General features: G+C 71.3%; 53 protein-coding genes and 2 pseudogenes (1 of these 55 only partly in view). 26 read left to right on the forward strand and 29 right to left on the reverse strand.

The window, feature by feature from the left end; all coding sequences use genetic code 11:
* The 5 genes from ACIQZO_RS33865 to ACIQZO_RS33885 all read left to right on the forward strand — a co-directional run.
* Positions 1 to 657 carry the 3' portion of a CbtA family protein gene (locus ACIQZO_RS33865; protein ID WP_403633819.1) on the forward strand. Its footprint begins 111 nt before the window's first position, so 657 of the gene's 768 nt are visible here — the last part of the coding sequence; its start codon lies off the left edge, out of view; the stop codon is at positions 655 to 657.
* A 21-nt stretch (positions 658 to 678) separates the two neighbouring features.
* Complete coding sequence (locus ACIQZO_RS33870) at positions 679 to 921, forward strand: hypothetical protein (protein WP_403633821.1); 243 nt, start codon at positions 679 to 681, stop codon at positions 919 to 921.
* A gap of 220 nt (positions 922 to 1141) precedes the next feature.
* Positions 1142 to 1741, forward strand: a complete 600-nt coding sequence (locus tag ACIQZO_RS33875) for a hypothetical protein (protein WP_403633823.1) — start codon at positions 1142 to 1144, stop codon at positions 1739 to 1741.
* Between the two features lie 114 nt (positions 1742 to 1855).
* Entirely contained in the window at positions 1856 to 2236 is a 381-nt protein-coding gene (locus ACIQZO_RS33880) for a hypothetical protein (RefSeq protein ID WP_403633826.1), read from the forward strand.
* A gap of 57 nt (positions 2237 to 2293) precedes the next feature.
* Entirely contained in the window at positions 2294 to 2464 is a 171-nt protein-coding gene (locus ACIQZO_RS33885; RefSeq protein ID WP_403633829.1) for a hypothetical protein, read from the forward strand.
* Between the two features lie 83 nt (positions 2465 to 2547).
* On the opposite strand, the gene ACIQZO_RS33890 is transcribed toward ACIQZO_RS33885, so the two are convergent.
* The 3 genes from ACIQZO_RS33890 to ACIQZO_RS33900 all read right to left on the reverse strand — a co-directional run bounded on the left by ACIQZO_RS33890 (position 2548) and on the right by ACIQZO_RS33900 (position 3969).
* Positions 2548 to 2952, reverse strand: a complete 405-nt coding sequence (locus ACIQZO_RS33890; protein ID WP_403633831.1) for a hypothetical protein — start codon at positions 2950 to 2952, stop codon at positions 2548 to 2550.
* 66 nt (positions 2953 to 3018) lie between these two features.
* Positions 3019 to 3417 (reverse strand): RidA family protein, encoded by a 399-nt coding sequence (locus tag ACIQZO_RS33895; RefSeq protein ID WP_403633834.1) that lies wholly within the window; start codon positions 3415 to 3417, stop codon positions 3019 to 3021.
* A gap of 78 nt (positions 3418 to 3495) precedes the next feature.
* A complete protein-coding gene (locus ACIQZO_RS33900) occupies positions 3496 to 3969 on the reverse strand; it encodes an RrF2 family transcriptional regulator (RefSeq protein ID WP_403633837.1) in 474 nt (157 codons plus the stop codon).
* Positions 3970 to 4093: 124 nt separating this feature from the next.
* On the opposite strand from ACIQZO_RS33900, the gene ACIQZO_RS33905 reads away from it, so the two are divergent.
* The 4 genes from ACIQZO_RS33905 to ACIQZO_RS33920 all read left to right on the forward strand — a co-directional run bounded on the left by ACIQZO_RS33905 (position 4094) and on the right by ACIQZO_RS33920 (position 9139).
* Complete coding sequence (locus ACIQZO_RS33905) at positions 4094 to 4921, forward strand: hypothetical protein (RefSeq protein WP_403633839.1); 828 nt, start codon at positions 4094 to 4096, stop codon at positions 4919 to 4921.
* 81 nt (positions 4922 to 5002) lie between these two features.
* Positions 5003 to 6997 carry an FUSC family protein gene (locus tag ACIQZO_RS33910; RefSeq protein WP_403633842.1) on the forward strand — a complete coding sequence of 665 codons (1995 nt, stop codon included), beginning with the start codon at positions 5003 to 5005 and terminating at the stop codon, positions 6995 to 6997.
* Positions 6998 to 7124: 127 nt separating this feature from the next.
* On the forward strand, positions 7125 to 7826 hold the full coding sequence (locus tag ACIQZO_RS33915) for a hypothetical protein (protein ID WP_403633844.1): 702 nt from the start codon (positions 7125 to 7127) through the stop codon (positions 7824 to 7826).
* Positions 7814 to 9139, forward strand: a complete 1326-nt coding sequence (locus tag ACIQZO_RS33920) for a sensor histidine kinase (protein WP_403633846.1) — start codon at positions 7814 to 7816, stop codon at positions 9137 to 9139. The genes ACIQZO_RS33915 and ACIQZO_RS33920 overlap by 13 nt, the downstream gene beginning before the upstream one ends.
* 92 nt (positions 9140 to 9231) lie before the next feature.
* Here the strand turns inward: ACIQZO_RS33920 and ACIQZO_RS33925 are convergent, their stop codons facing one another.
* Entirely contained in the window at positions 9232 to 11325 is a 2094-nt protein-coding gene (locus ACIQZO_RS33925; protein ID WP_403633849.1) for a PhoX family protein, read from the reverse strand.
* Between the two features lie 312 nt (positions 11326 to 11637).
* On the opposite strand from ACIQZO_RS33925, the gene ACIQZO_RS33930 reads away from it, so the two are divergent.
* Positions 11638 to 13248: a VWA domain-containing protein gene (locus ACIQZO_RS33930; protein ID WP_403633852.1), complete on the forward strand. Its 1611-nt coding sequence runs from the start codon at positions 11638 to 11640 to the stop codon at positions 13246 to 13248.
* An 88-nt stretch (positions 13249 to 13336) separates the two neighbouring features.
* Here the strand turns inward: ACIQZO_RS33930 and aspS are convergent, their stop codons facing one another.
* On the reverse strand, positions 13337 to 15160 hold the full coding sequence (aspS, locus tag ACIQZO_RS33935; RefSeq protein ID WP_403633854.1) for an aspartate--tRNA ligase: 1824 nt from the start codon (positions 15158 to 15160) through the stop codon (positions 13337 to 13339).
* A gap of 158 nt (positions 15161 to 15318) precedes the next feature.
* Here aspS and ACIQZO_RS33940 point away from each other — a divergent pair, with 158 nt between their 5' ends.
* Both ACIQZO_RS33940 and ACIQZO_RS33945 read left to right on the forward strand, forming a co-directional pair.
* Positions 15319 to 17562 carry a SpoIIE family protein phosphatase gene (locus ACIQZO_RS33940; RefSeq protein WP_403633856.1) on the forward strand — a complete coding sequence of 748 codons (2244 nt, stop codon included), beginning with the start codon at positions 15319 to 15321 and terminating at the stop codon, positions 17560 to 17562.
* A 94-nt stretch (positions 17563 to 17656) separates the two neighbouring features.
* Complete coding sequence (locus tag ACIQZO_RS33945) at positions 17657 to 18730, forward strand: AI-2E family transporter (RefSeq protein WP_403633858.1); 1074 nt, start codon at positions 17657 to 17659, stop codon at positions 18728 to 18730.
* Between the two features lie 6 nt (positions 18731 to 18736).
* On the opposite strand, the pseudogene ACIQZO_RS33950 reads toward ACIQZO_RS33945, so the two are convergent.
* A pseudogene (locus tag ACIQZO_RS33950) lies at positions 18737 to 19507 on the reverse strand (pirin family protein); the annotation flags it as partial.
* Positions 19508 to 19552: 45 nt separating this feature from the next.
* Between ACIQZO_RS33950 and ACIQZO_RS33955 the strand changes: the two are divergent.
* From ACIQZO_RS33955 to ACIQZO_RS33970, 4 genes are all read left to right on the forward strand, one after another.
* Positions 19553 to 21340, forward strand: a complete 1788-nt coding sequence (locus ACIQZO_RS33955; protein WP_403633860.1) for a recombinase family protein — start codon at positions 19553 to 19555, stop codon at positions 21338 to 21340.
* Positions 21341 to 21677: 337 nt separating this feature from the next.
* A complete protein-coding gene (locus tag ACIQZO_RS33960) occupies positions 21678 to 22439 on the forward strand; it encodes a hypothetical protein (RefSeq protein ID WP_403633862.1) in 762 nt (253 codons plus the stop codon).
* A gap of 398 nt (positions 22440 to 22837) precedes the next feature.
* Positions 22838 to 24145, forward strand: coding sequence for a DUF3631 domain-containing protein (locus tag ACIQZO_RS33965; RefSeq protein WP_403633952.1), 1308 nt, complete (start codon positions 22838 to 22840; stop codon positions 24143 to 24145).
* A gap of 186 nt (positions 24146 to 24331) precedes the next feature.
* Positions 24332 to 24949, forward strand: a complete 618-nt coding sequence (locus ACIQZO_RS33970; RefSeq protein WP_403633864.1) for a MobC family plasmid mobilization relaxosome protein — start codon at positions 24332 to 24334, stop codon at positions 24947 to 24949.
* Positions 24950 to 24977: 28 nt separating this feature from the next.
* On the opposite strand, the gene ACIQZO_RS33975 is transcribed toward ACIQZO_RS33970, so the two are convergent.
* From ACIQZO_RS33975 to ACIQZO_RS33990, 4 genes are all read right to left on the reverse strand, one after another.
* A complete protein-coding gene (locus ACIQZO_RS33975) occupies positions 24978 to 25535 on the reverse strand; it encodes an HAD domain-containing protein (RefSeq protein WP_403633867.1) in 558 nt (185 codons plus the stop codon).
* Between the two features lie 15 nt (positions 25536 to 25550).
* On the reverse strand, positions 25551 to 26243 hold the full coding sequence (locus tag ACIQZO_RS33980; RefSeq protein ID WP_403633870.1) for an SAM-dependent methyltransferase: 693 nt from the start codon (positions 26241 to 26243) through the stop codon (positions 25551 to 25553).
* A complete protein-coding gene (locus tag ACIQZO_RS33985) occupies positions 26244 to 27155 on the reverse strand; it encodes an aminoglycoside phosphotransferase family protein (protein ID WP_403633872.1) in 912 nt (303 codons plus the stop codon).
* Between the two features lie 77 nt (positions 27156 to 27232).
* Positions 27233 to 27982, reverse strand: a complete 750-nt coding sequence (locus ACIQZO_RS33990) for a hypothetical protein (protein WP_403633875.1) — start codon at positions 27980 to 27982, stop codon at positions 27233 to 27235.
* Between the two features lie 194 nt (positions 27983 to 28176).
* On the opposite strand from ACIQZO_RS33990, the gene ACIQZO_RS33995 reads away from it, so the two are divergent.
* From ACIQZO_RS33995 to ACIQZO_RS34005, 3 genes are all read left to right on the forward strand, one after another.
* On the forward strand, positions 28177 to 29532 hold the full coding sequence (locus ACIQZO_RS33995) for a tetratricopeptide repeat protein (protein WP_403633878.1): 1356 nt from the start codon (positions 28177 to 28179) through the stop codon (positions 29530 to 29532).
* A gap of 1 nt (position 29533) precedes the next feature.
* Positions 29534 to 30064, forward strand: a complete 531-nt coding sequence (locus tag ACIQZO_RS34000; RefSeq protein ID WP_403633879.1) for an NUDIX domain-containing protein — start codon at positions 29534 to 29536, stop codon at positions 30062 to 30064.
* Between the two features lie 107 nt (positions 30065 to 30171).
* On the forward strand, positions 30172 to 31194 hold the full coding sequence (locus ACIQZO_RS34005; RefSeq protein WP_403633881.1) for a hypothetical protein: 1023 nt from the start codon (positions 30172 to 30174) through the stop codon (positions 31192 to 31194).
* Positions 31195 to 31353: 159 nt separating this feature from the next.
* On the opposite strand, the gene ACIQZO_RS34010 is transcribed toward ACIQZO_RS34005, so the two are convergent.
* The 4 genes and pseudogenes from ACIQZO_RS34010 to ACIQZO_RS34025 all read right to left on the reverse strand — a co-directional run bounded on the left by ACIQZO_RS34010 (position 31354) and on the right by ACIQZO_RS34025 (position 34364).
* Positions 31354 to 32325 carry a pirin family protein gene (locus ACIQZO_RS34010; protein ID WP_403633883.1) on the reverse strand — a complete coding sequence of 324 codons (972 nt, stop codon included), beginning with the start codon at positions 32323 to 32325 and terminating at the stop codon, positions 31354 to 31356.
* Positions 32326 to 32415: 90 nt separating this feature from the next.
* Positions 32416 to 32628 (reverse strand): annotated as a pseudogene (locus ACIQZO_RS34015) (pirin family protein); the annotation flags it as partial.
* Between the two features lie 274 nt (positions 32629 to 32902).
* Positions 32903 to 33871: an ArsR/SmtB family transcription factor gene (locus tag ACIQZO_RS34020; RefSeq protein ID WP_403633886.1), complete on the reverse strand. Its 969-nt coding sequence runs from the start codon at positions 33869 to 33871 to the stop codon at positions 32903 to 32905.
* Between the two features lie 34 nt (positions 33872 to 33905).
* Positions 33906 to 34364: an SseB family protein gene (locus ACIQZO_RS34025; protein WP_030383811.1), complete on the reverse strand. Its 459-nt coding sequence runs from the start codon at positions 34362 to 34364 to the stop codon at positions 33906 to 33908.
* A 220-nt stretch (positions 34365 to 34584) separates the two neighbouring features.
* Here ACIQZO_RS34025 and ACIQZO_RS34030 point away from each other — a divergent pair, with 220 nt between their 5' ends.
* The 3 genes from ACIQZO_RS34030 to ACIQZO_RS34040 all read left to right on the forward strand — a co-directional run bounded on the left by ACIQZO_RS34030 (position 34585) and on the right by ACIQZO_RS34040 (position 38700).
* Entirely contained in the window at positions 34585 to 36411 is a 1827-nt protein-coding gene (locus tag ACIQZO_RS34030) for an acyl-CoA dehydrogenase (RefSeq protein ID WP_403633954.1), read from the forward strand.
* Positions 36412 to 36578: 167 nt separating this feature from the next.
* Positions 36579 to 37307 (forward strand): hypothetical protein, encoded by a 729-nt coding sequence (locus ACIQZO_RS34035; RefSeq protein WP_403633889.1) that lies wholly within the window; start codon positions 36579 to 36581, stop codon positions 37305 to 37307.
* A gap of 100 nt (positions 37308 to 37407) precedes the next feature.
* Positions 37408 to 38700, forward strand: a complete 1293-nt coding sequence (locus ACIQZO_RS34040; RefSeq protein ID WP_403633892.1) for a M18 family aminopeptidase — start codon at positions 37408 to 37410, stop codon at positions 38698 to 38700.
* 61 nt (positions 38701 to 38761) lie between these two features.
* On the opposite strand, the gene ACIQZO_RS34045 is transcribed toward ACIQZO_RS34040, so the two are convergent.
* The 7 genes from ACIQZO_RS34045 to ACIQZO_RS34075 form a co-directional block, all read right to left on the reverse strand.
* A complete protein-coding gene (locus ACIQZO_RS34045) occupies positions 38762 to 40600 on the reverse strand; it encodes an NHL domain-containing thioredoxin family protein (protein ID WP_403633895.1) in 1839 nt (612 codons plus the stop codon).
* A gap of 287 nt (positions 40601 to 40887) precedes the next feature.
* Complete coding sequence (locus ACIQZO_RS34050) at positions 40888 to 41112, reverse strand: hypothetical protein (protein WP_403633898.1); 225 nt, start codon at positions 41110 to 41112, stop codon at positions 40888 to 40890.
* 63 nt (positions 41113 to 41175) lie between these two features.
* Positions 41176 to 42024: a helix-turn-helix domain-containing protein gene (locus ACIQZO_RS34055; protein ID WP_403633901.1), complete on the reverse strand. Its 849-nt coding sequence runs from the start codon at positions 42022 to 42024 to the stop codon at positions 41176 to 41178.
* 12 nt (positions 42025 to 42036) lie between these two features.
* Entirely contained in the window at positions 42037 to 42555 is a 519-nt protein-coding gene (locus ACIQZO_RS34060) for a DUF6879 family protein (RefSeq protein WP_403633903.1), read from the reverse strand.
* Positions 42556 to 42565: 10 nt separating this feature from the next.
* Positions 42566 to 42808 carry a hypothetical protein gene (locus ACIQZO_RS34065; protein ID WP_403633905.1) on the reverse strand — a complete coding sequence of 81 codons (243 nt, stop codon included), beginning with the start codon at positions 42806 to 42808 and terminating at the stop codon, positions 42566 to 42568.
* A gap of 460 nt (positions 42809 to 43268) precedes the next feature.
* Entirely contained in the window at positions 43269 to 44339 is a 1071-nt protein-coding gene (locus ACIQZO_RS34070; protein ID WP_403633907.1) for a recombinase family protein, read from the reverse strand.
* A 64-nt stretch (positions 44340 to 44403) separates the two neighbouring features.
* The gene (locus ACIQZO_RS34075) at positions 44404 to 44877 is read right to left on the reverse strand and encodes a recombinase family protein (RefSeq protein ID WP_403633909.1); all 474 of its coding nucleotides are present in this window, start codon (positions 44875 to 44877) and stop codon (positions 44404 to 44406) included.
* A 90-nt stretch (positions 44878 to 44967) separates the two neighbouring features.
* On the opposite strand from ACIQZO_RS34075, the gene ACIQZO_RS34080 reads away from it, so the two are divergent.
* On the forward strand, positions 44968 to 45633 hold the full coding sequence (locus ACIQZO_RS34080) for an MSMEG_1061 family FMN-dependent PPOX-type flavoprotein (protein WP_403633911.1): 666 nt from the start codon (positions 44968 to 44970) through the stop codon (positions 45631 to 45633).
* On the opposite strand, the gene ACIQZO_RS34085 is transcribed toward ACIQZO_RS34080, so the two are convergent.
* Complete coding sequence (locus ACIQZO_RS34085; RefSeq protein ID WP_403633913.1) at positions 45624 to 46151, reverse strand: DUF4240 domain-containing protein; 528 nt, start codon at positions 46149 to 46151, stop codon at positions 45624 to 45626. The genes ACIQZO_RS34080 and ACIQZO_RS34085 overlap by 10 nt on opposite strands.
* A gap of 28 nt (positions 46152 to 46179) precedes the next feature.
* On the reverse strand, positions 46180 to 46992 hold the full coding sequence (locus ACIQZO_RS34090) for a hypothetical protein (RefSeq protein WP_403633915.1): 813 nt from the start codon (positions 46990 to 46992) through the stop codon (positions 46180 to 46182).
* Positions 46993 to 47024: 32 nt separating this feature from the next.
* On the opposite strand from ACIQZO_RS34090, the gene ACIQZO_RS34095 reads away from it, so the two are divergent.
* Positions 47025 to 47546, forward strand: coding sequence for an LURP-one-related/scramblase family protein (locus ACIQZO_RS34095; protein WP_403633918.1), 522 nt, complete (start codon positions 47025 to 47027; stop codon positions 47544 to 47546).
* On the opposite strand, the gene ACIQZO_RS34100 is transcribed toward ACIQZO_RS34095, so the two are convergent.
* Positions 47518 to 47829, reverse strand: coding sequence for a hypothetical protein (locus ACIQZO_RS34100; protein WP_403633921.1), 312 nt, complete (start codon positions 47827 to 47829; stop codon positions 47518 to 47520). The genes ACIQZO_RS34095 and ACIQZO_RS34100 overlap by 29 nt on opposite strands.
* 171 nt (positions 47830 to 48000) lie before the next feature.
* A complete protein-coding gene (locus tag ACIQZO_RS34105; RefSeq protein WP_403633924.1) occupies positions 48001 to 48777 on the reverse strand; it encodes a carbon-nitrogen family hydrolase in 777 nt (258 codons plus the stop codon).
* Positions 48778 to 48927: 150 nt separating this feature from the next.
* Between ACIQZO_RS34105 and ACIQZO_RS34110 the strand changes: the two genes are divergently transcribed.
* A complete protein-coding gene (locus tag ACIQZO_RS34110) occupies positions 48928 to 49758 on the forward strand; it encodes a maleylpyruvate isomerase family mycothiol-dependent enzyme (protein ID WP_403633926.1) in 831 nt (276 codons plus the stop codon).
* A gap of 56 nt (positions 49759 to 49814) precedes the next feature.
* On the opposite strand, the gene ACIQZO_RS34115 is transcribed toward ACIQZO_RS34110, so the two are convergent.
* Together ACIQZO_RS34115 and ACIQZO_RS34120 are read right to left on the reverse strand one after the other, a co-directional pair.
* On the reverse strand, positions 49815 to 51233 hold the full coding sequence (locus ACIQZO_RS34115; protein WP_403633929.1) for a nitrate/nitrite transporter: 1419 nt from the start codon (positions 51231 to 51233) through the stop codon (positions 49815 to 49817).
* 8 nt (positions 51234 to 51241) lie between these two features.
* Positions 51242 to 51892, reverse strand: a complete 651-nt coding sequence (locus tag ACIQZO_RS34120) for a GntR family transcriptional regulator (RefSeq protein WP_403633931.1) — start codon at positions 51890 to 51892, stop codon at positions 51242 to 51244.
* Between the two features lie 190 nt (positions 51893 to 52082).
* Here ACIQZO_RS34120 and ACIQZO_RS34125 point away from each other — a divergent pair, with 190 nt between their 5' ends.
* Positions 52083 to 53264: a DUF418 domain-containing protein gene (locus ACIQZO_RS34125; protein WP_403633934.1), complete on the forward strand. Its 1182-nt coding sequence runs from the start codon at positions 52083 to 52085 to the stop codon at positions 53262 to 53264.
* On the opposite strand, the gene ACIQZO_RS34130 is transcribed toward ACIQZO_RS34125, so the two are convergent.
* Entirely contained in the window at positions 53248 to 53598 is a 351-nt protein-coding gene (locus ACIQZO_RS34130; RefSeq protein WP_403633937.1) for a hypothetical protein, read from the reverse strand. The genes ACIQZO_RS34125 and ACIQZO_RS34130 overlap by 17 nt on opposite strands.
* A 15-nt stretch (positions 53599 to 53613) precedes the next feature.
* The gene (locus tag ACIQZO_RS34135) at positions 53614 to 55485 is read right to left on the reverse strand and encodes a C1 family peptidase (RefSeq protein WP_403633940.1); all 1872 of its coding nucleotides are present in this window, start codon (positions 55483 to 55485) and stop codon (positions 53614 to 53616) included.
* Positions 55486 to 55794 lie beyond the last annotated feature (309 nt).

The following is a 55794-nucleotide window of genomic DNA, read 5'->3' on the forward strand; positions in this document are numbered from 1 at the left end:
GAGTCCAAGGTGGACGCGGCCATCGCCATCGAAGAGGCCGCCGCGGCCGGTCACGACCACGGCGAGGAGGCCCCGGTCAGCCGGGCCCTCCAGGCCACGGCCGGGCTCGGCACCGGCGTCCTGCTCTACGCGGTCGCCCTCGGCGGCATCGCCGCGCTCGTCTTCTGCTTCGCCCTCGGCCGCATCGGCCGCATCGGCCCGCGGGCCACGGCCGCCCTGGTCACCGGGGGCCTGTACGTCACCGTGACGCTGGTGCCGTTCCTCAAGTACCCCGCCAACCCGCCCGCCGTGGGCGATCCCGACACCGCCGCCCGGCGGACCGCCCTGTACCTGCTGATGATCGCCCTGAGCCTGCTGCTGGCAGCGGGCGCGCTGATCCTCGGGCGACGGCTCGCGCCGAGGATCGGCCACTGGAACGCGTCGGTCGTCGCCGGGGCCGGCTTCGTCCTGGTCATCGGCGTCTCGTACGCCGTGCTGCCCGGTATCAACGAGGTCCCGGCGGGCTTCCCGGCCGCGCTGATCTGGGAGTTCCGCCTCGCCTCCCTGGCCATCCAGACGGCACTGTGGACGACTTTCGGCCTGACTTTCGGTTTTCTAGCCGAACGAGCCCTTGTGCCCGCCCCCGCACCCAAGAAGGCTGTGCAGCCGATGAGTTGAGCACGAGGGGGCCGGTAGTACATGGCGACGCCGATCAGGGAATGGCGGGGCTGGACGGGCGCGGCCCCGTTCTGGCTGAACTCGTTCCTGCTGCTCCTGGCCCCCTGCTGCGCCATCACGCTGTTCGGCCAGATCGGCGTCATCACCGCACTGGCCGCCCTGGGCGGCCTGGCCCGCCACCTCTGGTACGGCGACTACGGGCATCCGGCCATGCACCTGGCCGCCGCGCTGATGGGGGCGGGCACCGCGGCCGTCGTCATGTGACCCCTCGGGGACGGCTCGACCCTCACCCGTTCGGAGGCACGGCCACCGCCCCGGGCGGCCGGTGCGCGGACCTGCCGCGAACTGCGAAGACTCCCCGATCGTGCGACGACACGCCCGTGACGTGGTGTCAGTCCACCGTGTTGCACAGGGTGCCGATGGGCAGAGGAGGTATCCACTGCTCACATGACCCGGCCGCACGAGCCGGACAGGAGGGAATCCCATGCCCCGCGCACAGTGGGCCGTCGCCGCGCTGACGGTGGTTCTGTTGTCCACCGGCATCGCGGTGTTGCAACGGACCGAGGGTGCCAGGCCCGCTTCCGCGACCAGGGACGACGCGCTGCCCTCCAGGGCGTTGGGGCTGTCCGGCCACCGCCGGCTGGTGCGGGAACTGGAGCAGTCCGGCGAGCACCTGCCCGGCCGGGGAGCCGGGTCTGCGAGGACTGACCCCGGGCCGCTGCGGACGGTCACCGGACCGCTCCGGGCCGCGCGGCCGCTGCGATTGCGCATTCCGAGCCTGGGCGTGGACGTACCGCTGAGGGGCGACCGCGAGGGGGTCGCCTGGGACACCGGGACTCCGGCGCCGGGTGCGGCCGGTACGGCCGTGGTCACCGGAGAGGGGCTCCGCCTCACCGAGCTGCGGCGGGGCAGGACCATCGAGGTTCCCCGCGCCGACAGCCGTACGGCCGTGTTCACCGTCGTACGGGTCTCACCCGGCCGCTCCTCCGGTCACGAGGACCCGGCCGGCCGGGCCCAACTGCGGCTGGTCGGTGGCGAGACCGCCGTGCTGGCCCGGCTGACCGGGCAGCGCCGCATCCGCTGACCCGGCCGGCTCCCACGACGGCCTGTCAGCCGAGGGGGGTGTCTTCGTCCCCCGGTCGGGGGCTTCTTGAGGTCCACCCGGGAGCCGTTCGGCGTGGCGGGGCACACCCCTCGCATGAGCGGGAGGCACCACGCGCGTTCGGCACTGACCAGGGCTCTGACCGTGGCCTGTGTCGTGCTGCTGTGCGTCTTCGGCGCCGGTCCGGCCGGCGCCGCGGCCGCCGAGTTCCGCCCCGCCTCCAGTGTGCCCGCCGCGCCCGGCGCACCCGCCGAGGCGCCCGAGCCCGGCGAGGGCCAGTCCGATCCGGCCCCCGACCCCGAGGCTCGGGCGGCCGTACGGACGATCACGCGCGGGCTGCCCGTCGTGCGGCGGGCACCGATCGCGGTGTTTCACGTGAAACACCCTGCCACTGCCCCGCCGTGCGGGCCTGCCGCGGAGGCGGCCGAACCGACCCTGTCCCGGCGGACGGTGCGGAGTGTGGTGCTGCGCTGCTGAGCGGACCGAGGTCCCGACGCAGCCCCCACACCCCCCTGAGCACCGTGAGGTTCCGCCATGCCCATCGACCCGTACGCCGCACTGAACGCCATGCTCCGCGCCGAGGTCACCCGGTTCTCCCCGCCGGTCCGGCAGACCGAGCCGGCCGCGTCACCGAAGGACACGGCCACAGCCGTCGAGGCCGAGAGCGAACCGCAGCAGAGTGCCCCCGCGGATTCGGCCGCGTAGGGACGGCGCGGAGCTGCGGCGCGCGCCGGTTCCCCCGCCCTCGACCACGGGCACGGGGAACCGGCGCGCGCCGGTCGGACGGCTCAGTCCTCGTGGGTGTAGTAGCGGTAGAACGCGATGGCTCCGACGCCCGCGGCCACGGCGAGGCCCACCACGACGGCCTTGAGGATCGACTGGTTGGTGAGGCTGTGCAGGTAGCCCACGGCGATACCGCCGAAGGCGCCGTAGGCGGCGGCGTGGACCTCCCGCTTCAGACGGGGTCCGATCCGGGCCAGGGCGAACATGATGCCGGCGAAGAGCGCGCCGCACAGGATCCCGTAGAAGACGTTGCCCGCGTCCACCGGGCCCGTCTGGCGCTCCATGAAGGCGGCCCAGACGCCGTAGACGAGTCCGAGGAGCAGTGGCCTGACGTACGCGCCCTTGCTCAGGTGCGTCATGTCCGACGACTGCCGGTGCCGCCCGAGGGCGGTGGGTGCCGCATGTGCCATGACGGGCTCCTCTCTCCCATCATCCAGGGCACACCCGCCACCCCCGAGCGGCAAGTGGATCAGCGGTCAGGGCGTGCGCACGGCCACGGCGTCGATCTCGAAGAGCATGCCGGGCAGGGCGAGCGCGGCGACGCCGATCAGGGTCTGGGCGGGCAGTTCGGTGCCCCAGGTGGCGTGCAGCCGCTTGAGCAGGACCTCCAGCTTCCGCTGGTCGTGGTCGACGATGTAGGTGCCGATGCGGACCACGTCGGCGGGGCCGAGGCCGACGGCGGCGAGAGCGGTACGGAGGTTGGCGAAGGCCCGCTCGACCTGGTCGGCGAAGTCCTCGGAGACGACGTGGCCGTGTTCGTCGGAGCCGTACTGGCCGGCTATGAAGACCTGCTCCCCGGGGGCGGAGACGATGTGGCTGTAGCCGTAGTCGGTCGGGGTGTGGAGTCCTGCCGGGTTGGTGATGCTGCGCGTCATGCCGAGCTCCCTGGTTCCGTTGCGGTGTCCGTTGCCGGGTTCGTGTCCGTGCGTGGGGTGCGGTCGGCCGTGTTGCGGCTACCGGGCGGCGAGCCAGGCGCGCAACCGCTCGGGGGCCTCGGGGGCCTGCCGTTCGGCCTGCTGCCGGATCTCGTCGAGGTGCTGGGCGGCGAGCGCCCGGCGCCAGGCCAGTTCGGCCCGGGTCATGGCGTGCGCGACGGCGCAGTCGGCGGTATACGCCGCCGGGGCGTCGGCGCCGGGACCCTGCTGCCGGATCTCCGCGCACCGGAAGGCCTCCGCGGACCCCTCGACGGCGGCGACCACGTCCATGAGCGAGATGGCGTCGAGCGGGCGGGCCAGCCGGAAGCCGCCCCGGGCGCCGGGGGTGGAGGTGAGGATTCCCGCCCGGGCCAGCGCCTGGAGCTGCTTGTTGAGGTAGGCCGCGGGCAGGTCGTGCCACGCGGCGAGGCGTGCCGCCGACACGGCCCGGTCCGGACCGCTCCAGGCCAGGTTGACGCAGCTGTGCAGCGCCCACTCGACGCCCTCACTCATCTTCATAATCCTGGATATTAGATATCCAGGATCATGAAGGCAAGGATGCCTCCGCCCGACCGCCCGCCACCCGACCGCAGCAACACCGCTCGCGCCCGGCCGCGCCGCCGCTTTCCCTGGTGACGTGCGCACCATCCTGTCGGCGGTACTCATCGTGCTCGTGGCCCTGCTGGTGCCCGCGAGCGCCATCGCGTACTGGGCCGACCGCGAACTGGGCAACGCCGACCGGTACACCGCCGCCATGTCCCCCCTCGCCGAGAACCCGAAGGTGCAGGAGGTCGTCGTCACCCAGGTCACGCGTGCACTCGCCGGCCAGATCGACGCGGGCCCCTTCCAGATCGGGGTGGACACCCTGCTCGGCGAGGCCCTGCACTCCTTCGCCGGCACCGATGCCTACCGGACCGCCTGGGACGCGGCCAACCGCGCCGCCCACGCCGCGTTCCTCCACGCGCTCACCACCGGCCGCGGCGACGCCCTCACCATCGACCTCGCACCGGTGATCGCCCAGGTCAGGGGCGACCTCGTCGCCGACGACGTGCCCTTCGCCGACCGCATCCCGGTGACCCACCTGACCGTGAAGGTCATGGAGTACGACAATCTCGGCGCTCTGCGGAAGGGCTTCCACATGCTCGAAGTGGCCGGCATCTGGCTCCCCGTACTGACCCTGGTCCTGGCCGCGGCGGCCATCGCCGTCGCCGTCCACCGACGGCGCGCCGTCATGGCCACCGGGGTGGGACTGGCGGTCGGCGCCGGACTGCTGTGGCTCGCGGTGGACGTGTGCCGCCGGCTCACCCTGGACGACCTGCCCCCCGATATCGACCGGCCGGCCGCCGGGGCGGTGTACGACGCACTCACCGCCTATCTGCGCACCACGTCCTGGGTGGTGCTGGCGATCGGGCTCGCCGCCGCACTCGCCGCATGGGTGATGGGCCGACTACGCCGCACCCCATAAGCTCGGAAGGTACCAACACACGCAGAACAACGCAGAAGATCCCAGAAGAACCGATTGCGAGCGGCGGGCACGGAAGCGGGAATGAGCACCGAACGCACCGAACACATATCGTCGCGGCGAGCCCGGCACCATCCGCTGGCTCCGCCCTCCTGGCTCCTCAACGGGCTGAAGCCCAGTGCCGCACCGATCCCCTGGGCCGCCGTGGCCCGTGCCTCGGTCGCGATGGCCGTCCCGCTCGCCGTCGGTTTCGCCCTCGACGAGCCCGAGTACGGCGCTCTCGCCTCCATGGGCGCCCTCGCCGGGGTCATCGGCGACACCGCCGACGCCTACCGGATGCGGGTCCTGAACATCGCCGTCCCGCAGCTCTTCGGAGCCGTCGGCGTGGCCCTGGGCACCCTGGTCTACGGGCACGGCTGGCTGGCCGTCGGAGCGCTCACCCTCATCGCCCTCGTCTCCGGGATGATCTCCTCCATCGGCACGGTCGCCTCCGTATCCGGCCTGCTGCTCCTGCTCAACGCCGTGATCGGCGCCGGGCTGCCGCTGCCCGAGCCCTGGTGGACGGCCCCGCTGCTGCTGACCGCGGGCGGCCTGTTCGTCCTCGCGCTGACCCTGCTGGGCTGGCCGCTGCGCCGCCGGCAGCCGGAGCGCACCGCCGTCGCCGACACCTACCGGGCCCTGGCCGACGCCCTGGAGGCCGCCGGCGGCCCCGGCGCCGTGTACGACGAACGCCGCCAGCAGGTCACCCAGGCCATCAACCACGCCTACGACCTGGTGCTCGGCCGCCGGGCCCGGGAACACGGGCGCAGCCCCTCCCTGGTGCGGCTGCTGGCCCAGCTCAACGTGGTGATCCCACTGGTGGAGGCCGCGCCCGCCGCGCACCTGCGCGGCCGGCCGCTGCCGCCCGAGATCCCGGCGGCCGTGCGGGAACTGGCCGACGCCGTCGAGGAGGGCCGCACCGGAACCCCCGTACTGGACCTGCCCGTCGCGCACACCCCGGCCGAACGGGCCGTCGACGCGGCCCTGCGCCATGCCGCGAAGATCGTGCACATCGCCCGCCCGGACCTGGACAACGTCGACGACCGGCTGGGCCGGCCCGCCGCGCTACGGGTGCGCGCCCGGCGGGCGGTACGCGACGTGGTGCTGTCCAGGGCCTCCTGGCGGTACGGGCTGCGGCTCGCGCTGTGCATCGGGATCGCGCAGTCCCTCGTATCGGTGATCGAGTTCGAGCGGTCCTACTGGGTCGCGCTGACCGTCACCTTCGTCCTCAAGCCCGACTTCGGCTCGGTGTTCTCCCGGGCCGTCCTGCGCGCTCTGGGCACCGCCGGCGGACTGGTCGTCGCGGCCGCCGTGCTCTCCGAGGTACCGCGCGGCTGGTGGGACGTCCCCGTGATGATGGTGCTCGCCGGGCTGATCCCCGCCTTCTCCGTCAAGGGCTACGCCTTCCAGACCGCCGCGATCACCCCGGTGATCCTGCTCCTCTCCGACCTCCTCAACCACCAGGGCTTCGACCTGATCCGCCCCCGGCTGGTGGACAGCCTGATCGGCTGCGCCATCACCCTCGTCGCGGGATACCTGCTGTGGCCCGAGAGCTGGCACACCCGGATCGGGGACCGGCTCGCCGACACCGTGGACGACGCCGCCCGCTACGTGGAACGGGCCTTCGCCCCCGTCGCGGACGAGGCCGCGCTCGCGGCGGCGCGGACCGCCCGCCTCCAGGCCCGCCGACGCATCTACCGGGACCTGTCGGGCGTACGCAGCGAGTTCCAGCGGGCGCTGACCGAGCCGCCGCCGACCGGGGCGCGGGCCGCCGCCTGGTGGCCGCTGGTGGTCGCCGTGGAGCGGATCGTGGACGCGACCACCGCCGCACGGGTGCGGGTCAACCACGGCGCCGCCCCGCCCCCCGCCGAGGAGGTGCACGCGCTCGCGCGCCAGCTCCGCGAGCTGGCCGTGCGCGTGCGCAGCAGCGCCACCCCGGTACGGGTCGACGCGGGGCCGCCGGGCGAGGCGACGAGCGTGCTGGCCCCCGTCCACCAGGAGATCTCCGCCGCCCTGGCCATCACCCGCCCCGAGTCCTGACCGCCGAAGCCCCGCCGAAGTCCTGGCGCAGTCCTGGCGCAGTCCTGGCGCAGTCCTGGCGCGACAGGCGTCCCCCGAATGGGCCGCCTCCCGGGCCGGGCGGGGTCGAACGGGGCAGCATCGGAGCATGCACCGCGTCCCGGCCGTGATGGTTCTCGCCGTACTCCTGGCGGGGTGCGCCGACGTGGAGGGACTGCAGAGCGAGGGCGACCGCGGCACCGTGCACGCCCCGAAGAGCCTGTGGAAGGACATCCGCCCCGCCCCGCCCGCCCCCGACCAGAAGCCGGGCACGGCCGCCGTGGTCCCGGGGCTGCCCAAGGCGGCCGGCCCGAGCATGCGCCGGGAGGACGCGCTGTCGGTCGTACGCGCCGACGTGACCTCCGCCGCCGAGCAGGACGGCGGGACCGGCCTGCTCGTCGATCCGCGCGCCGTCCAGCGGCTCGCGCTCTGCACACAGGCTGTGGACGGCGGCCCCGACTGCCCGGTGCGCCCCGCGGTCCTGCACGACCTGACGGGCAACGGCCGGGAGGAGCTCATCACCGCTCTCGACATCGACGGCCGGGTCAGCGAGCTGCGCGTCTACACCGTCCAGGACGACGGGAGCATCGCCCGCATCCTGTCCCGGCGCGCGGTGCTGGAGGGCGTGGAGGTGGCCGCCGAGCACCTGGCGGTCCGCGAGCCGACGACGAACCCCGACTACGTCGCCGTCTCCGACTACGTGTGGGACCCGAAGGCCGGGATCATGAACCTCTCCCAGCTCACCCTCGACGACTGCCCCGGTCTCGCACAGGCCCCGGCGGGCGCGGGCGGGTCGCGATGCGCGCGCTGAGCAGCCTCCGCTGGAAGATCGCCCTCACCACCACGATGGTGTGCTGCATGGTCGCCGCCGCGCTGGGGATCCTGGTGCACAACGTGGTTGCCCGGCAGATGGTCGGGGAGGTCCGCAAGGCCGCCGGCACCGAGCTGGACCACGCCCTGGGCCACTACGAGTACGGCACCACGCACGGCGACGTGAACATCGTCTTCGACCCCGCAGACCTCCCCCGGCCCCTGCGCGAGCTCGTCGGGCGCGGACAGACCGGCAGCATGGTCGCCCTCCAGCGGGGAAAGCCCGTCATGTGGGCGGCCGGACCCGCCGACGGCAAGGCCCTCGCGGTCTGGCTCCCCTTCGGGACCACCCGTGAACGGCTGCGGGACATCGACACGGCGATCCTCGCCTCCGCGGTCCTCGCGGCCGGGGTGGTGGCCCTGGCCGGCCTGTTCCTCGCCGACCGGATCAGCCGGCGCCTCTCGACCACGGCCGCCGTGGCCCGCCGGATCAGCGCCGGGGACCTGGACGCCCGGGTGAACCTCCCGGCCGAGGGCGACGATCCGGGGCCGAGCGGCTCCCGCGACGAGGTACGGGACGTGGCGCACGCCCTGGACTCGATGGCGGCCTCGCTCCAGGCACGGCTGGAGGCCGAGAAGCGCTTCACGGCCGATGTCGCGCACGAGCTGCGCACCCCGCTCACCGGCTCGCTGGCCGCGGCCGCGCTGCTGCCCGAGGGCCGCCCCAAGGAAATGATCAACAACCGGCTGCGGGCCCTGCACCTGCTGACCGAGGACCTGCTGGAGATCTCCCGGCTGGACTCGGGCGTGGAGCGGGCCGACCTCGCCCGGGTGGAGCTCGGCCGGGCGGTGGAGCGGGCGGTCGCCGGGGTCGCCGGAATCGCCGGAATCACCGCGGGGACCGGGGCCGGGGCGGAGGCCGGGGCCGGGGCGGAGGCCGGACCGGCCGCTTCGGTTCACGTGCTCCAGGACGCGGTGGTGGTCACCGACCGGCGCCGGCTGGACCGGATCCTGGCCAACCTGCTGGCCAACGCCGGCAAACACGGCCGGCCGCCCGTCGAGGTGACCGTGGAGGGCCCGGTGCTGGTGGTCCGCGACCACGGACCCGGCTACCCGCCCGACCTGATCGAGCAGGGCCCGCAGCGCTTCCGTACCGGCGATCCGGGACGCGGGCGCGGTCACGGTCTGGGGCTCACGATCGTGATGGGGCAGGCGGCGGTGCTGGAGATCGAGGTGACCTTCGCCAACGCACCCGACGGGGGAGCGGTGACGACGCTGCGCCTCCCCGTCGGCAGGCTGCCGCAGGGGGATTGAGCTGAATTGCTCGGGAATGACCGCAGGGAAGGCCCGAGGGGCGTGTTTCACGTGAAACACGCCCCTCGGGTTTCTGAGGTCAACTGGTTCGGTCAGACACCGATGTTGCGGCCGTCCTTGCGCCAGACGGACACGACCGCCGGGCGGACGATCTTGCCGGGACCGTCGGGCCAGACCGACTGCGGCTTCTCGACGGAAGCTCCGTCGATCTCGCCCGGGTGCTGGACGGAGACCAGGACGCGCTTGTCCTGGATGAGCGGGCCGCAGGTCTCGGCGCCGCGCGGAACGGTCAGGAACTGCTTCAGCTCACCGCGGCGCTCGCCGGCCGTCGCGACACCGAACAGGCCGTCGTGGGAGCCGAGCTGGTTGCCGTCCGTGGAGATCCACAGGTTGCCGTGCGGGTCGAAGGCCACATTGTCCGGGCAGGAGATCGGACTGACCTTGTCCTTCGGGAAGCCCGCGAAGTAGGTCGCCGGGTCGTTCGGGTCACCGGCGACCAGGAAGAGCCGCCAGGCGAACCCGTCGCCCGCCGGATCGTCGAAGTTCTCGGCGAGCTCCAGGATCTGGCCGTGCTTGTTCAGGTTGCGCGGGTTGGCCTCGGTGGCGCCCTCCTTGCCGGGCTTGCCACGGTCGGTGTTGTTCGTCAGCGCGATGTAGACGCGGCCGGTCCGCGGCGAGGGCTCGACGTCCTCCGGACGGTCCATCTTCGTGGCGCCCACCTTGTCGGCGGCCTGGCGCGTGAAGATGTACACCTCCTCGGCGGTCATGCCCTCGACGTGCGAGACGTTGCCGGTGGCCAGCTTGATCCACACGCCGGAGCCGTCGAACTCGCCGTCGGTGGGGAGCTTGCCGGAGCCGTCGAGCTCGGCGGCCGGGGAGTCACCGGTGAGCTTGGCGACGTAGAGGGTGCCCTCGTCGAGCAGCGTCAGGTTGTGCTCCTTCGCCGCGCGCGAATTGCCCTTCTTCATCTGCTTCGACGAGACGAACTTGTAGAAGTAGTCGAACCGCTCGTCGTCGCCCATGTAGACGACCGGACGGCCGTCCTCGGTCAGGCGGGGCTGGGCGGCCTCGTGCTTGAAGCGGCCGAGCGCGGTGCGCTTGCGCGGGACCGAGTTCGGGTCGTACGGGTCCAGCTCGACGACCCAGCCGAAGCGGTTCGACTCGTTGGGCTCCTGCGCGACGTCGAAGCGCTTGTCGAACCGCTCCCACTTGCGCTCGGAGGCGCCGGTGGTCATGCCGTAGCGCTTCAGGCGGGCGGCCTGGGTGGGGTCGGTGACCAGGCCGGCGTTGGCGAAGTACTGGTTGAAGTTCTCCTCGCCGTGCAGGGTGGTGCCCCACGGGGTGGTGCCACCGGCGCAGTTGTTGAGCGTGCCGAACACCTTGGTGCCGGAGGGGTCGACCGAGGTCTTCAGGAGCGCGCTGCCGGCGGCGGGGCCGGTCATGCGGAACTCGCTCTTGGTGTGCAGGCGGCGGTTGAGCTGGTGGCGGCTGACGGCGGTCAGCTTGCCGCTGCGGTGGTCCTCCTGGACGGCGACCACGGTCAGGCCGTGCGCCGCCCACGCGATCTCGACCTGCTCGCGGGTCGGGTTGGCCGGGTCGTAGCCCTTGAACATGAGGACTTCGTCCGTGTACTCGTGGTTGGCCACGAGCAGCTGCTGGCGCTCGTAGTCTCCGCCGAGCGGGAGGAGGCTCAGGAAGTCGTTGTTGTAGCCGAACTGACCGGCCTGCGCCGCGGCGGTCTGCTTGTCCGGATTGAAGCCCGGGGCGCCCTTGATGATCGGGTCGCCCCAGCGGATCACCACGTTCTGGTCGTGGCCCTCGGGGATGGTGACCTTGTCGTCGGTGTTCGGCGCGACGGCCTTGAAGCGCAGACCTCGGGCGGCCTCACCGTTCTTGCCGGCGCCCGCGGCGGCGGAACCGGCATCGGCGGCGGGGGTGGCGTTGGCGGTCTGCCCCGAGCCGCTGAGCGCCACGGCGGAACCGGCGGCGGTGGCGACCGTCACGACGGCGGCGGAACGCAGCATCGAGCGGCGGGAGTAGGCGCGGACTATGACATCGCCGACGTACTCGTTGTCGCTGGTGTTCGGCACCTCGTGGAAGCAGGCGTCACCACAGCGGTAACGACAGGTGAGAGCGGACCGGCCGCTGCCATGCGGGTTGCCGATGAACGGCAGAAGCTTGCGCACGAGTGTCCTCCGAGTAGCTGCGTGGGCGCCGACAACGTGTCGGTACGATCCAGCCGCGACGCTAGGCCCGGGTTGCGCCGAAGCGGCGGCGCTGGGATGAACGGTCGGTGAACCCGGCACGTCGGAGCGGCAGTTCGGCCGCGGTGTGCGGGTGTTTGGGAGCCGGACGCCACGAAAGGCGCCCCTGCCGAAGATCCAGCCGGGCGGCCGATAACCTTACGTGTCCACTCTGGGCAGGGATCATCCGCGCAGCACGGACAAATGACGCACGCACACATGCGAAAGGCCTGGCCCATGGGTATTCGGAGCTTGTTGCGCAAGGTATTCGGACGGTCCGCGGAATCCGTTCCGGACACTACGGACACCCCTTCGGCCGCTGTCCCGAACCAGGCGGCACGGACCCCTCTTGATGTCGCCGCCGAACTGGTGGCGGCGTCCTTCGACAACCCCACGGTTCCGCCGCAGTCCACGCCGCGCGACCGTGAACCCGGAACCGTCCTCACGGCTCCCGCCCCGGCGGCGGACCCGACGGTTCCGGAAGCCCGCCGTGCGCCTGCGGCGAAGCCCGGCGGAGAAACCCCCGCGCCCCCGGCGGAGCCGACCCCGGCCCCCGCCGAACCGGCTACCGCCGAAGCCACCACGCCGGAGGCGCAGGCCGAGCCCGCGGCTGCCGAGACCGTCGCGCCGGAGGCGCAGAACCAGGCCGAGCCCACGGCCGAGCCGGAGGCGGACACCGCACCCGCGCCCGAGGCGCAGGACGAGCCCGCCGCCGCCGCTGCCGAGCAGCTCGAGGCCGAGGCGCCGCAGGCGCAGGATCAGGCCGAGCCGGCCACCGCGGCGGAAGCCGAGGCCACGCCGCAGGCCGAGCCGGCCACAGCCGAAGCCACCACGCCGCAGACGCAGAACCAGGCCAAGCCGACCGCGCCGGAGGCGGACCCCGCGCCCGTGGCGCAGGCCGAGCCGGTCGCCGCCGCTGCGGAGCAGCCCGAGGCCGAAGCGGACGTGCCGCAGGCGCAGGACGAGGCCGCCACCGCGGCGGAAGCCGAGGCCACGCCGCAGGCCGAGCCGGCCACAGCCGAAGCCACCACGCCGCAGGCGCAGAACCAGGCCGAGCCCACGGCCGAGCCGGAGGCGGACACCGCACCCGAGGCGCAGGACAAACCCGCCGCCGCCGCTGCGGAGCAGCCCGAGGCCGAGGCGCCGCAGGCGGAGCCGGCTGCCGCCGTGGCCGTGGCGCAGGACGGGCCCGCAACCGCGCCGGAGGCGCCCGCGCATGCGGCGGCCGTCGTGAAGCGGCGGGCCCCCGAGGTCGCCGGGGCGTACAAGGCCGTCGGCCAGGTGCTGCGCGGCAAGGGGAAGTCCGGGGCCCGGGCCAAGGTGTACCTCGTGCTGGACCGGTCCGGTTCGATGCGCGGGTTCTACAAGGACGGCAGCGCCCAGTACCTCGCCGATCACGCCCTCGCCCTCGCCTCGCACCTGGACGACGCGGCGACCGTGCACACCGTGTTCTTCTCCACGGAGGTGGACGGCACCGCCGACCTCACCCTCGACGGCCACGACGCCGCCTGGGTCGAGGCCCGCCACGCCGAGCTCGGCCGGATGGGCCGCACCAGCTACCACGTGGCCGTCGAGGCCGTCCTGGAGCGCTACCAGAAGGACGGCGGCGAGGGCCCGGCCCTGGTCGTCTTCCAGACGGACGGCGCCCCCGACAACCGGCAGCCCGCCCGGCAGGCCCTGGCCGACGCCGCGACCGCCGCTCCCGGCGTCCGCTGGCAGTTCGTCGCCTTCGGCGACCACGACGCCAAGGCCTTCGACTTCCTGCGCAAGCTGGACGCCGAGAACGCCGGCTTCTTCCACGCCGGCCCCGCCCCCACCGAGCTGACCTCGGCCGCCCTGGCCAAGGGCATCCTGGAGCAGTTCTAGCCGCTACGCACAACGAAGGCGGCGCCCCTCTCCGGCAAGGAGAGGGGCGCCGCCTTCGGCGTATCGGCGGGTGCCGACGGGGCGGGCGTCAGCCCCGCGGGGACCCGGCGTCCGGGATGACCGCGTCGGAGACGGGCCGCTCGGCCGCCTTCGTCTCGACCGGCTTGCGCAGCGCGATGTTCAGCTCGCGCAGGCGGGTCTCCTCCAGCACCGTCGGCGCGCCCATCATCAGGTCCTGCGCGTTGCCGTTCAGCGGGAAGGCGATGGTCTCGCGGATGTTCGGCTCGTCGGCCAGCAGCATCACGATGCGGTCCACACCCGGGGCGATGCCACCGTGCGGCGGGGCGCCCAGGCGGAACGCGCGCAGCATGCCCGCGAACTCGCGCTCGACGGTCTCCGCCTCGTAACCGGCGATCTCGAAGGCCTTCAGCATGACCTCGGGCTCGTGGTTGCGGATGGCGCCGGAGGACAGCTCGATGCCGTTGCAGACGATGTCGTACTGCCAGGCCAGGATGTCGAGGGGGTCCTTCTCCTCCAGGTCCTTCATCCCGCCCTGCGGCATGGAGAAGGGGTTGTGGGAGAAGTCGATCTTGCCGGTGTCCTCGTCCTTCTCGTACATCGGGAAGTCGACGATCCAGCAGAAGCGGAAGACGTTGTCCTCGAAGTGACCGGCGCGCTTGGCGGCCTCGACGCGGACGCCGGACATGATCTTGGAGACCTCGTCGAACTCACCCGCGCCGAAGAACACGGCGTGACCGGGGACCAGGCCCAGACGCTCGGTGAGGACCTTGAGGTTCTCCTCGGTGAGGAACTTGGCGATCGGGCCGGTCAGCGAGCCGTCCTCGCCCACACGCACCCACGCCAGGCCCTTGGCGCCCAGCGAGATCGCGTACTCGCCGAGGCCGTCGAAGAACTTGCGCGGCTGGCCGGCGGTGTCCGGGACGGCCAGGGCGCGCACGTGCTTGCCGGCGAACGCCTTGAACTCCGAGCCCTCGAACACGTCGGTGATGTCGACGAGCTCCAGCTTGGCGCGCAGGTCGGGCTTGTCGTTGCCGTACTTGAGCATCGACTCGCGGAACGGGATCCGCGGGAACGGCGAGGTGACCTCACGGCCGCCGCCGAACTCGGTGAAGAGCTCCGTCATCAGGCGCTCGATCGGCTGGAAGACGTCCTCCTGCTCGACGAAGGACATCTCCACGTCGAGCTGGTAGAACTCGCCCGGCGAGCGGTCGGCGCGGGCGTCCTCGTCGCGGAAGCAGGGCGCGATCTGGAAGTAGCGGTCGAAGCCGGAGATCATCAGCAGCTGCTTGAACTGCTGCGGCGCCTGCGGCAGGGCGTAGAACTTGCCCGGGTTCAGGCGGGACGGCACGACGAAGTCACGGGCGCCCTCGGGGGAGGTCGCGGTGAGGATAGGCGTCGCCATCTCGTTGAAGCCGAGGGCCACCATCTTCGAGCGGATCGACGCGATGACGGCCGAGCGCAGCATGATGTTGCGGTGCATGCGCTCGCGGCGCAGGTCGAGGAAGCGGTACTCCAGGCGCCGCTCCTCGTTCACACCGTCGTCGGTGTTGATCGTGAAGGGCAGCGGCGCGGCCGCGCCGAGCACCTCGACCGCGGAGACCTCGATCTCGATCTCACCGGTCGACAGCTCCGGGTTGACGTTGTCGGCGCCGCGGGAGAGGACCTTGCCGTCGATGCGGACGACGGTCTCCTTGGTGACGCTGCTCAGCGCCTCGTTCGCCGCGGTGCCGGGCCGGGCGACCAGCTGCGTGATGCCGTAGTGGTCCCGCAGATCGATGAAGAGGATGCCGCCCAGGTCTCGACGGTTGTGCAGCCAGCCGCTCAGCCGGACGTCGGCGGCGACGTCAGAGGCGCGGAGCTCGCCGCAGGTGTGGGACCTGTACCGATGCATCAGTCATCCAGTTCTACGCGATACCAGGGTGGATTCAACCGTCCCAAGGTTACCGTCCGGGAAGGTGACGGGTCGGGCACTCCCTCCAGCCTGCGCAAATACGCCCGGAGGTCCGGGCGAACAGGCATGTATCGGATATGACCTGTAAAGATGGCCGAGTGCGCACCGAGGACGTCCTGGCCGCCATCGCGACCGGCCTGTGGCGATGGGACAACGCCTCCGGGACGGTCACCCTCGACAGCGAGGCCGCCCGGCTCCTCGGGCTGCCCGCCGAACCGGTGGTGCTGCCTGAGGTCGCCGTACGCTCCCGCTTCCACCCGGTGGACTGGAACGAGATCAACGGGATCATCAACCTGGCGGTGGCCGAGGGCACCCTCGCGGAGGCCCGGCTCCGGATCATGGACGTCGACGGCCGGGTCCTGCGGACCGTGCGCAGCCGCTCCAAACCGCTGGAGAACCGCTCGCCCGACGGGGCCACGGACTACGAGCTGATCGGCACCATCCAGGAGATCGCCGAGCCGCAGCCCGGCACCACGGCCGCACACACCCCCATCACCGGCGACTGGCGGCGCTCCCGCGAGGCCTTCCTGCTGGACGCGGGGCGCGCGCTGGCGGAGGCCCGGTCCACGGCGGAGGTGCTGCGGGTCGCGGCCTCACTGTCCATGCCCGGCTTCAGTCCGGACGGGCTGGCCGTCTTCGGCGTCGCCGGGGACCGGCTGTCGATCATCGGGCGCCACGGGCACGATCCGGGGGACGAGGGCCCCTTCTCGGACATGCCGCTGGAGACGAGCTACCCGGCCGCGGAGGTCGTGCGGACCGGCCGGGCGATCTACCTGGCCACGCCCGACGACTACAAGCGGCGCTTCCCGGCCGCCTGGCCGCTCGCCCAGCGCTTCGACCGGTTCTCGTGGGCGTTCCTGCCGTTGATCGTGGCCGGGCGGACCATGGGCGCCTGGATGGCCGCGTTCAAGCACCCGGCGTCCTTCTCGCCCGACGAGCGCTCCGTCCTGACGACGGTGGCCCGGATGCTGGCCCAGGCGCTCCAGCGCGCCGGGGTGGCCGAGTCCGAGCGGGAGCTCACCACCGGACTGCAGCGCTCGATGATGCCGCAACTCGGCCCGGAGATCCCCGGCATGCGGATCGCGGCGCGGTACGTCCCGACCGGCGGCGGGCTCCAGGTGGGCGGCGACTGGTACGACATGATCCCGCTGCCGTCGGGCCGGTTCGCGCTGGTCATCGGCGATGTCCAGGGCCACGACGTCCGCGCGGCCGGGCTGATGGGCCAGCTGCGGATCGCCGTACGGGCGTACGCGTCCGAGGGGCACCGGCCGGACGCGGTCCTCTCGCGCGCCTCCCGCTTCCTGGCCGGTCTGTGCTCCTCGCAGGAGTCCCGGCCGTCCGAGGACGGCGGCGGCCAGGACGCCGACTTCCACAGCCCGCGGTTCGCGACCTGCCTGTACGTGGAGTGCGACCCGGGGACCGGAATGCTGGAGGTGGCCCGTGCCGGCCACCCCGATCCCGCGATCCGGATGGCGGACGGCACGGTCCTGATGCGCCCCACCGCGGGCGGACTCCCCCTCGGGATCGTCCCCGACACCGACTACCCCACCACCCGGTTCACCCTGGAGCCCGGCGAGACGATGATGCTCTGCACCGACGGGCTGATCGAGACCGGCGGGCACGACCTGGACACCGGCTGGGCGCGGCTGCGCGCGGTTCTGGAGTCCGACGCGTACGAGGCGGGGGGTGCGGCGCCGGGAACGGCCACGGACGCGGACGCGGCCGACCGGGCGGGCCTGCCGCCCTTCGAACCCCCGCACCTCGAACGACTGGCGGACCTGCTGGTCCAGGCCGTGCACGGGCCGTCCTCGCACCACACCACCGGTCCGCTCGCCGACCGCCGCGAGGACGACATAGCCGTAGTGCTGCTGTGCCGCGAGAGCGCGGACCGCGGCCCGGGCCCCGCCGTGGCGCATCCGGCCCGTCCCGCGCGCCGCACCGTACTGACCGTGGCCCAGGTGGAACCGGAACGGATCGCGGGCGTGCGCCAGCAGATCCGGGAACTGCTGCACGACTGGGCGGACCCCGACCAGGTCGACTCGGCGGTGCTGATGGTCTCCGAGATGGTGACGAACGTACTGACGCACACCGACGGCGACGCGCTGCTGGTCGCGGAGGCGGTCGGCGAGCTGGGCGCGCGCCGGCTGCGCGTCGAGGTCGCCGACGGCAGCGACGAGCTCCCGCACAAGCGGCAGCCGGGCGAGATGTCCTCCAGCGGCCGCGGGGTGCTGCTGATGGAGATGCTGGCCGACACGTGGGGCGTGGACCCGCGGGGCGAGGGCAAGTCGATCTGGTTCGAGCTGCACGAGCAGTCGAAGAAGGACGCCGACCCGGAGTTCTGACCGGCGCCCCGGAGCCGCGACCGCGCACCCGCGACCACCCGTCCCCGGTCGCGACCCCGTCGGCGGGCGCGGCGGGGCGTGATTGGATGCAGCGGTGTCGAACCCCTCCGATCGCCTCCTGCCCGAGCCCGTACGGCGGCTCGCCGCCTGGTGCGGCGTCGTCCTGCTCGTCACCGCGGTGCTCGCGGTCGGCGTCTGGCTCTGCACCGTCTTCGAGGCCGCGGTGACGCCCGTACTCCTGGCCGTACTCGGTACGGCCCTGCTCGGGCCCATGCACCGGCGGCTGGTCCGGATGGGGATGAACCGCTCGCTGGCCGCGGCCCTGACCTGCCTGACCGTGGTCGCCGTCGTAGGCGGGGCCACGTACATCGTCGTCCTGGCGCTCATCGAGACCGGCGGCCAGATCGTGGACGCGCTGCGGCGGGCCGGCGAAACCGTCGCCGAGCACTTCGGGGCGGTGGGCACCTCGCTGGAGGACATCGCCGCGAACTCCAAGGACCTGCTCGCGAAGTTCGGCGGCACGGCCGCGTCGGGCGTGGTCACCGGACTCAGCGTGGTGGGCTCGATGATCGCGATGGTGCTGCTCGCGATGGTGCTGATCTTCTTCTTCCTGCGCGACTCCGACCGGGCCGTGGGGACCCTGCGCTCCCTGGCCCCGAGCCGCTCGGGCGACCTGATGGAGGCCATGGGGCGGCGGGCCTTCGAGGCCGTCGAGGGGTTCATGCGCGGGACCACCTTCGTGGCCCTGGTGGACGCGGTGCTGATCGGCGCGGGTCTGCTGATCCTCGACGTGCCGGGCGCGGTGGGGCTGGCCGCCCTGGTCTTCGTGACGGCCTACATCCCCTACCTCGGGGCCATCCTGTCGGGCGCCGTGGCCGTCCTCGTCGCCTTCGCCGACCGGGGCTGGGTCATCGGCCTCTGGGCGCTGGGCCTGGTGCTGCTGGTCCAGATGATCGAGGGCTACGTGCTCCAGCCCGTGGTGCAGAGCCGTACCGTGCAGATGCACCCGGCCGTCGTGATGCTCGCCATCACCGCCGGGGCGAGCGTGGCCGGGATCCTGGGGATGCTGCTGGCGGTCCCGCTGACCGCAGCCGTGTTCGGGGTGATCTCGGAGCTTCGGGCCCGCTACGCCGAAAATACGGCGCCCGGGCCCGAAGGCTCCGTGTAGATCGGGTCAGCTGTCCGCCCCACCGGCGCCGCGGTGGCCGAGGCCGGTGCGGGCGGTGGTGGGGATCCGGCCCAGCCGGCCCGCCTGGAAGTCGTCGAACGCCTTTTGCAGTTCGTGCTGGCTGTTCATCACGAACGGCCCGTAGTGCGCCATCGGCTCCCGGATCGGACGCCCGCCGAGGAGCACGATCTCCAGGTCGGGGGCGTTGGCGTCCTGGGACTCGTCCGCCCGCACCGTGAGCGAGCCGCCCTCGCCGAAGACGGCCGTCTGACCGGTCCGCACGGGGCGGCGGTCCTCGCCGACCGACCCGCGCCCGGCCATGACGTACGCGAGGGCGTTGAAGTCCTCGCGCCAGGGCAGGGTGATCTGCGCGCCGGGCGAGACGGTCGCGTGGATCATCGTGATCGGGGTGTGGGTGATGCCCGGGCCCTGGTGGCCGTCCAGCTCACCGGCGATCACCCGGAGCAGCGAGCCGCCGTCCGGGGTGGTCAGCAGCTGGACCTGGCCGCCGCCGATGTCCTGGTAGCGCGGGGGCATCATCTTGTCGGAGGCCGGGAGGTTCACCCACAGCTGGAGGCCGTGGAACAGCCCGCCGGACACGACGAGCGACTCCGGCGGGGCCTCGATGTGCAGGAGCCCTGAACCTGCGGTCATCCACTGCGTGTCACCGCCGTTGATGATTCCGCCGCCGCCGTTGCTGTCCTGGTGGACGAAGGTTCCGTCGATCAGGTACGTGACGGTCTCGAAGCCGCGGTGCGGGTGCCACGGCGTGCCTTTGAGTGAAACCAGTTGGGGGACCATAAAAATGGCTAGAGTCCCCCCATGAACAAACCAGGGGTGGTGACCGGCATGGACATCCATGCGGGGGTCTACGGGCGTCAGTCCGTGGGGCGGGCCAACAAGTCCGAGGTCAGTACCGTCACGCAGCGCGCGGCGGGCGTCGCCGAGGCGAAGCGCCGTGGCGCCGTCAGCATCACCGAGTACGAGGACCTCGGCATATCCGCGTTCACGGGCGACGAGCGCCCGGACTACGACCGGTTGATCAAGGACTGCCACGCGGGCCGGATCAACCTGATCACCGTCTACTACATCAGCCGCCTGTCCCGGATGGACCCCCTCGACGCCATCCCCATCGTCACAGAGCTGCTCAACCTCGGCGTGACGATCGTCAGCCTCACCGAGGGCGAGTTTCGCAAGGGCAACCTGATGGACCTGATCCATCTGATCCTGCGGCTCGACGCGGCCCACAGCGAGAGCAAGAACAAGAGCGACGCCGTACGCGCGGCGAAGAAGGCCGCCGCCGAGCTCGGCGGCTACCTGGGCGGCAAGCCGCCGTACGGCTTCCAGCTGGTCCCCGTGACTCGCCTGACGCCCGAGGGCAGGCCCATCGTGATCCAGGTCCTGGAGCACGACCCGGACGAGGTCCCGGTGATCCGGGACATCTGGGCACGGATCAAGAAGCACAAGGACATGCCGTACAAGCCGGGGGCCGGGCGTCGGCACCCCGGCTCACTCACGGGCATCTGCGCGCAAATGACCGCCGATGGTGTTCCGACCAAGGGACAGAAGGTCGGCAAGAAGACGAAGGACAGCGTCTGGGACCCGAAGACGGCCATGCGCATCCTCCGGGACCCCCGTGTCGCGGGGTATGCCGCCACCCCGGTCTACAAGCGCCGTGAGGACGGCAAGCTGACCAGCACCATCGAGAGCTACCGAATCGAGCGCGACCCCGAGACCATGGAACCGGTCTCGGCGTACCCGCCGATCATCCCGCCCGACGAGTGGCACGAGCTCCAGGAGTGGCTCGATGGCCGGGGGCAGGGCAAGGGCCTGTCCCGCGGACACGCCGTCCTCTCCGCCATGGGCGTCCTGTTCTGCGACTGCGATGCCGTCATGACCTCGCACCGCGCGACTACCCCGGCCAAGGCCGCATACCGTTGCCGCCGCCGGAAGGCCCTGCCCGGCCAGCACGAGGGCGAGTGCACCATCAGCATGAAGACCCTGGACCTATACGTCGCCCGTCGGATCTTCGCCCTCGTCCAGACTGCCGAGGACGACCCCGAGACGGCGGTCATCCTCGCCGAGGCCGCACGCCGCTACGCGGCCCGGGCGGAGCAGCCCGAGATCGTGGGCGAGCGCCGCAGCCTCGTCGCAGAGCGCGCCGACGCCAAGCACGCGCTGGAGGAGCTGTACGACCGCGACGAAGCCGGCGACTACGACGATCCGGTCGGCCGACGGCGGTTCCGCGAGCGCCGCGAGCGGCTCCTCGGCCGCATGGAGCGGGCGGAGGCACGCCTTGCCGAACTGGAGGAGGCGGCGACGCCCACGCTCCCGATCCACCTGTGGCTGCCGGTGGGCGCGGGAGACGTGGACCCGGTGGGCGAAGGGTCATGGTGGGAGGCCGCGACGACCCAGGAGCGCCGGGACTTCGTCAAGCTGTTCGTGAGCAGGGTCACCGTCAGCAAGGCGGCGGGCTCGGGGAAGTCGACGCCGGTCGAGCGGCGCACGACGGTCGATTTCGTACGTCCGGAACAGGCGGAGGAGGCAGAGGTCGAGTCGCGGAAACTGGGTCTTCCACAGCGCGAAGAGGTGTTCGCGGTAGCGGTTTGAGTCGCTGCTGGGCCTGGCGGGAGCGCGGAACATACACCCGGATCCCCGGTTAGGGAAACCGGGGATTCTCCAGACCATTGAGGAACTCGCAGCGGCGGGCGGCAGACAGACCTCTGCCGCCCTGCCGCTTCACCTCGAAGCAGTCAGGAGCCGTTACTTGCCCAACCCTGCCTCCGCACCCAACACGGCCACTCCTCTTCCCGCCGATCACCAGCACCCTGGCCGACCGCGCCGCCATCCGGCGCGAGTACACGACCGTCCCCGTTCACAGGTCGCTCGTTGTCAGCGGCGCGGCCGTCCCAGCGCACGCACGGCGTCCGGGACACACGACGAAGTCGTGTGCGACGTCGACTTCGGCCGGATCATCGACGGCAAGTTGCTCTCCCAGCCGGTCTGGCGCCTGCTCCCGACATCGGCACACATGGCGGAGAGCGTCGCAGGCGTGTTTGGTGTGGAACCACACCGGTGCCAGGTCGACGGATCGGGAGACGTCGAGGTCGTATCGGAGAAGAACGCTCTCCGAGTCGTCATCGAGCGTCCGGAGAGCCTGACGACCCACATGAAGTCGTGGGACTCCCGCGGCCTCGCCCATCACTGTGACGGTGGCATTCACCTGTCGCCGGCGGCCAGAGCAGGACGGCCCTGCGGGTGTCCGTCACTCATGACAGAACGCAAGGCCCGAGCGAAGCTCGGTCAGGGGCCACAGCCGGTCACAACGCTCCTGTTCCGGCTCGCCGATGCCTCTGCGCTCGGCCTGTTCCGCTTCCGCTCCTCCTCGTGGCGCTTCGCGGAGGCAGTGGAGGAGACCCGTGCCCACCTGGTTGGCGTCAGCGGTGCGGCTGTCTGCGACCTGGCCATCGAGACAGTCGAGTTCACCACCGAGAACGGCCGCCGGGTCTGCTACCAGAAGCCCGTCGTCAGGGTGCTCGGGCAGTGGACCTCCGTCGTCGGCACGGCTCTCGACGCCTGCCCTGGCGGAACACGCTCCGGCATGCCCCTGCCCCTGGCGAGCAGACGGCGCCCACTGTCATCAGCCGTCACTGAACCATCCCACCCGGCGCCGCGGCCACTGCCCACGCGCCAGTCAGGAGCACTATGAAGGACGCTTCCCCCATCCCCACCCCGTCGTACCAGGCGCTCTGGCCCCCGGTGGCCATCCCCGGCCAGACGTTCATCCCGCTCGAAGCAGAGCATGACGGGGACCGTGACGGTCCCCGGTCTACGGGTCTCCGGAATGGGGACCGACACGAAGAACCTCTCGGTCCCCACCACTCCGGTCCGGGGGACCGGTCCCCTGACCACACGAGGACCACGCGTCCAGTCTCCCCTCCCGTCCCCGTACTGGTGACAGAACCGCAGGCCATGGCCTTGGGCACCGGTCCCCTGGACGCAGACACGGCCAGTCCCCACGATCCCCGAAGCGGGGACCGTGCTCCCTCGATCCCCGAAACCGCGTACGAGACGGCAGCGTCCGGTCCCCTTACGACAGCGGTGGAAGTGGGGACCGGCCCCACCGATACGTGGGGACCGGCCGAGGGGACCGGTCCCCAAAACCCTCCAGGGGCGTTGGCGGGCGGGGATCAGAGCTCCATTGGTGGCGCACATCTCCTGGACGAATTGCGGGCTGCGATAAGCCGATACGTGGTGCTGCCGAGCCCGGAGGCGTTCACCGCCGTCACCTTGTGGGTGGCAGCCACCCACATCCAGCCGGCACTCCAGCACGCGCCCCGCCTGGCAGTCGTCGGGCCGACCAAGGGATGCGGCAAGTCCCGCCTCCTGGACGTGCTCCACGAAACCGTCCACCAGCCGATGATGACCGTGAACACGTCTCCGGCGGTCATGTTCCGGATCATCGGCAAGAACCCGCCGACGCTGCTGGTGGACGAGGCCGACACCATCTTCGGCCCGAAGGCCGGCGACAAGGAGGACCTGCGCGGCCTCCTGAACGCTGGACACCAGCGCAACCGGCCTGCCTGGCGCATCTCGGGCCCGGAGCACAAGCCGACCGCGTTCCACACCTTCGCGATGGCGGCGCTAGCGGGAATCGGCGACCGCCCTGACACGATCATGGACCGGGCCGTCGTGATCCGAATGCAGAAACGCAAGCCCGGCGAGCGGGTGTCACCGTTCCGGTCCCGCGACGCTGTCCCGGAACTGACCGCACTCCGGCAGCGCCTGGCCGCGTGGCTGACCCCTCTGCGCACCACCGCTGGCGGCCTGGTGCCGCCGATGCCGGTAGAGGACCGCGCCGCAGACACCTGGGAGCCCCTGGTCACCGTCGCGGACCTGGCCGGCGGGCTCTGGCCCGACCTGGCCCGCGCAGCATGCCTGGCGATGACCCGGCACGAGGTGGGCCAGGACGCGGAGACCACCCTCAAGACGCGGCTGCTACGCGACATCAGGCGCATCTACGCCGAGCACGGCAACCCTCCGGCCCTGCCCACCGCCGACCTGCTCGCGGGGCTGATTCAGGACATCGACTCACCCTGGCCGGAGTACGGCACGAAGGGACTCAACTCCTACCATCTGGGCGCCCTGCTGAGGGACTTCGGGGTCAGCCCGGCCAACCAGCGCTTCAACAACGGCAGACAAGCCAAGGGCTACGTCCGCAACCAGTTCCTGGATCCCTGGGCCCGATACTGCCCCGAGCCCGCCATCCCGGCTGATCCTGAGCCGAACGCCCTAACCGCAACACCCCAGCCTGCCATGGGGCCCACGCCCAGGCTGGCGCCACCCGCACCCCCAGCCCGCCCAGTGGCACCCCCACCGCCCGGTCTGCCGGGCGGTGCGAAGCGGGTCCGCTGACCCGGTCCCGGTAAACGTCGCACTCCGTCGCATCCGTCCCCGCGCAGATCAGCGCGGGGACGGACTTGCCCAGCGGGACGGAGTTCTCCGTACCTGCACCGCACTCCGTACCTGCCCTGACCAGCCACGGGACGGATGCAACGCACTCGGCAGCCTCCCACCCCATAACCTCCGGAGCACCACGCCATGAACAAGACGCAGCACCCGCCGACCGCCGAAAAGCAGCTCAGGACCACCAACGCCACGACCGCAGCAAGTTATACCTTTGGATACTCCACCGTCGGCGGAGCATCCAAAGGGGCCCTCCGGCACCAGGGGACGCCGGAGGGAGAGGCTGCGGCCGAGGGCGGACCGCAGCCTGAGCAGGAGCTCATCCTTCCCGCCAGCAGCAAGCCGCTGCCTCGGGTTCGCCGCCGCCACCGGAACCGGACTCAGCGAACGTTCGTCCGGACCGTGCGGCTCAGCGAAGCGGAGCTTGCCTTGATCACGGCTGGCGCACGCGCATGCGACATGACCCTCGCGGGGTTCCTCGCGCACTGCGCGCTGACCGCATCGCGTGACCTGAACCGCACCGCCGCCGAGGTGGCTGGCGATCGAGAAGTGATCGTCGAACTCTTCGCCGCTCGACGTGGCCTGGGCCGAATAGGGAACAACCTGAATCAGGTAGCCAAGGCCATGAATTCCGGAGCAGAGGCGACCGAGTCTCGTGCCGTGTTGGAAGGGGTGAGGAGAACGGCTGCCCGGCTGGATGCCGCGGTGGCGCGCTTGATCGTTCTCCGGAACACTCAGGCGGAGCCTCACTGAGCACGGGTGAATCGATCGACTCGGCCTGCTATGCGGCTTCCGGAGACCCCGTCGCCACCGCGTGTCGAGAGGCCCATTCCTGAACCTGAACGAGATGTGCCTCCTGAAGGCCGACGTACGGGTCCGGCTGGACGAGTAGCGTCGGGTGGCCCTGGGCGGTCCGTTCGGCGGCCCAGGCGTGGTCGAGGTCGGTGAAGTCGTCGTCGACCCAGGCGACCGCCGACCCGCCGAGCCACGGTTCGACGTGGTCGCGCTTCCACAGGTAACCGTGGGGGTGGCTGGTGGTGATCTTGGGGCGGGGAAGGTCGAGGTACGGGAACTCCGGCACCCCGAGGAGCGGCCCGACGATGGCAGCGGCGTCCTTGCGCCAGCTCGTGCACCACACGGGGCTGACGAGACCGTCGGCCAGGAAGCCGGCGAGCAACGGGCCGTGGGCGGGGTCGAGCCAGATCGGTACCGGGTCGTCGGGGTTGCAGCCAGTGGGCAGGACGGTGTGGCGGACGTGGGTGGGCGGGGTGGTGCCGTCTGCTGCCGGGAACGGTATGAGGACGCCGTCGATGTCCAGCAGAAGGTGGGGCAGGGGCATCGTTGCCTCCGTCGGTCAGCGTTTCCGGGCGGTGATCAGGAGTGTGGTGGGCCACGGGTCGAGGCGCGGGTGCCGCAGCTCGATGGCCGAGGTGATCCGCAGGCCGGTCCGGGAGAGGTGAGTGGCCCAGCGGTGAGCGTCGAACTCCCAGCGGGCGATGGGAAGCCGGATTCGGTCGGGCATGGTGACGTAGTCCTCGCGGGGACGGTCGTCCGTCGAGGAACGTCTTCCGGCCCGTGTCGGGTGGGGTACGGAGAAGGCCAGTACGCCGCCGGGCACCAGACGGCGGGAGACCGCGGCGAGCAGAAGCTCGGGGGCGACCAGGCCGACGGCGCCGAAGACCGAGTAGACCGCGTCGAAGGTCTGGCCGGTGGCCTGGAGGTGGTGCAGGGCGTGGCCTGCGGCGAAGGTGGTGCCCTCGATGTGGCCGTAATGCGAGCGCGCTCGCCGCACCTGGAGGCCGACCAGGTCGACTCCGGTGGCGCGGGCCTGGTGGTGCTGGGCGAGGTGGGCGACGTTGTGGCCGGGACCGCAGCCCAGTTCCAGGAGGCGCTGGCCGCGCAGGTCCCGGCCGAGGATCTCCGCGCCAGGGTCCAGGCCGGGGTGGGTGCTCCACTCCATCCGTGCGGGAGGGGTGAGGGAGTGGGCCGGGGCGGTGGCGAGGCGCTGGGCGGCGTGGGCGTACCAGGGGGAGACCTGGGCGAGCACCTAGACCTCCAGGAGTTGGACCACGTCGTTCAGGTGGCGGCGGACGACGGGGATGTATGCGGGGTCCTTGGCCGGGTCGTTGATCCACCGGATGGCCTGCTCCATGAACCACTCCACGGCCCACATGCGGTGCCAGCCCAGGGCCCATGCCTCGGCAGCCAGGCCGCCCCGGGCAGCGAGGGCGTCCTCGTGCCCGCCGGCGGTGACGTACTGCTCCAGGAACACCCGCAGCCGGACGGGGCTCGGCGCCTCGGTGGTGCCGTGGTACGAGGCGAGGTCGATCAGGCCGGGGCCGATGAAGGCGCGCGCGAAGTCGAGGAGGTGCCAGCCCTCCTCCCCGATGTGGACACTCGTGGGGTGGAACTCGGAGTGGACCCAGCCGAACGGGTCGAGCGTCGCTCCCTGGACGCGAGCATCGGCCGCAGCGGAGATCTTCCCCAGTGCGGTCTCAATGTCGTCGCAGTCCGTCCAGCGGTCAGCCTTCCGCAGCCGCTGGAGGTGATCAAGGGCTCGGCCGGGCAGGGCCGCCAGGCCCGCGCCGTCGAGGAGGGGCAGGCCGCCGGCCGGGCGGGCGGCGTGGAGCATCACAGCGGCGGCGACGCCATCCAGGTCGTCGGCATCCCGTACGGGGGTGCCGAGGTCGTCCATGAGCATCCCGAGACACTTGTCCCGCATGGCAGTGGCGCGGAGCTCGGGGACCGGGAGCCCGCGCTGATGGGCAACCCGCAGGGCCTGGGCCTCGCGGTCGAAGGGCTCCTTGGCGTACTTGAAGACGGCCGTGGTGCCGTCGGGGAAGGTGACGCGTTCGACGCCGGACATGCCCCAGACGCGGATCTCGGCACGTTCAGGGATGGGCTTGCCGACGAGGGCGCACAGGTCGTTCAGCAGGGCGGCGATCAGGCTCTGGTCCATGGGGGTCTCCAGGGGGCTGGTGGGCTCCGGGGCGGACGAGCGGGTCAGCCCGCCCCGGTGCCGTACGGGGGTTGGGGCTACTCGGCCGCGGTCACGCGGTGGGCGTAGACCTGCTCGATCCAGCCCGCCTTGAACTCGGCCAGGTCGTCACGGAAGTTCGCCATCGAGGCACCGTAGGGTGCGACGACCCCGCCGGACTGGTTCGGCACGGACTGGCAGCCGTGCACGAGCCGGCCGCCCAGCGCGGCGTGTGCCTTGATGGCTTCGATCCGGCGATGCTCGTTGAACCAGCCGCCGTGGTAGACCTCGTCCAGCATTCCGCCCATCTCGTCGTCCAGGTCGAAGACGACGGAAGTGGCGGCGGGGAAGAACCAGCACGGGCCGACGTTGGAGATATGCCCGTCCAGCTCGACCTTGTTGAGCGCCATCAGCGTGGCCGCCTCGCGCAGCATGCGCAGGTGGTCGGCGGTGATCTGCGGCAGGCCGAGGCCAGCCAGGTGCTCCTCGCGGAAGAGGTACGAGTACACCCCGTACGCGGTGGCCAGCACGCGGGCCGCATCCGACGTGGACTCGCCGTGGTTCTTGATGAAGTCGAGCGCGAGCTGCTCGACCGAGCTCTCGGTCGTCTCGTCCACGTCGAGGAGCTGGGACTTGACCAGTTCCCAGTCGGCGACGAGCCAGGTGTTGGACTCAAAGCGGAAGAAGTACTCGGCCGGGTCGATGGTGATGCGCCGGCCGTCGACCTGGATGCCGGGCAGGCGGCTCCAGCGCGGGTCGAAGGCGTCGGGCAGCTCGACCGTGATGGTCGCGGTGTCGATGGTGGTCACCGTGTCTCCGTCTCTGATCGGCCGGGCTCGGGCATAGGAATGCCCGAGCCCGGTAGGGCGTACGGAACTTGGGGGCCGCCCGGCCCGAGAGTGGGGCGGCTGTCGACAAGTGAACCGCCCGCTACGCAGAGTGGGTACGGTGTGACCGACGCCAAGCGGTATACGCGGTTTACAGCTCCGGAGCGGAGGAGATCGTGCCAGCGCCGAACACCCCCAACCCCCGCCTGCGCGACACGATCAACGCTGCCGGGTGCACGTACGACGCACTCGCCAAGGACGTACGCCGCATCGCTGCCGAGAACGGCGACCTGCTGCAGACCAACAAGTCGGCAATCTCCCACTGGGCGAACGGCACCCGCACGCCCTCCGGCCAGGCAGGCCAGTACCTCGCCGAAGCCCTCTCCCGCCGCCTCGGCCGCATCGTCACCCCCACCGAGGTCGGCCTTCAGCCGGAGGACGCCGAGGCCACCCCGAACGGCGACCCGGTCGTCACCGTCACCGACCTCGGCCGCGCGGACGTCGAACGCCGCCGCTTCCTCGCCATCGCCGCCTTCACCACGGCCGGCGTAGCCATGCCGCTCCTTCACGACCACGAAGCGACATCCCGGATGCTCCGCGCCCGCACCGGCCGCTCCCTCGTCGGCGTCGAGGACATCGACGTCGTACGGCAGATCACCGCGGCCTTCAGCGCCGCCGACGAGCGCCTGGGTGGCGGCCACGGCCTGACCACCGTCACCGCGTACCTCGCCGACACCGCCGCCCCGATGCTGCGCGGACGCTTCCCCTCGGAGCCGTTACGCCAGGCCGCCTTCGGCGCCGTCGCCGAACTCGCGTACCTCGCCGGATGGAAACACCACGACCTCGGCCACGAAGGTGCCGCCCAGCGCTACTACCAGGTCGGCTACCAGCTCGCCTGTGAGGCGGACCCCCACGGCCACGCGGCCTGGATGATGCGCGCCCTCGCCCACCAGGCCCTGAGCCTCAAGCAGCCCCACCACTGCGTCGACCTCGTCGAAGGCGCCCTGCGGCGCGGCCTCGGCCACGTCGACGGCCAGACCGAAGCCCTCCTCCACATCACCCACGCCCGCGCCTACGCAGCCACAGCCGAGAGCCCGTCGGCCGCACGAGCCCTCCTCGCCGCCGAAGACGCCCTCCTACGGGACGACGGCCCCCAGCCCAGCTACTCCCGCGTCAGCGGCCCCGCTGCCGGCACCGTGGCCAGCCATACCGCCCGCACCCTGACCGACCTCGCCGACCACATCGGCACAGAGCAACAGCACCGCGACGCTCTCACCCGCTGGGACCCCGAGAAGTACAAGCGCGTCCACGCCCTCACCCACGCCGACCTCGGCGACAGCCTCGCCGCCCAAGCCCGCGCCGACGAGGCCGTCGCCGCCTGGACCCAGGCCCTGCTGCTCATGGAAGGCATGACCTCCGACCGCACCCGGAAGGCGATCACCTCGACCCGCTCCACGCTCGCGGTCTACCAGTGCCGCCGCGTCCCTGGCGCCGCCGATCTCGCCCGCCGCGCCCGCGAGGCCCTCGCCTAGCATGCCCAACAACCCGCTCGACGAAGGGAACCCCGTGACCCAGCAGACCGACGACCAGCCGAAGGCCCTCAAGCCGGCGCTCGAATCGATGACCCTGCTGGTCGCGGCCGTCATCGTCCACGACAAGGCCACCAACCGCGTCGTCCTCCTCCAGCGCAGCGAGAACGCCAAGTTCGCCCAAGGCCTATGGGACCTCCCCGTCGGCAAGTGCGAACCGGGCGAGCCCATCACCGAAACGGCTGTCCGCGAGCTCTACGAGGAGACCGGGCTCACGGTGAAGCCCGCGTCCCTCAAGGTCGCCCACATCATCCACGGCGCCTGGGGCGTCGAGGCCCCTAACGGCTTCCTCACGGTCGTCTTCGCCACCCACGAATGGACCGGCGAACCCGAGAACCGAGAACCCCGCAAGCACTCCCAGGTCCGCTGGATCGACGCCGACACCATCCCCGAGGACTTCGTCGAGACAACTGCCAGCGCCCTTCGCAGCTACCTCAACGGCGGGCCGCAGGTCTCACTTGACGGCTGGCAGTAGACGCGCGTCATAGATGTCGGGTAAGGCGTGACAGCACACGACGCAACTTGCCTACTGGTCAACGAAATCTGCCACTTCTGTCAGTGCTGTACGCCAGGATCTTTCCCGTGAACATTGACTGGGAGCGCGCAGCCGCGATTCAGCGGTCGGTGGTGGGCGGTGCACTCCTGGCCGCGATTGTGATGTCGGTCTACCGCGTCCTCGCGTGGATCGCCCGCCGGATCCAGCCATTGCAAGTGCGGTGGGCGGCCTGGAACGCCAGAGTTGCGGAAAAGGATCTCGCGCCGACAGTCGAGGCTCTCCAGCATCTTGGCCTGGCAAACATGCCGATCCAGGCGTTCCGTGAGTCAGGTCGGAAAACGGCGGGAAGCGTCAAACTTCGCTACTGGCTGCTGACTTTCCTGGTCGGTGCCGGTCTCGGAGACCTCCTGATGGCAGTGATCAAGACGATTGAGACACGGCAGGTGCAACCGAGCCTGCAACCATCAGCACTCATATTCGCCGCCGTGACCCTACCCCTCCTGATGTGGGCAGCCCGACGCAACAAGGTCATCGCGGGATACAGGTTGATGCTCTCGATCATGGCCGCCATCGAGGCGTGTGATGCTGTAACACGGTCAGACACGAGCGGCAGGCCCCAGGCCCTTCGGCATCTGGATGACACCTGCTCTACCGTGCGACGCTCAATTCTGCGCGTCCACCGGATCACGAGCAGTGTCGGCCGCGGGTCTCCCCGGCAGCGGAACGCAAAAGGCCACGCCTCCCTCGTAGTAGCCAAGCTTCAACTGGCCGAGGCACAAGTGGACGCCAAGGGCGATGGAGCACTCCGTAGCCTGGCCGCGCTTCTGGCGGGGATCGGAAACAGCTTCGCAGCGGGAAGGGTCTCCACTCTCCTTCCAGAGCAGCACCTGCGCGGCACCACACCAGTGGCCAATCGGGAAGGTCTTCGGCTGGTGTCTGTGATCGTCACTGCCGCTGGAGCGCTGTGTTTGGGTGTGCTTTTGGGGCTTCCAGCGGGTGTCGATGTCGTCTTGGCAGGCACTGCCGCCGTGCTGGCCTCGATGCTGGCGTACGGGCCCCGGGCCGCGGTGGCCAAGGCAGGCGAAATCATGGGCATCCTGCGGCAGTAGCGATGCCCCTCACCTCAGTCCGGTGGATCCACCTCACCAGACGGGGCTCGCCCCACTCCGCCCGCAATCGCCAAAGTCCTGGTCAACGCCTCACAATGAGCGGGGACGAGCCCGTACCCGTTCCCGGCTGGGCTCGTCCGCATGTGGCTCTGGTAAGCCTTACAGTCCACCCTCGGACATCCCGTGCACGGCCGGGATCGTGCCCAGCCGGCCCTTCTGGAAGTCCTCGAACGCCTGCTGGAGCTCCTCACGGGTGTTCATGACGAACGGACCGTAGTGGGCCATCGGCTCACGGATGGGCTGTCCACCGAGGAGGACCACCTCCAGGTCCGGCGTGTGGGAGTCCTGCTTCTCATCCGCGCGGACGGTCAGCGAGCCACCAGCTCCGAAGACTGCGGTCTGGCCCATGTGGATCGGACGGCGCTCGGCACCGACCGAGCCCTTGCCCGCCAGCACGTACGCCAGCCCGTTGAAGTCCTCCCGCCACGGCAGCGTGACCTCGGCGCCGGGCGCCACGGTCGCATGGATCATCGTGATCGGCGTGTGTGTGATGCCGGGACCGGCGTGCCCGTCCAGCTCGCCGGCGATCACACGCAGCAGCGAGCCGCCGTCGGGCGTGGTCAGCAGCTGGACGTTACCGCCTCGGATGTCCTGGTAGCGGGGAGCCATCATCTTGTCCTTGGCCGGGAGGTTCACCCACAGCTGGAGGCCGTGGAAGAGACCGCCGGACACGACCAGGTGCTCTGGCGGAGCCTCGATGTGCAGCAGGCCGGAGCCGGCCGTCATCCACTGGGTGTCACCGTTGGTGATGGTGCCGCCGCCACCGTTGGAGTCCTGGTGGTCGAAGATCCCGTCGATGATGTACGTGACGGTCTCGAAGCCGCGGTGCGGATGCCACGGGGTCCCTTTCGGCTCCCCAGGCTGATACTCCACCTCACCCATCTGGTCCATCATGATGAACGGGTCCAGGTACTGGTAGTTGATCCCCGCGAACGCCCGGCGCACGGGGAAACCCTCGCCCTCGAAGCCGCTCGGCGCGTCCGTCACGGCGAGCACGGGGCGAGCCGCAGCATCGGCCGACGCGACCACGCGCGACAGGGTCAGCGGGTTCTCGACGGTTACAGCAGGCATGGGTCCGACTCTCCTCTGAGTGGAAGTTTCCGCAGGTCAGCGAGCATCCGTCGGGGTGCGCCCCCAACTGGTAGAGTCCTTGGGCTCTCCGGGCGCGTACTCCACCTCGCCCATCTGGTCCATCATGATGAACGGGTCGAGGTACTGGTAGTTGATCCCGGCGAACGCGCGGCGCACCGGGAATCCCTCGCCCTCGAACCCACCGGGAGCGGAGACGACGGCCAGCACCTTGCGCGCGACGGCGGCCTGGGGCTCGGCCACTCGCGGAAGGGTCAACGGGTTCTCAACAGTCACTGCGGGCATGGTCAGGACCTCCTTCTGCGTCGAGTTTAGTTGAAACTCGAACTTTCTGCCACACCCGACAGAACATCGCCCCGGCCGGGTCCATTCCCGCCCGTCCGGACACACGCGTACGCCCGCACGACGGCAAGGGCGATCACGAGGAGGGGCGGGGGACTCCCCCGTGGGTCCCCCGCGACACCGATACTCCGGCCGCGGGGGACGGACCGCGATCCTTTCGGGCTGGGCCGAAGGGCGGGCCGAACGGCGGGCCGACGGGCGGGCCGAAAGGGTGCGGTCAGGAGCCGCTGTGGAGGAGGTCCACGCCCAGGCCGGTCACCGAGTGGAGGACCGCCCTGCCGTCGCGCTCCGTGGTGATCAGGCCGGCCGCCCGCAGGGTGCGGGTGTGCTCGGACACGGAGGGGAGGCTGATGTCGAGGTCCCGGGCCAGCTCACTGGTCGTGCGCTGCTGGACCAGGAGCTGGAGCACGGCCGCCCTGGTCCGGCCCAGCAGCGCGTCCAGCGCCCCCTGCGCCGGGCCGGGCCCGACCAGCGGCAGGGGGGTCAGCGCCGGGTAGAGCAGCACGCACCGCCCGTCCGGGCCGTCCGGGCCCTCGGCGAGCAGCGGCCGGCCCGTCCAGAACGGCGACGGCATCAGGAGCAGGCCGCGCCCGCCGAGGCGGACCTCGTAGTGCGGCGGCCCGTTCACCTCCAGCACCGTGCCCGACCAGGCGGCCAGCGGATGCGTCCCGGCCAGGCACGCCTTGATGCCGTGGGCGGCCAGCAGCCGGGTGCGCCAGGCCACGTCCGCCTGGAAGGACTGCCGGATCTGCGGCCACTGCGGGGCGACGACCACCTCGTACGCGGACCGCATCGCCGCGCCGAGCTGTTCCCACGCCTCACGGTCCTGGCCCCACAGGGCCCGCAGCCAGGACGCGGAGCCCGGGGCCCGGGTGGCCACGCGGTGCAGCTCGCCGGGGGTGAGCAGCGGGCCCGCGTCCCGTACGACGGCCAGCCCCTCCTCCAGAGTGCGCGCGTACGGCTCGAGGAACTGGGGGTTGTCGCCGTCCGGGCGCAGGAGGTCGAGCAGGGGGCGCACCCGGCCGGGCAGCTCCCGGCCGACACGGCTGCGCCAGCGGCCGAAAACCGCCTGCTCGTCGGTGCGCTGCCAGGCGACCAGCGCCATGCCCAGCTCCACCAGGGGCAGCGGCTCGCTCGCGAAGGTGACGTTGAGCAGGTCCTCCGCCGTGAAGTGCACCCGCAGCATCGCCCCGCCCCCCGTCAGGCTTCGGCCCGTACGGCTAGCCGTACATCCGGCGCATCGCGAAGTCGACCATCTGCTCGACCGCCTTCGCGTCGAAGACCATCCGGTGGTCACCCTCCATGTCGAGGACGAAGCCGTAGCCGGTCGGCAGCAGGTCGATGACCTCGGCGCCGGTGATCACGAAGTACTTGGACTCCTTGCCCGCGTACCGGCGCAGTTCCTTGAGCGTGGTGAACATGGGGATGACCGGCTGCTGCGTGTTGTGCAGCGCCAGGAATCCGGGGGTGTCGCCGCGCGGGCAGTAGACCTTCGAGCCGGCGAAGATCTGCTGGAAGTCCTCCGCGGAGAGGGACCCCGTGGTGAAGGCCCTGACCGCGTCCCCGAGGGACGGCGGGGACGGCTCCGGGTACAGCGGCGGCGCCTGCTGCGCGTAGCCCTGCGGGGGTTGCTGCGCATATTGCTGCTGCGCGCCCGGGTTCTGGTCGTAGCCGTACATGCGGCCCACCCTATCGAGCACCCGGCCGCATACCGGCCGGTACCGGCCAGTCCCCTCCGGAGACGGGCGCGGGGGCGCCCCGGGACCGCGCGGCGGGAGCTTGACCCTGGTCACAGTCGACAGCGAAGGGTTGCTCTTATTACCGACGGGTAGCATCATTACATTACCGATTGGTATGTACGAGGAACCTGTCTCCCCGAGCCTTAACGGAGCCGTCGCCATGGGGCACTACAAGTCGAATCTCCGCGACATCGAGTTCAACCTCTTCGAGGTACTCGGCCGCGACAAGCAGTACGGCACCGGTCCGTTCGAGGAGATGGACACCGAGACCGCCAAGAGCGTCCTGTCCGAGCTCACCCGCCTCGCCGAGAACGAGCTGGCCGCGTCCTTCGAGGACGCCGACCGCAACCCGCCGGTCTTCGACCCGGCCACCAACACCGCGCCCGTCCCGGCCTCCTTCAAGAAGAGCTACGAAGCCTTCATGGAGTCGGAGTACTGGCGGCTCGGCCTGCCCGAGGAGATCGGCGGCACCACCTCGCCCCGCTCCCTCATCTGGGCCTACGCGGAGCTGCTGCTCGGCTCGAACCCGGCCATCTGGATGTACTCCTCCGGCCCGGCGTTCGCCGGCATCCTCTTCGAAGAGGGCAACGCGGCGCAGAAGAAGGTCGCGCAGATCGCCGTCGAGAAGCGCTGGGGCTCCACCATGGTGCTCACCGAGCCGGACGCCGGCTCGGACGTGGGCGCCGGCCGCACCAAGGCGATCCAGCAGGACGACGGCTCCTGGCACATCGAGGGCGTGAAGCGCTTCATCACGTCCGGTGAGCACGACATGGAGGAGAACATCCTCCACTACGTCCTCGCGCGCCCCGAGGGCCACGGCCCGGGCACCAAGGGCCTGTCGCTCTTCCTCGTCCCGAAGTTCCACTTCGACTGGGAGACCGGCGAGCTGGGCGAGCGCAACGGCGTCTACGCCACGAACGTCGAGCACAAGATGGGCCTCAAGGCCTCCAACACGTGCGAGATGACCTTCGGCGACCAGCACCCCGCCAAGGGCTGGCTGATCGGCGACAAGCACGACGGCATCCGCCAGATGTTCATGATCATCGAGTTCGCCCGGATGATGGTCGGCACGAAGGCCATCGCCACCCTCTCCACCGGCTACCTCAACGCGCTGGAGTACGCCAAGGAGCGCGTGCAGGGTCCGGACCTCGCGAACTTCATGGACAAGAGCGCGCCCAAGGTCACCATCACGCACCACCCCGACGTGCGCCGCTCGCTCATGACGCAGAAGGCCTACGCCGAGGGCATGCGCGCCCTGGTCCTCTACACGGCCTCCGTGCAGGACGAGATCCAGGTCAAGCAGGCCGCCGGCGAGGACGCCTCCGCCGAGATCGGCCTCAACGACCTGCTCCTGCCGATCGTCAAGGGCTACGGCTCCGAGAAGTCCTACGAGCAGCTCGCGCAGTCCCTGCAGACCTTCGGCGGCTCCGGCTACCTGCAGGAGTACCCGATCGAGCAGTACATCCGCGACGCCAAGATCGACACCCTCTACGAGGGCACCACGGCCATCCAGGGCCAGGACTTCTTCTTCCGGAAGATCGTCCGCGACCAGGGCGCCTCGCTGAACATCCTCAGCGAGACGATGAAGAAGTTCCTGGCCGAGGCCGTCGGCGGCGACGAGCTGGCCGGCGCCCGCGACGCGCTCGCCAAGGCCGCCGTCGACCTGGAGGCCATCGTCGGCCAGATGATCGTCGACCTCACCGCCACCGGCGAGGACGTCAAGAACATCTACAAGGTCGGCCAGAACACCACCCGCCTGCTGATGGCCTCGGGTGACGTGGTCGTCGGTTACCTGCTGCTCAAGGGCGCCGCCGTGGCCGCCGAGAAGCTGGCGACCGCCGCCCCGAAGGACGTCCCGTTCTACACCGGCAAGATCGCCGCCGCGAAGTTCTTCGCGTCCCAGGTCCTGCCGAACGTCTCGGTCCAGCGTCAGCTGGCCGAGGTCGTCGACAACTCCCTCATGGAGCTCGACGAGGCCGCCTTCTAGGTCGCGACGCCCACCCGCCACACCAGCACGCCGTGTACGCACCAGCGGCCGGGACCTCCGCTCGGGGGCCCGGCCGCTGGTGCGTGGACGGGCACCTGCCACCGGCTCCTGGTGCCCTGTCCTGCGGCTTTCCCCCGATGTCAGTCGTTCATGGGACGCTCGTACACATGAGTCCACAGGATCAGCACGGCAGCAGGGGGTACTCCGTCCCCACCGGGCGGCCGTACGCCCTCAAGGAGCTGCAGGCGAGCCTGGGCAGCCTCGGCGACCACCTGCGCGAGCTGTACGACGGCGCGCACCCCGCCGAGTACGACACCATCGCCGACGCGCTGTATGTGGCCTTCCAGACCTCCGCCGGACTGGCCCCCGCCAAGAGCTACACCGGCTGCCCCGAGCACCCCAACGGCGCCCTCGACCCCGAGGCACCCGAAGGCTGGGGCCGCTGCCTCATCTGCAACGACCGCCGACGCCTCGGTCAGCGCCGGCACGGCGGCCCGGCCGCCGCGCCCGCGGGCGAGCAGCGCCGCCTGGGCTATCCCGTACCGGACCCCCCTTACACGCTCGAGCGGCTGCGCGGCTTCCTGCGCATCGTCGAGGACCAGCGGTTCCACCTGGGCCTGTCCTCGCCCGCCGAGGACTTCGTCCGCATCGCAGACGACCTCCACCGCGCCTTCATCGTCGCCCGCGAACTGTCCCGGCCCCGCAACGCCTCGGGGTGCTCCGAACATCCCGGCGCGCCGATCGACCCCGACGCTCCTCCCGGCGAGGCCTGTATGTTCTGCGCCGGACGCAGAAGACGCGCGCAGCGCTCCCCGCAGACCCCGGAGATGCTCCCGCGCATCCGCCGGGGCGAGCGCAGGCAGCTGCAGCGCCGATTCGAGCGTCCGCCGGGCTGAAACCGACGGGACCGCAGATCACCCGCCCTGCGGCCCCTGACCTCCGGCCATCCCTCGCAGTCCGGCCATGGCGAACACGACCGTCGTTAAGGTGAACCACATGAGCTCTCCCGCCCGCTTCGACCGCGGCCACACCGACGATCTGATGACCTTCCTGACGGCCAGTCCGTCGCCGTACCACGCTGTGGCGAACGCGGCGGAGCGGCTGGAGAAGGCGGGCTTCAGGCAGTTGTCGGAAACGGACGCCTGGGATGCGGGCACCGGGGGCAAGTTCGTGCTCCGCGGCGGTGCGCTCATCGCCTGGTTCGTTCCCGAGGGCGCGGCCTCGCACACCCCCTTCCGGATCGTCGGCGCGCACACCGACTCCCCGAACCTGCGGGTCAAGCCCCTGCCGGACACGGGCTCGCAGGGCTGGCGGCAGATCGCCGTCGAGATCTACGGCGGCACCCTGCTGAACACCTGGCTGGACCGCGACCTGGGCCTGGCCGGGCGGCTGACCCTGCGCGACGGCAGCGAGCGCCTGGTGAACATCGACCGCGCGCTGCTGCGCGTCCCCCAACTCGCCGTCCACCTGGACCGGTCGGTGAACAGCGACGGCCTCAAGCTCGACAAGCAGCGGCACATGCAGCCGATCTGGGGTCTGGGCGATGTCCAGGAGGGCGACCTGATCGCCTTCCTGGAGGAGGAAGAGGGCCTGGACCAGGGCTCGGTGGCCGGCTGGGACCTGATGGTCCACTCCATCGAGCCGCCCTCGTACCTGGGCCGCGACCGCGAGCTGGTCGCGGGTCCCCGCATGGACAACCTGCTGTCGGTGCACGCCGGCGTGGCGGCGCTGGCCGCGGTGTCCGCCGCCGACAAGCTCGACCACATCCCGGTGCTGGCCGCCTTCGACCACGAGGAGAACGGCTCGCAGTCCGACACGGGCGCGGACGGGCCGCTCCTGGGCAATGTGCTGGAACGTTCAGTCTTCGCCCGCGGGGGCTCCTACGAGGACCGCGCGCGGGCCTTCGCCGGCACCATCTGCCTGTCCTCGGACACCGGACACGCCGTGCACCCCAACTACGGCGAGCGACACGACCCGACGCACCACCCGCGCGCCAATGGCGGACCGATCCTGAAGGTCAACGTCAACCAGCGCTACGCCACCGACGGCAGCGGGCGCGCGGTGTTCGCCGCCGCGTGCGAGCGGGCCGGTGTGCCGTGGCAGACCTTCGTGTCCAACAATTCGATGCCGTGCGGCACGACGATCGGCCCGATCACCGCCGCCCGCCACGGGATTCAGACCGTCGACATCGGCGTCGCGATCCTCTCGATGCACAGTGCCCGCGAACTGTGCGGCGCGGACGACCCGTTCCTGCTGGCGAACGCCCTCGTGGCCTTCCTGGAGGGCTGAGACCGCTCCCGGTCCCGTACCGGCCGGCGCGATGCCGCGCCGGCGGTACGGCAAACGCCGGTCAGCCGTCCATCCCCGCGAGCACGAGCGGCAGCCGGGAGGCGCCGTCGGCGGTGATACGGACCGGCACGCCCCAGTCCTGCTGGTGGACGTGGCAGGCCGGGTACTCGTTGGCCGGGTCGTCGTCGCAGGACGCCGCCATCGCCGACACGTGCAGCACGCCCTCGGTGACGTCCGGGTTCAGCGTCAGCTCCCGGAACAGGTCGCTGCCGGCGCCCTCACCGGCCGCCAGCAGCTCGGGCGGGGTCGAGGAGACGAGCAGCCGGGTGGAGGGGCCGTAGCGGGTGTCGAGCTTCTGCCCGCTCGGGGCCTGGAAGACCACGTCGAGGCGGAGCGTGCCGGGGGCCACCTCGGTCGCGGCCCGCTGCGTGCGGTGGGCGACCGCGTCCACCCGTACCGCCTCCTCCGGGAGGCGCAGGCGGGTCAGCCGGTGCCGGGCCGACTCGACGACCACGATGTCCTCGCCCACCAGCACGGCGTCGCTGGGCTCGCGCAGATCGGTCGCCAGGGTCGAGACCTGCCCGGTGGCGGGGTCGTAGCGGCGCAGCGCGTGGTTGTACGTGTCGCACACCGCGACCGAGCCGTCGGGCAGGGCGGTCACCCCCAGCGGGTGCTGGAGCAGGGCCTGGGCCGCGTCGCCGTCCCGGTGGCCGAAGTCGAACAGCCCGGTGCCGACGGCTGACTTGATGACGTACCCCTCGTGGCCCTCACCCGCCGCCTCCACGTACCGCAGGGCGCTGGTCTCGGAGTCGGCGATCCACAGCCGGTCCCCGGCCGCGGCGAGGCCCGAGGGCTGCGCGAACCAGGCCTCGGCGGCGAGCCCGTCGAGCAGCCCCTCGTTGGTCGTACCGGCCGCGACCTCGACCGTCCCGGCCACCGGGTCCCAGGTCCACAGCTGGTGCACACCGGCCATGGCGATCCAGACCTGGCCCTGCCACCAGGCCACGTCCCACGGCGAGGACAGGTCCACCTCCAGCGCCGGCCCGGAGGTCGGCGCCCCCTGCCACCACTGCCGGCCGGTCCCGGCGACGGTCTCCACGTGCCCGGTGGCCGGGTCGTAGGTGCGCAGCGCGTGGTTGACGGAGTCGGCGACGACGACCTTGCCGTCGGGCAGCAGCGCGAGTCCCTGCGGCTCGCTGAAGCTGTCCCCGGCGAAGCCGCGCTCGCCGCTGCCGATACGGCGTACGACGCTCTCGCCGTCGGCGGCCAGCTCCACGAGCTGGTGCCGCGTGGAGTCGGACACCAGCAGGTTCCCGGACGGCAGCAGCAGCGCCTTCCCGGGGAACCGCAGGTCGCCGGCGACCGGCTCGGGCGCCACGTACGGCCCGTCGCCGCGCCGCAGCGTGCCCTTGGCCTCGTGCTCGGCCTCCAGCTCCTCGACCAGCCGGGCGATGGCGTGCGCGTGCCCCTCGCCGGCGTGCTGGGCCACGATGTACCCCTCGGGGTCGATCACGACGAGCGTGGGCCAGGCGCGTACGGCGTACTGCTTCCAGGTCGCCAGCTCGGGATCGTCCAGCACGGGGTGGTGCACCTGGTACCGCTCGACGGCATCGACCACGGCGGCGTGCTCGGCCTCGTGCACGAACTTCGGCGAGTGCACGCCGATGATCACGACGGTGTCGCGGTGCTTCTCCTCCAGCTCGCGCAGCTCGTCCAGGACGTGCAGGCAGTTGATGCAGCAGAAGGTCCAAAAATCGAGAATCAATGTGCGACCTCGGAAGTCGCCGAGCTTCAGGTCCTTCCCACCGGCGTTGATCCAGCCGCCCTTGCCGATCAGCTCGGGGGCACGGACTCGGGCACGTCGGGGCGCAGGGGTGGGCGCCGGGGCAGCATCGTTCATGTTTCAAGCTTGCCATCCGCTTGTGAAGGCGGGATCACGCCCGTACGAAGCGACTCAGGACACCCGCTCCACCACGGCGACTTCCGAGAACTCCCGGAGGAAGGTCATGTGACCGGTCCGGCCGGTGTGCTGTATGCACATGTCGGTGCACACGTCCGCGTTCCCAGTCGGCTCAGAGGTCCACCGGCATTCCGGGTTCAAGCACCACGCGGTTGCCGTGGTCTCGGCCGATGGGTGGCGGCGCATGACGTAGCTCACGTACCGCAGCACGGTTTTCACGCTCACGCTCACGTCGACTCCCGGGGGTGCGGGTGGTTCCGGAGCTCCACGTTGCAGTCGCTGACGACGGAACCGTCACCTTCGAGGCGGGCCTCCCGACGCTGCGCGGCCAGGGCGGCGCAGACCCCGCAGCCGGCCACCGGGCCGGGCTCCGGATCTGTTCGCAGCGGTAGCTCTACTGGGGGCCGCGCATAGGTGATGGGCTTCACGGCCCGCTCTCGTGTCGTCCGCATGGTGACCACGCCAGGAACGCCGAGGTCGCACTTCCCATGAGATTGCATGAGGTTGCACGGCTATTACCGCAGGGTCTGAATGACGCGCGTGATCAGTGCTCGGGCCTTCGCCCCGTATACCGCCATGTCGGCCAGCTCCCTGAACGTGTCCGCGTACGCGGCTACCTCGCTGGGCTGGGTCAGCGTGAGGTAGCCCGAGACCAACTCGACGTTGACCTGTGCGGTGCCGAAGATCCAGAACCCCTCCACCGGCATCCGCGATCGCTCGGTACACGTGGGGACCACGCCCAGGCTGACGCTGGGCAGCGAGCCGACCGTGAGGAGGTGGCGGAGCTGTTCCTCCTGTACCTCCGCCCCACCGAGCCCGTTCCGCAAGACCGATTCCTCAACCAGGAACGCGAACCGCCGATCACCCTTATAAAGCACGCGCTGACGCTCCATGCGGACGGCGACCGCATCGGCAACGTCGTCTACTTCGACCCGTCTGCGCTGGACCGCGCGCAAGACGGCTTCCGTGTAGCCGTAGGTCTGGATCAGGCCCGGAACGAACCACGAGGAGTACGCGCGGAAGCGGCGGGTTCGCTCGAAGAGCGGGAGACGGGCCTCCTGGGCCTGCTTGAGCCCGGCACGCTCCATGCGCCGCCACCCGACCCACATGCCTTCGGCGGTACGCAGCGAGGCCAACAGGTCTTCCGTCTGGTCTTCCGACCCGCACGCCTGGCACCACGCCCGGATGTCGTCAGCGGACGGGGGCGTGCGCGCGTTCATGATCCGTGACGACTTGGACGGATGCCAGGAGCACAGACGGGCGATGTCCCGTCCGGTGAGGCCGGCATCCCGGCACAGCTCAGCGAGTCGATTCGCCAGAGCCTGCCGGGCCTGCTGTGCGCTTGATGAGGGTGAGACGGCCATGGTGTTGACAGCTCAGCGCGGTCGGTACTCCTCATGCGGAACGGCCCGTTGCCAGGCTGCGTCGAAGGCGACGGCGCACAGCTTCACCCGCTCGGGCTCCTCCGCGTACTCCCGCCCGTCCTGGTCGAGCTGCCCGTTCCCGGTGAAGTGGTGGAACAGCGCCTGCGCGCTGTCGAACAGCCAGAAATCGGTACCCGGCAAGGCCAAGTCCGTCGTCCGCCGCCGTGGCAGCCACCGGACCAGTTCACCCGCCGCGATGTTCGTGAAGGTGCAGTCGTACTCGTACCGCACGTAGTCGCTGATCGGCTCCGACACGATCCGGAGCCGCCGGACCACAACCCCTCGGGCCGTCGCTTCGCTTACCGCGTCGTGCCAGCCGCCCCACCACGAAGACCGGTCAGCGCGGTCGAGGCGCTTCCCCTGCTGCCACGCGATGAACTCGGGGTCATCGAGCATGTAGCTGTCACGCAACTCAAGGTGCACCGCCGAGTGCTGCGCTCGTGCCAGTGCATGACGGGCGGGTGGCTGCACGGCCTGCCTCTCAGTTGTCGTCCGGGCGCGGGATGTACTTCAGCATCACCGCGGGCAGCCGGATGATCGTCTCGTGGTCCGGAACGTCCGTGGAGTGGCCCGGGATCGAACCGATCTCCTGGCACGTCTTCACCTCGTCCTCCGTCGCCTTGTACGACTGAATCAGAAGGTCGCCGGTCTCCTCGCGGAGCCAGATCGTCGGAGACTCGTCAGTCGGCGTGTTCGGGATGATGCCGAGGAACTTTAGGGTCATGGTCGCTCCCGCCGTCGAGTGGGTTGCACCAGCGTGCACGAGCCTCACCCCTGCGGCTGAGCCGCGCAAGAGGGCCTTCAGACAAGACGGATCGGGGCGCCGGCGAAGGGACGAGAGCACCCGCGCTCGCCGTCCCGATCACGGGTTCCAGTGCGGATGCTCGTGGTGTTGCCCTGCCCTCCGGGCGGCATCATGGGGCGTTCGGCGGGCCTTGCGGGGCGTTAACTCTGTCGCTCTCGCGCCTTCGGCGGTCGATATCCGCTGGTCAGGGCGATGATGGGCCCGAAAAACAGCGTCGCACCCAGCGTGCATATTCTGAGCTGGGGCCGGGGTCGGGATGGCGACCACAGCGCAACTTCGCGCCGCCCCTCCGATGGCCCCAGTGACGGAATGACGTTTTGTTCTATTCCATCTATAGAGACTCAGAACATTCTATTAAAGAGGTAATGGGCTTCGACCGTCATTCCGTCACTTCGTCACCCGTTGACTCCGCCCCAGCATCGTCTTTGATTGCCCAGACGATCCGGCAGCGCTCATCACCGTTGAACCTCACGCCCACCCTGCCTCGCCGGACTTCCACGCGATCGATTGCGAGGCCGAGACGGTCACGTCTTCCGGCCGCGTCATCGGCTTCCCAAGCTTCATGTAGCAGGCCCGCATCCAGAAGCGGAGAAATGTCCACGGAAGGAGTGGGCATCCGCAGTAGATCCGCGCGCAGCCCCTCGATCCGGGTACGAAGTCGTCCGGCGAGCCGGTTGTACCGGTCGATCGCGTCTGCGCCGGTGAACTCGCCACGGACGTACCTGGCCTCCTCCAGGTCCGCCAGACGCGCTCCCTCGTCCGCGATCTCCGCCCCAATCGCGTCCCGCTTCGCGAAAACCTCGGGGTCCTCCCTCTGTACCCAGCGATCGGCGATCACGGCGAGCAACGGGTCCTGGGGCTCCAGGGACGGCAGGCGTGAGAGGAACGCCCGGGTCACGTAGTCGTCGATGCTCTCCACCCGAGCCGAGACGCCGGAGCATCCTCGTCCCATGCGGTGGCTGGAGCACTGGTACGACGTGCCGGCCTTGCTCATCCGGGCCCCGCAGAGCCCACAACGCGCTATCCCGGTGAGCAGCGACTTCCCCTGCTTGTGACCGTGCCGCTTCCCCGCCAGAGGGAACGTGCGCGCTTCGAGCCGGCGGAGGATGAGCTCACGCTCCCCAACCGTGATGATCCCCTCACCGATGCTCACGGTTTCGAGGGTCTCCGGGTCCCGGTAGGGAGAGACCCGGTTCATGTACTTACGTGTCCCGTCGGGCTGCTCCTCGTACTCGGTCTGTGGCATGAGGCCTGCGAAGGCCGGTGAGCGAAGGAGCTGCATGACGCTGGATGAGTTCCACTCTCCTCCGCGGGCCGACTCCACCCCGTTCTCGTTCAGCAGTCGGGCGATGTGGACGAGAGCCTTCCCGGATAGTGCTTCGTCAGCGATCAGGCGGGCGTAGACGGCGGTCTCGGCGTCGTGGACGAGCTTCTTCGTCTCCGGGTCCACCAGGAGCCCGTAGGGCGGCTGTCCGCCGATCCACTGGCCCCGCTGGCGTAGGTACCGCTTGGCGTTACCGACGCGCATCCCAAGGTTTGCGGGACTCGTTGCGCGCCAGTTCCGCCAGCATCGCGATGGTGACCCGGGCGCTGTCGTTCTTCGTGTCGAGGCCGTCCACGACGGAGACCAACCGTCCGCCGACCCGGCCTATGTCGTCCAGCGCCTTGCTGACCTCGCCGATGCCCTTGCGGGACAGGCGGTCGAGTTTCCAGACGATCAGAACGCCCACGACGCCGGCCGTAGCGGCTGTGATCGCCGCATCGAACCCTTTGCGGCTGACGTTCTTGTAACCGGAACGTCCACGGTCGATGTGGACCTTGCGGACGGTCAGTCCGTTGCGCTCCGCCCACGCCCGGCAGTCCGCTTCCTGGCGGTCGATCGCGGTCTTGCCCTCCCGGTCCAGAGACAGGCGCAAGTACAGGTCAGCAGTGCTCGGGGGCACGGGCACGGCGGGGCGCGGGAGCGGGGGTGGGCTCCGGGGCAGCATCGTTCATCCTTCAAGCTTGCCATCCGGGTATGAACACCGGATCACGCGCATACGGCGGGCTGCCGGGCCCGGCCCGGTAGCGTGCCGGGTATGACAGCCAGTGCGCCGCCGAGCGGGCGGATATTCGATGCCGTGAGTGCCACCGCCGTGCGGAGCACCGAGGGGTTGCGGGAGCTCTATGAGAGTCCCGGCGAGATGGCGCGCCGGAAGGCCGTGGACCGGATCCACGAGGCCGCTCGGGCCGTCATCGGGCGCTCCTCGCTGGTGTTCGTCGCCAGTGCCGGTGCCGACGGGACCTGCGATGTCACGCCCCGGGGCGGGCCGCCCGGATTCGTGGCCGTGCTGGACGAGTTCACCCTCGCGCTGCCCGACGCCACCGGCAACAAGCGGCTCGACACCGCCCACAACATCGTGGAGACCGGCCGGGCCGGGCTGATCTTCGTCATCCCCGGGCGGGCCACCACCCTGCGGGTGAACGGGCGGGCCTGCGTGTCCGCCGATCCGCGGCTGCTGGAGCGGCTGACCTCCGTCGGCAAGCCCCCGCGCAGCGCGATCGTGCTGGAGGTCGAGGGGGCCTACCAGCACTGCCCCAAGGCCTTCCTGCGCAGCAACGCCTGGAAGCCGGAGCAGTGGCTCGCCGAGGACGCCGTCCCCAGTTCCGCCGAGATCACCCTCTCCCACCTGGATCTCCCCGGTCTGACGATCGAGGAGATCCGGCAGCAGGAGCGCGAGTCCCTGCTGTACCGCTACGAATAGGCGAACAGGGCGCTCAGCCGGGGCAGTCGGGCCGTTATCTCGTCGCTGTCGTCGAAGTCGAAGTCCCAGGACGGGTCCAGGGGCGGGTAGCTGATCGTGAAGGAGTCCGCGGGGAGCTCGAGGCCGGTGCCGGCCTCGTACGCCCGCCAGGCGATCGAGAGGGCGCCCTCGTCCTCCAGGTCCAGGCCCCGCACCGCCGCCTCGCGGACCGCGGGGTGTGCGGCCAGCGAGTCGGGGTCGGTCAGGGCCGCCTCGAAGGTCTCCCGCCCCTGGGTGAGGAGCCAGCCGCGGAAGTAGTCGAAGCCGTCGTCCGAGCAGCCCCCGTTGATCACGTAGGCCGCGGCCCAGAGCGGCGCCCGGTAGGACTCCGCCAGCAGGTCCCACAGCACCTGCTGGGAGGCGGCTATCTCCGCCTCCGGGTTGTCCGCGAGGAGCTGCACCGCGCGCGAGGCCACCTCCTGCGGATCCGCGTCCGCACGGGCCGTCTCGATCAGCTTCCAGAACGTCTGCTTGTCCATGGGGAAAGCCTGGCAGCCCGGTCTGACATCAGGCGGGGGTGCTGAGGAAGGTGTGGATGGATCTTGTGAGCGCGCCGACGAAGGCGTCCTGTACCGGCGCCGGGACGAGGTCCAGGGACAGGTACGGGTTCAGGTCCTCCAGCTCGACCAGGAGCAGCTCGCCGGACGGAGCCCGGCAGGCGTCCACGCGCTGGATGCCGTGGTCGAGGGTGTTCCAGTCGACGAAGGAGCGGGCGAAGGCCAGGTCCGCGTCGGTCGGGGTGTAGGGCGTCAGCTCCCAGCGGCGGGCCGGGTCGGGGGCGTGCAGCGCGTACTGGAAGGCGTCGTCGACGAAGTAGAAGGACACCTCGTACGTGAAGTCGATGCGCGGCTGGATCAGCACGGCCCCGGCCGGCCCGTCCGGTGTCGCGGTGAAGGTGAGGCCGATGGAGTCCGCGCCCTGCTTCGGCTTGACCGCGTACTGCGGCACCTGCGGCAGTTCCGCCAGCCGGGCGGGGTCGTCGATGGTCGGGATGACCGGGTATCCGGCGGCCGTCAGGTCGAGCAGGTACTGCTTGCCCGCCATGTCGGCGCGGCCGGTGAGCGGGTTGTAGACGCGGGCCCCGGCGGCGAGGGCGGCCGCACGGAAGGAGTCGTAGGCCTCCTGGTAGTGCAGGACCGGGCCGCTGTTGCGGACGATCACCGCGTCGAAGCCGAGCGGCAGCAGGGCCTCCGCGTCCGCGGGATGGCACAGGGCCAGGTCGAACTCGGCGCGCAGCCGGGACGTGAGGAATATGTCCTCGTCGCAGTAGCGGCGGCCGCGTGCGGGGTACGCCAGGTCGGTCACGTAGAGCAGGGGCATGAGGGCAACCTATCGCGGGCACTGATCAGCGCATGAAATACCTCGTTCGGGACAAAATGCTGGCCATCGGGGACGACTACTGGATCGAGGACGAGGACGGCCGGCACGCCTTCCTCGTCGACGGGAAGGCGCTGCGCTTCCGGGACACGCTGGAGCTGAAGGATCCCGACGGGCAGATCCTGATCACCCTGCGGGGGAAGCTGTTCACGCTGCGGGACGCGATGACCCTGGAGCGGGACGAGCGCAGGCTCGCGGTGATCCGCAGGAAGCGGCTCTCGCTGCTGCGGGGCCACTTCCGCGTGACCCTGGCCGAGGGCACCGAGCTCGACGTCAGCGGGCGCATCCTGGAACGCGAGTTCAAGGTCGAGTACGACGGGGAGCTGCTCGCGCTGGTCTCGCGGCAGTGGTACCGGCTGCGCGAGACGTACGCGGTGGACGTGGTCCGGGAGGACGCGGACGCGGCGCTGCTGATCGCGGTCGCGGTGTGCGTGATCCGGATGGCGGAGAAGGAGCGGGAGGACGGGGTCAGTCCCGATGGTGCTCCCGGGCCGTGAGCTGGCCCTGCACATAGGCGTCGGTGTCCGGCGCGTACGGGCCTCCGTGGTCGAGCAGGAGGTCGGTGATGCGCTGCCACTCCGCGGCCTCGGCGCGCACGGACGCGTCGGCGGACTCGAGGTCGCCGGCGTCCGCCAGCACGGCCTCCAGGGCGGCCTGCGCCGTGTGGTGGGTCATGCCGGTGGCCCGGTCCCGGACGCGCTCCCGGGCCGCGACCTCCGCGGCGCCGGGCTCGTGCGGCTCCAGGGCGGCCTCCAGCGCGGCTTCTGCGTCCTGCGTCACGGCGTACGGCCTCCTCGTCGCGGATCCGGGCGGCCGGCGCCGCCCGCCCTCCTCGTCTGCCCCGCATCTGCCCACAGGCCCCGGCATCAACCGGGGCCGACCGGGGCGGACCAGAGGGCTGACCGGGGCGGACCAGAGGGCCGACCGGGCCCCGGGGGCCCCAGGGGCCCGTCAGCTCAGGCGGCGGTCCTTCAGGGCCGGGAACCGGGAGCGGGTCTCGGGGACCTTGGCCGGGTCCAGGTCCACGGTGAGGACCTCCTCGCCGGGGCCCGCCTCGGCCAGGACCTCGCCCCACGGGTCCACCACCAGGCTGTGCCCGGCCTGCTCCACGCCCGCGTGGGTGCCGGCCAGCCCGCACGCCAGGACGTAGGACTGGTCCTCCACGGCGCGCGCCCGGCTGAGCAGGGTCCAGTGGGAGCGGCGGCGGGCGGGCCAGCCCGCCGCGACGACCATCGTGGTGGCCCCGGCGTCGACCAGCCCGCGGAACAGCTCCGGGAAGCGCAGGTCGTAGCAGGTGGCGATGCCGAGGGTCTGCTCCGGCAGGGTCAGCGTGGTCAGGGAGTCCCCGGCCGACATCAGTACGGCCTCGCCCTGGTCGAAGCCGAAGCGGTGGATCTTCCGGTAGGTGGCGGCCAGCTCTCCCGCCGGGGAGAGGACGAGGGCGGTGTTGTAGAGGGAGCCGTCGCCCGCGCGCTCCACGACCGAGCCGGCGTGCAGCCAGACCCCGGCGTCGCGCGCCGCCCCGGACATGGCCTCGTAGGTCGGGCCGTCCAGTGGTTCGGCCTCGGTCTCGAACTGCTCGTAGGCGAAAGCGCCGACCGGCCACAGCTCCGGGAGGACCACGAGATCGGAGCCCGCCTGCTCCCGTACGAGCTCGGCGACGCGGGTACGTCGGGAAGACACCGACTCGCCCTCGTTCACTGCGATTTGGATCAGCGAGGCGCGCACACTACCACCGTCCTGGCGTTCAAGCCGTCAACTCGGGCCTACGATCGTCACACGAAAGCACTGCCGGGGTGCTCACCGGCAGCGTAGTTTTGGAAACTGAGTCCACAGCTTCTTAAAACGCGCCATTGAACAGCACCGCGAGGGGTCCCGTTGACCGTCCATCCGCATCCCGCCCTCCAGCCCTATGCCGACGCGTGGACGCACTCCATCGAGGCGATATCCGAGTTGGTCCTCCCGTTGGCGGAGGGCGAGTGGAACCGGGCGACGCCGTGTCCCGGCTGGTCCGTCCGTGACGTCGTGTCACACATCATCGGTATCGAGTGCGAGCAGCTCGGGGACCCGCGACCGATCCACACGGTGGCGCGGGACCTGCGGCACGTGGTGGACGAGTTCAGCCGGTACATGGAGGTGCAGGTCGACGTGCGGCGTCACCACACCGCTCCGGAGATGACCTCGGAGCTGGAGTACACGGTGATCCGGCGCTCCCGGCAGCTGCGCAACGAGAAGCGGGATCCGGCCACGATGGTGCGCGGGCCGCTCGGTGAACAGGTGACACTGGAGCAGGCGCTGCGGCTGCGGGCCTTCGACGTGTGGATCCACGAGCAGGACCTGCGGGCGGCGCTGGGGGTACCGGGGAACTGGGACTCGCCGGGCGCGCACGTGGCGCGGGACATGCTGCTGGCCGGGCTGGCGAAGGTGGTGGCCAAGCGGGCGGGCGCGCCGGCGAACTCGGCGGTGGTGATCGACGTGCACGGTCAGCTGGAGTTCATGCGGACGGTACGGGTCGACGCGGACGGCCGCGGGACCGTGGACAAGTCGCCCTCCCTGGGCCCGGCGGCGACCCTGACGCTGGACTGGGAGACGTACGTGCGCCTGGCGGCGGGCCGGGTGCGGGCGCACACGGTCGCGGACCGGGTGAAGGTGGAGGGCGACGCCGAGCTGGCGGACGCCATCCTCACGCAGTTCTCGGTGACTCCGTAGGTCCCCTCACCGGTCGTCGGCGGGAGCGAGGGCGGCGCCCGGCGCTCCCGCCCCGGTCAGGCCAGTGCGCGGCCCGGTTCCGTCGGGACGGTCGCGGGGGCCGCGGCGGGGCCCGGGATCGCGTCGCGGGCGCGTTCGCGTTCGCGTTCACGGGCCAGGGCGAACGGGCGCAGGCGCAGGATGCTGACGACGCCCACCGCTTCGAGGACGAAGACCGTGGAGAAGGCAATGCGGTAGTTGTCACCGGTGGCGTCCAGCAGGATGCCCACCGTCAGCAGGGTGGTCATGGAGGCGATGAAGCCGCCCATGTTCGTGATCCCGGAGGCGGTGCCCTGGCGCTCCGCCGGGTTGGCCGGGCGGGCGAAGTCGAAGCCGATCATCGACGCCGGTCCGCAGCCGCCCAGCACCAGGCACAGAGTGACCAGCAGCCACATCGGCGCCCGGTCGCCCGGGTACACGAGGACCGCCGCCCACAGCAGGGCCGTGAGGCCGACCGTGCCCAGGGCGAGCGGGATCCGCGCGGACTGCCGGCGCCCGACGATCTGGCCGTAAGCCAGCCCGAGCGCCATGTTCGAGGCGACGACCAGGGTGAGCAGTCCACCCGCCGTGGTCCGTGACAACCCCTGTGCCTCGACGAGGAAGGGCATGCCCCACAGCAGCAGGAACACCATCGCGGGGAACTGCGTGGTGAAGTGCACCCACAGGCCGAGCCGGGTGCCGGGTTCGGCCCAGGACTCCCGGATCTGACGCCGTACGAAGCCGCCGGTCCCACCGGCACCGCCGGTCCCACCGGCACCGCCGGACCCGCGTCGCGCCGGCGCCGGCCCGTACCCCTCCGGATGGTCCCGCAGGAACAGCACCAGCGGTACCAGGACCACCAGCCCCGCCACCGCGCTGCCCGCGAAGGCGGCGGTCCAGCCGACGCCGTGCAGCACGGGGGCGAGGACGAGGGTGGAGACGAGGTTGCCCGCCATGCCGACCAGCCCGGCCAGCTGCGCCATCAGCGGCCCGCGCCGGGCCGGGAACCACCGGGTGCCGAGCCGCAGGACCGAGATGAAGGTCATCGCGTCGCCGCAGCCCAGCAGCGCCCGCGCGGCGAGCGCCATCCCGTAGGAGGGCGAGAGCGCGAAGCCGAGCTGGCCGACGGTGAAGAGCACCGCGCCCAGGGTCAGCACCTTCTTGGTGCCGAGCCGGTCGACCATCAGGCCCACCGGGATCTGCATGCCCGCGTAGACGAGCAGTTGGAGGAGGGAGAAGGCGGCCAGCGCAGAGGCGTTCACGTGGAAGCGGTCGGCGGCGTCGAGCCCGGCCACGCCCAGGCTGGTACGGAAGATCACCGCCACGAAGTAGACGGCGACGCCGATGCTCCAGACGGCGACGGCCCTCCTGCCTCCCGGCGGGTCGGCGGGTATGTCGGCCCTGACGGGGGAGGCGCTCACCGGCTCGTTCACCGGCCCGCTCACCGGCCTGCTCATGGGACCGCTCACCGGCCCGGCCCGCGCACCAGGGCCTCGACCCGGCCGATGTGCCCGCGGACCGCCGCGGCCGCCTTCTCCTCGTCCCCGGCGCGCAGCGCGTCCAGGATCTCCGCGTGCTCGGCGAGCGTCCGGTCCAGCCGTTCCGGATGGGCGTGCAGCAGGGCCACGCCCATCCGCAGCTGCCGGTCCCGGAGCTGGTCGTAGAGCCGGCACAGGATCTGGTTGCCGGCGCTGCGCACGATCTCGGCGTGGAAGCCGCGGTCGGCGGCCATCATCGCGGCGAGGTCGCCGCCGGCGGCGTGCCGGCGCTGTTCGTCGAGCAGGACGGCGAGCCGGTCCAGCAGGCCCGGTGGGGCCGGCACGGACCTGCGTACGGTGAACTCCTCGACCAGCAGCCGGGTTTCGAGGACGTCGGTGATCTCCTGGGCGGAGACCTGGAGGACCAGGGCGCCCTTCTTCGGGTACAGCTTCAGCAGCCCCTCGGTCTCCAGCCGCAGCAGCGCCTCGCGGACGGGGGTGCGGGACACCCCGACGGCCGTGGCGAGTTCGCCCTCGGTCAGGAGGATGCCGCCTTCGTAGACGCGGTCGAGCACGCCCTGCTTGACGTGCTGGTAGACCCGCTCGGCGGCGGTCACGGTATGGGCGGGAGCAGGCATGCGCACAGGATAGATACAACAGAGGTGCCAGCCGATGACGGATCCAGGATGTGGACCACGGCCGCGGACAGCGACCGCCGACCGGGGGAGGGGGCACGAGCCGCGGCCCCTCCCGCTGCATCGAAGGATGTACCCCGCCTTCGTCCACCCGCAGGACGTACGGGGACCCGCGCGCCGGAAGGCTGGAGTCATGGCCGACACCCTGCTCGCCCCGGCAGCACAGAAGACCGCGAGGCTGCCCCTCCTGGACGTCCTGCGCGGCGCCGCGATCCTCGGCACCCTCATGACCAACGTCTGGATCTTCAGCTCGCCCGGTTCGGAGTGGGGGGTGCTCCAGGGCGGGCTGAAGCCGCCCGACCCGATCGCCGACCCCTCCGCCGCCCACATCGCGGAGAGCGTCTTCCGCTTCCTGGCCGACGGTAAGTTCCTGTCGCTGCTGACGGTCCTGTTCGGCGTGGGGCTGGCCATCCAGTTCGACTCCGCCGCCCGCCGCGGCGACCCCTGGCCCGGCCGCTACCCGCGCCGCGCCGCCTTCCTCCTCGTCGAGGGCACCGTGCACTTCGTGCTCGTCTTCGCCTGGGACGTACTGATGGGGTACGCGGTCACCGCCCTGCTCGTCGCGTGGCTGCTGGCCCGCTCCGAGAAGGTGCGGCGGCGGGCCATGTGGACGGCCGGCGGACTGCACCTGGCGCTGGTCTACCTGGTCACCCTCGACGCGCTGAGCCGCCCCGCGGGCGCCCCGAAGCATGCGGACCCGGCCGCCGTCGAGCTGTACGCCGGCGGCGGTTACCCGGCCCAGATCGCCTTCCGCCTGGAGCACTTCCTCGCCCTGCGCATCGAGCCGGTCTTCTCCTTCGGACTGCTCGTGTTCCTCTTCCTCCTCGGAGTGCGGCTGCACCGCGCCGGCGCCTTCACCGCCACCGCCGACGGCCGCCGCGTCAGGACCCGGATGGCCGCCTGGGGCCTGGGCCTCGGGCTGCCGCTGAACGCCGCGACCACCCTCGGCGGCTCCGACTTCTACGTACTGGGCCGCTACGGCGCCGCGCCGCTGCTCGCCCTCGGCTACATCGGCCTGATCGGCATCGCCCTCGACCGCGGGTGGATCCCGGCCGCCGCGCGCACCGCCCTCGGCTCCGTCGGCCGCACCGCCCTGTCCTGCTACGTCGCCCAGAACCTGCTCTGCATGCTGCTCTGCTACGGCATCGGGCTGGGCCTCGCCGAGCAGCTGGGCGGCAGCGGACCCTGGTGGGTGATGGGCCTGTGGGCCTGTGTGAGCCTGGCCCTGGCGGCCGGTTCGTGGCTGTGGCTGCGCCGCTTCGACCACGGCCCGCTGGAAGCCGTCCAGCGCACCGTGCTCAGGCCGCGCCGGTGACCGCCGCGACCTCCACGTCCAGTACGAACTCGTCGTACGGGGCCTCGTCCGGGTAGGGCGGCCGGACCTGCGCGAAGCGGATCCGGGCCCGGCTCCCGCCCGGCGGGCGGCCCCGTACGACGTAGGTCCGCTCCACCGGCGCCCCCGGCGGCGGGGCCGCGGCGGCGGCCGGGGCTTCCGGGGCCGCGGGGGCCTTGGGGGCGGCCTCCGCCACCGTCACCGCGTCCGCGTCCCCGGTGACCTGCCAGGTCCACACGTACCCGCGCGCCCCGCGCCCGGTGAGCCGCAGCTCGTACGCCTCACCGGGGACCAGCACGATGCTCCGTACCTCCACGCCCGCCCGGTCCTCTCAGACGGGGCCGATCACCGACCCCTCGTGCCAGCCCGCGCCGTCCCGCCAGTAGTGCTGGAGGCGGCGGTCGGTGCGCAGGACGATGACTTCCAGGTTGAACCCGAAACTGCCCTGGAGCATCCCGGTGACGGATGCGACGTCGTGCCCGAAGACCGCGCTGCGGCGCCAGGGCGACCCGCCGGCGTTCCCTCGCCACCAGTGCTCCACCCGGCCGCCGGCCACAGCCACGCACAGCTCGTAGTTCCCGGCGGTGTCCTCGTCGGCGGCACCGGACTGCCCCTCGATCAGGCAGGGCGCGGAGACGGCCGCCGTACCGCTGCCGAAGATCTCCCCCGCCCGCCAGGCGAAGCCGTTCGGATCGTCGCGCCACCACAGCTGCATGCGGCCGTCGGTGAGGGCGGCGACGAGGTCGAGGTGGCGGGCGCGGGTCTGGACGAGGGCGGCGCCGTAGTGGGCGATGCCGGAGGCGAAGCGGCCGCCGTCGTTCCAGGTCCAGGGGGCTCCGTTGAGGCGCCACCAGTGGCCCAGCCGGCCGTCGGCGGTCCGTACCACCACCTCGAAGTTGCCCGGCTTGCCGTAGTCGCTCTGGATGAATGCCGGGGTCGAACCGACCGCCGCGTCGCCCGGGCCGAAGGCGCCGCCGTCACGCCAGACGCCCGCGGACTGCTCGTAGTACCAGTGGCGCAGCCGGCCGCCGGTGGTCACGTGCAGGGACTCCATGTTGCGGTTGTAGGTGCTCCCGGTGAAGGCGGGCTGTCCGGCGGCGTCGCCGGCGAAGGTGCCCGCGCGGGCCCAGGCGAACGGGGCGTCGCCCTCGCGCCACCAGTGCTGGAGCCGGCCGTCGGCGGTGGTGGCGAGGAGCTCGAAATTGCGGTGGGCGCGGCCGTTGCCGCTCTCGTAGACGTTGCCGGTGTGCAGGCGGCGCTTGGTCCACGGGTCGATGTTGGTGCCGCGCAGGCCGCACTTGGCCCAGTGGTCGATGTTGACCTCGCCGTAGGCGATCCGGCCGTAGCCGCCGACGTGGTAGCCCGTCCCCCAGGAGTTCTTGAACAGCCAGCAGCCGGCCGCGTCGTCGTAGCCGACGATCAACACGCAGTGCCCGCCCGCGAGATGGTCGCTGGTGCGGTGGTACACCCCGGAGCCGAGCCCGAAGAAATCGTCGTACACGTCGAAGCAGGCGGTCAGCGGGCCGACCGTGTCCAGCCAGACCTTCTGCTGCTCCACGTCGCCGAGGCGGACGTAGTCGGTGATCCGGACGGTCCTGCCCGACCGGTCCCAACTGGGCGTGTACTCGGCGCGCCAGGCCTCGCGGCGGGCGGCCGGCAGACCCGCGGGCGGGGTGCTGTACGGCCAGCAGTCCGGGTCGGCGAGCCCGCCGTTCGCCCTGATCCAGTCCAGGGCGGTCTCCGGATTGCTGCCCTGCCCGCAGGTGAAGCGCAGACCGTCGTGCACGTCCCCCTCGGAGCGCTCCGCCCATACGTCGTGTTCGATACGGGCCATGGACTCCACGAGGCCCGCGGCGCCGAAGGCCCAGCAGGAGCCGCACGGGTTCTGGTCCTTCACCTTGGTGATCCACGGCAGGCCCCAGCGGCTGCGCCAGTCCACGGCCGCGGGCCGGGCTCCGGCCGCCGGCCCCCGCACCCCGGGCAGCAGCCCGTGCGCGGCCCGGCGCCGGGTCAGATGCGGATTGCCGCTGGCGTGGCCGATGATCCCCGCCAGATCGATCACCCCCGCGTCCGCGGCGGGCGTCAGATTCGCCCCGGGCTCCAGACCGAGCGAAGGCCGCGGCACGGGCTCCTCGTCGGCGAGATGCTCCAGGACCGACCAGCGTGCCCCCCGTGCGACGAGCTGCGCACGCAACTCCCCCACCGACTGAACAGAATCCTCCGGCATAGCGGCCCCCCAGCTGCAACCGTTCGGTTCGAGACCCGGGAGCGTCCCGTGGGCGCAGAGGGGCGTCAAGGGGGTCCGCACGGTCGCGGGGGGGCCCCCCGGGGCGGGCCCCCCCCCCCCCCCCCGGCCGCGCCCCCCCCCCCCCCCCCCCCCCCCCCCCCCCCCCCCGCCCCCCCCCCCCCCCCCCCCGCGGGGGGGGGGGGGGGGGGGGGGGGGGGGCCCCCCCCCCCTCGGCTACGCCCCCCAGACCGCACCCGACGCCCTCACCTACGCCGGCCCCCACGA

The organism is Streptomyces sp. NPDC097617 (assembly GCF_044761485.1).
Taxonomy (GTDB): Bacteria; Actinomycetota; Actinomycetes; order Streptomycetales; family Streptomycetaceae; genus Streptomyces.

Bases quoted from the DNA above. Each gene is read 5' to 3' on its own strand.
- ACIQZO_RS34065 (WP_403633905.1), bottom strand. From the start codon at position 42,808: ATGACCCTAAAGTTCCTCGGCATCATCCCGAACACGCCGACTGACGAG.
- ACIQZO_RS34020 (WP_403633886.1), bottom strand. From the start codon at position 33,871: ATGCTGCGGGTGCACTTCACGGCGGAGGACCTGCTCAACGTCACCTTC.
- ACIQZO_RS33955 (WP_403633860.1), top strand. From the start codon at position 19,553: ATGAACAAACCAGGGGTGGTGACCGGCATGGACATCCATGCGGGGGTC.
- ACIQZO_RS34085 (WP_403633913.1), bottom strand. From the start codon at position 46,151: ATGGACAAGCAGACGTTCTGGAAGCTGATCGAGACGGCCCGTGCGGAC.
- ACIQZO_RS33880 (WP_403633826.1), top strand. From the start codon at position 1,856: ATGAGCGGGAGGCACCACGCGCGTTCGGCACTGACCAGGGCTCTGACC.
- ACIQZO_RS34025 (WP_030383811.1), bottom strand. From the start codon at position 34,364: ATGTACGGCTACGACCAGAACCCGGGCGCGCAGCAGCAATATGCGCAG.
- ACIQZO_RS34115 (WP_403633929.1), bottom strand. From the start codon at position 51,233: ATGAGCAGGCCGGTGAGCGGGCCGGTGAACGAGCCGGTGAGCGCCTCC.
- ACIQZO_RS33875 (WP_403633823.1), top strand. From the start codon at position 1,142: ATGCCCCGCGCACAGTGGGCCGTCGCCGCGCTGACGGTGGTTCTGTTG.
- ACIQZO_RS34075 (WP_403633909.1), bottom strand. From the start codon at position 44,877: ATGCTGCCCCGGAGCCCACCCCCGCTCCCGCGCCCCGCCGTGCCCGTG.
- ACIQZO_RS33910 (WP_403633842.1), top strand. From the start codon at position 5,003: ATGAGCACCGAACGCACCGAACACATATCGTCGCGGCGAGCCCGGCAC.
- ACIQZO_RS34120 (WP_403633931.1), bottom strand. From the start codon at position 51,892: ATGCCTGCTCCCGCCCATACCGTGACCGCCGCCGAGCGGGTCTACCAG.
- ACIQZO_RS34080 (WP_403633911.1), top strand. From the start codon at position 44,968: ATGACAGCCAGTGCGCCGCCGAGCGGGCGGATATTCGATGCCGTGAGT.
- ACIQZO_RS34010 (WP_403633883.1), bottom strand. From the start codon at position 32,325: ATGCCTGCTGTAACCGTCGAGAACCCGCTGACCCTGTCGCGCGTGGTC.
- ACIQZO_RS33900 (WP_403633837.1), bottom strand. From the start codon at position 3,969: ATGAGTGAGGGCGTCGAGTGGGCGCTGCACAGCTGCGTCAACCTGGCC.
- ACIQZO_RS34000 (WP_403633879.1), top strand. From the start codon at position 29,534: ATGCCCAACAACCCGCTCGACGAAGGGAACCCCGTGACCCAGCAGACC.
- ACIQZO_RS34045 (WP_403633895.1), bottom strand. From the start codon at position 40,600: ATGAACGATGCTGCCCCGGCGCCCACCCCTGCGCCCCGACGTGCCCGA.
- ACIQZO_RS33895 (WP_403633834.1), bottom strand. From the start codon at position 3,417: ATGACGCGCAGCATCACCAACCCGGCAGGACTCCACACCCCGACCGAC.
- ACIQZO_RS33975 (WP_403633867.1), bottom strand. From the start codon at position 25,535: ATGCCCCTGCCCCACCTTCTGCTGGACATCGACGGCGTCCTCATACCG.
- aspS (WP_403633854.1), bottom strand. From the start codon at position 15,160: ATGCATCGGTACAGGTCCCACACCTGCGGCGAGCTCCGCGCCTCTGAC.
- ACIQZO_RS34095 (WP_403633918.1), top strand. From the start codon at position 47,025: ATGAAATACCTCGTTCGGGACAAAATGCTGGCCATCGGGGACGACTAC.
- ACIQZO_RS33915 (WP_403633844.1), top strand. From the start codon at position 7,125: ATGCACCGCGTCCCGGCCGTGATGGTTCTCGCCGTACTCCTGGCGGGG.
- ACIQZO_RS34040 (WP_403633892.1), top strand. From the start codon at position 37,408: ATGAGCTCTCCCGCCCGCTTCGACCGCGGCCACACCGACGATCTGATG.
- ACIQZO_RS34125 (WP_403633934.1), top strand. From the start codon at position 52,083: ATGGCCGACACCCTGCTCGCCCCGGCAGCACAGAAGACCGCGAGGCTG.
- ACIQZO_RS34030 (WP_403633954.1), top strand. From the start codon at position 34,585: ATGGGGCACTACAAGTCGAATCTCCGCGACATCGAGTTCAACCTCTTC.
- ACIQZO_RS33885 (WP_403633829.1), top strand. From the start codon at position 2,294: ATGCCCATCGACCCGTACGCCGCACTGAACGCCATGCTCCGCGCCGAG.
- ACIQZO_RS34035 (WP_403633889.1), top strand. From the start codon at position 36,579: ATGAGTCCACAGGATCAGCACGGCAGCAGGGGGTACTCCGTCCCCACC.
- ACIQZO_RS33890 (WP_403633831.1), bottom strand. From the start codon at position 2,952: ATGGCACATGCGGCACCCACCGCCCTCGGGCGGCACCGGCAGTCGTCG.
- ACIQZO_RS34055 (WP_403633901.1), bottom strand. From the start codon at position 42,024: ATGGCCGTCTCACCCTCATCAAGCGCACAGCAGGCCCGGCAGGCTCTG.
- ACIQZO_RS34090 (WP_403633915.1), bottom strand. From the start codon at position 46,992: ATGCCCCTGCTCTACGTGACCGACCTGGCGTACCCCGCACGCGGCCGC.
- ACIQZO_RS33870 (WP_403633821.1), top strand. From the start codon at position 679: ATGGCGACGCCGATCAGGGAATGGCGGGGCTGGACGGGCGCGGCCCCG.
- ACIQZO_RS33985 (WP_403633872.1), bottom strand. From the start codon at position 27,155: ATGGACCAGAGCCTGATCGCCGCCCTGCTGAACGACCTGTGCGCCCTC.
- ACIQZO_RS33920 (WP_403633846.1), top strand. From the start codon at position 7,814: ATGCGCGCGCTGAGCAGCCTCCGCTGGAAGATCGCCCTCACCACCACG.
- ACIQZO_RS33970 (WP_403633864.1), top strand. From the start codon at position 24,332: ATGAACAAGACGCAGCACCCGCCGACCGCCGAAAAGCAGCTCAGGACC.
- ACIQZO_RS34050 (WP_403633898.1), bottom strand. From the start codon at position 41,112: ATGCGGACGACACGAGAGCGGGCCGTGAAGCCCATCACCTATGCGCGG.